At 61.4% G+C, this 54583-nt stretch carries 63 protein-coding genes (2 of these 63 cut by a window edge); 38 read left to right on the plus strand and 25 right to left on the minus strand.

Annotation, left to right across the window (positions count from 1 at the left end; genetic code table 11):
* Together F758_RS0107370 and xoxF5 are read right to left on the minus strand one after the other, a co-directional pair.
* Positions 1-278, minus strand: partial view of a c-type cytochrome, methanol metabolism-related gene (locus tag F758_RS0107370; protein WP_502689126.1) — the 5' portion only. The gene continues 241 nt to the left of window position 1, outside the view; only the first 278 of its 519 coding nucleotides appear in the window; it begins with the start codon at positions 276-278; its stop codon lies beyond the left edge, outside the window.
* A gap of 85 nt (positions 279-363) precedes the next feature.
* Positions 364-2166, minus strand: coding sequence for a lanthanide-dependent methanol dehydrogenase XoxF5 (xoxF5, locus tag F758_RS0107375; protein ID WP_024507260.1), 1803 nt, complete (start codon positions 2164-2166; stop codon positions 364-366).
* Positions 2167-2673: 507 nt separating this feature from the next.
* On the opposite strand from xoxF5, the gene F758_RS0107385 reads away from it, so the two are divergent.
* The 3 genes from F758_RS0107385 (at position 2674) to pqqA (ending at position 4848) form a co-directional block, all read left to right on the plus strand.
* On the plus strand, positions 2674-3639 hold the full coding sequence (locus F758_RS0107385) for a helix-turn-helix domain-containing protein (protein WP_024507261.1): 966 nt from the start codon (positions 2674-2676) through the stop codon (positions 3637-3639).
* 554 nt (positions 3640-4193) lie between these two features.
* Positions 4194-4601, plus strand: coding sequence for a lanmodulin LanM (gene lanM, locus F758_RS0107395; protein WP_024507263.1), 408 nt, complete (start codon positions 4194-4196; stop codon positions 4599-4601).
* A gap of 166 nt (positions 4602-4767) precedes the next feature.
* Entirely contained in the window at positions 4768-4848 is an 81-nt protein-coding gene (pqqA, locus tag F758_RS43435) for a pyrroloquinoline quinone precursor peptide PqqA (RefSeq protein WP_035721241.1), read from the plus strand.
* A gap of 163 nt (positions 4849-5011) precedes the next feature.
* Here pqqA and F758_RS50730 read toward each other — a convergent pair whose 3' ends face one another.
* On the minus strand, positions 5012-5239 hold the full coding sequence (locus F758_RS50730; RefSeq protein WP_198026431.1) for a hypothetical protein: 228 nt from the start codon (positions 5237-5239) through the stop codon (positions 5012-5014).
* Between F758_RS50730 and F758_RS52980 the strand changes: the two genes are divergently transcribed.
* On the plus strand, positions 5130-5366 hold the full coding sequence (locus F758_RS52980) for a hypothetical protein (protein WP_024507264.1): 237 nt from the start codon (positions 5130-5132) through the stop codon (positions 5364-5366). The two genes, F758_RS50730 and F758_RS52980, sit on opposite strands and share 110 nt — an antisense overlap.
* A gap of 19 nt (positions 5367-5385) precedes the next feature.
* Here F758_RS52980 and F758_RS0107410 read toward each other — a convergent pair whose 3' ends face one another.
* From F758_RS0107410 to F758_RS0107430, 5 genes are read right to left on the minus strand one after another with little or no spacing between them, the layout of a single operon-like run.
* The gene (locus tag F758_RS0107410; RefSeq protein WP_024507265.1) at positions 5386-5730 is read right to left on the minus strand and encodes a hypothetical protein; all 345 of its coding nucleotides are present in this window, start codon (positions 5728-5730) and stop codon (positions 5386-5388) included.
* A 35-nt stretch (positions 5731-5765) separates the two neighbouring features.
* Complete coding sequence (locus F758_RS52730) at positions 5766-6560, minus strand: pentapeptide repeat-containing protein (protein WP_035721142.1); 795 nt, start codon at positions 6558-6560, stop codon at positions 5766-5768.
* A gap of 40 nt (positions 6561-6600) precedes the next feature.
* Positions 6601-7335 (minus strand): ABC transporter ATP-binding protein, encoded by a 735-nt coding sequence (locus F758_RS0107420; protein ID WP_024507267.1) that lies wholly within the window; start codon positions 7333-7335, stop codon positions 6601-6603.
* The gene (locus F758_RS0107425) at positions 7325-8062 is read right to left on the minus strand and encodes an ABC transporter permease (protein WP_024507268.1); all 738 of its coding nucleotides are present in this window, start codon (positions 8060-8062) and stop codon (positions 7325-7327) included. The genes F758_RS0107420 and F758_RS0107425 overlap by 11 nt, the downstream gene beginning before the upstream one ends.
* 1 nt (position 8063) lies before the next feature.
* Positions 8064-9044, minus strand: coding sequence for an ABC transporter substrate-binding protein (locus F758_RS0107430; RefSeq protein WP_024507269.1), 981 nt, complete (start codon positions 9042-9044; stop codon positions 8064-8066).
* A gap of 82 nt (positions 9045-9126) precedes the next feature.
* Here F758_RS0107430 and F758_RS0107435 point away from each other — a divergent pair, with 82 nt between their 5' ends.
* Positions 9127-9486: a hypothetical protein gene (locus F758_RS0107435; protein WP_024507270.1), complete on the plus strand. Its 360-nt coding sequence runs from the start codon at positions 9127-9129 to the stop codon at positions 9484-9486.
* Between the two features lie 17 nt (positions 9487-9503).
* Here F758_RS0107435 and F758_RS0107440 read toward each other — a convergent pair whose 3' ends face one another.
* On the minus strand, positions 9504-10304 hold the full coding sequence (locus F758_RS0107440) for a quinoprotein dehydrogenase-associated SoxYZ-like carrier (RefSeq protein ID WP_245286440.1): 801 nt from the start codon (positions 10302-10304) through the stop codon (positions 9504-9506).
* An 86-nt stretch (positions 10305-10390) separates the two neighbouring features.
* The gene (locus F758_RS0107445; RefSeq protein WP_024507272.1) at positions 10391-11317 is read right to left on the minus strand and encodes a quinoprotein relay system zinc metallohydrolase 2; all 927 of its coding nucleotides are present in this window, start codon (positions 11315-11317) and stop codon (positions 10391-10393) included.
* A gap of 207 nt (positions 11318-11524) precedes the next feature.
* Between F758_RS0107445 and F758_RS0107450 the strand changes: the two genes are divergently transcribed.
* Both F758_RS0107450 and F758_RS0107455 read left to right on the plus strand, forming a co-directional pair.
* Positions 11525-12433 (plus strand): substrate-binding domain-containing protein, encoded by a 909-nt coding sequence (locus tag F758_RS0107450; protein ID WP_051386757.1) that lies wholly within the window; start codon positions 11525-11527, stop codon positions 12431-12433.
* On the plus strand, positions 12430-12999 hold the full coding sequence (locus F758_RS0107455) for a PQQ-dependent catabolism-associated CXXCW motif protein (RefSeq protein WP_024507274.1): 570 nt from the start codon (positions 12430-12432) through the stop codon (positions 12997-12999). Before F758_RS0107450 ends, F758_RS0107455 begins: the two co-directional genes overlap by 4 nt.
* Positions 13000-13066: 67 nt before the next feature.
* On the opposite strand, the gene F758_RS0107460 is transcribed toward F758_RS0107455, so the two are convergent.
* The 6 genes from F758_RS0107460 to F758_RS0107490 form a co-directional block, all read right to left on the minus strand.
* A complete protein-coding gene (locus F758_RS0107460) occupies positions 13067-13360 on the minus strand; it encodes a copper-binding protein (RefSeq protein WP_024507275.1) in 294 nt (97 codons plus the stop codon).
* A 128-nt stretch (positions 13361-13488) separates the two neighbouring features.
* Positions 13489-14103 carry a hypothetical protein gene (locus tag F758_RS0107470; protein ID WP_024507276.1) on the minus strand — a complete coding sequence of 205 codons (615 nt, stop codon included), beginning with the start codon at positions 14101-14103 and terminating at the stop codon, positions 13489-13491.
* Entirely contained in the window at positions 14100-14933 is an 834-nt protein-coding gene (locus F758_RS0107475) for an ABC transporter permease (RefSeq protein WP_502689128.1), read from the minus strand. The genes F758_RS0107470 and F758_RS0107475 overlap by 4 nt, the downstream gene beginning before the upstream one ends.
* A gap of 11 nt (positions 14934-14944) precedes the next feature.
* Entirely contained in the window at positions 14945-15736 is a 792-nt protein-coding gene (locus tag F758_RS0107480; RefSeq protein WP_051386758.1) for a lanthanide ABC transporter ATP-binding protein PedB/LutE, read from the minus strand.
* A gap of 23 nt (positions 15737-15759) precedes the next feature.
* The gene (locus tag F758_RS0107485) at positions 15760-16731 is read right to left on the minus strand and encodes a YVTN family beta-propeller repeat protein (protein ID WP_024507279.1); all 972 of its coding nucleotides are present in this window, start codon (positions 16729-16731) and stop codon (positions 15760-15762) included.
* An 18-nt stretch (positions 16732-16749) separates the two neighbouring features.
* Positions 16750-17931, minus strand: coding sequence for a lanthanide ABC transporter ABC transporter substrate-binding protein PedA1 (locus tag F758_RS0107490; protein WP_024507280.1), 1182 nt, complete (start codon positions 17929-17931; stop codon positions 16750-16752).
* A 124-nt stretch (positions 17932-18055) separates the two neighbouring features.
* Here F758_RS0107490 and F758_RS0107495 point away from each other — a divergent pair, with 124 nt between their 5' ends.
* Complete coding sequence (locus F758_RS0107495; RefSeq protein ID WP_051386760.1) at positions 18056-18571, plus strand: DUF3280 domain-containing protein; 516 nt, start codon at positions 18056-18058, stop codon at positions 18569-18571.
* A 9-nt stretch (positions 18572-18580) separates the two neighbouring features.
* Here F758_RS0107495 and fghA read toward each other — a convergent pair whose 3' ends face one another.
* Both fghA and F758_RS0107505 read right to left on the minus strand, forming a co-directional pair.
* Positions 18581-19426: an S-formylglutathione hydrolase gene (fghA, locus tag F758_RS0107500; protein ID WP_024507282.1), complete on the minus strand. Its 846-nt coding sequence runs from the start codon at positions 19424-19426 to the stop codon at positions 18581-18583.
* Between the two features lie 72 nt (positions 19427-19498).
* Positions 19499-20119, minus strand: coding sequence for a response regulator (locus F758_RS0107505; RefSeq protein ID WP_024507283.1), 621 nt, complete (start codon positions 20117-20119; stop codon positions 19499-19501).
* A 203-nt stretch (positions 20120-20322) separates the two neighbouring features.
* Here F758_RS0107505 and F758_RS0107510 point away from each other — a divergent pair, with 203 nt between their 5' ends.
* A complete protein-coding gene (locus F758_RS0107510; RefSeq protein WP_024507284.1) occupies positions 20323-21687 on the plus strand; it encodes an ATP-binding protein in 1365 nt (454 codons plus the stop codon).
* A 153-nt stretch (positions 21688-21840) separates the two neighbouring features.
* Complete coding sequence (locus F758_RS0107515) at positions 21841-24258, plus strand: TonB-dependent receptor (RefSeq protein WP_035721146.1); 2418 nt, start codon at positions 21841-21843, stop codon at positions 24256-24258.
* 51 nt (positions 24259-24309) lie between these two features.
* Here F758_RS0107515 and F758_RS0107520 read toward each other — a convergent pair whose 3' ends face one another.
* Together F758_RS0107520 and gspD are read right to left on the minus strand one after the other, a co-directional pair.
* A complete protein-coding gene (locus F758_RS0107520) occupies positions 24310-24825 on the minus strand; it encodes a tetratricopeptide repeat protein (RefSeq protein WP_024507286.1) in 516 nt (171 codons plus the stop codon).
* Between the two features lie 49 nt (positions 24826-24874).
* A complete protein-coding gene (gene gspD, locus F758_RS0107525; protein WP_024507287.1) occupies positions 24875-27238 on the minus strand; it encodes a type II secretion system secretin GspD in 2364 nt (787 codons plus the stop codon).
* 341 nt (positions 27239-27579) lie between these two features.
* On the opposite strand from gspD, the gene F758_RS0107530 reads away from it, so the two are divergent.
* From F758_RS0107530 to F758_RS0107575, 10 genes are read left to right on the plus strand one after another with little or no spacing between them, the layout of a single operon-like run.
* Entirely contained in the window at positions 27580-29256 is a 1677-nt protein-coding gene (locus tag F758_RS0107530) for a GspE/PulE family protein (protein WP_024507288.1), read from the plus strand.
* A gap of 4 nt (positions 29257-29260) precedes the next feature.
* Positions 29261-30472, plus strand: a complete 1212-nt coding sequence (locus tag F758_RS0107535; RefSeq protein WP_024507289.1) for a type II secretion system F family protein — start codon at positions 29261-29263, stop codon at positions 30470-30472.
* Between the two features lie 18 nt (positions 30473-30490).
* The gene (gspG, locus tag F758_RS0107540) at positions 30491-30997 is read left to right on the plus strand and encodes a type II secretion system major pseudopilin GspG (RefSeq protein WP_024507290.1); all 507 of its coding nucleotides are present in this window, start codon (positions 30491-30493) and stop codon (positions 30995-30997) included.
* Between the two features lie 6 nt (positions 30998-31003).
* The gene (locus tag F758_RS0107545; RefSeq protein WP_024507291.1) at positions 31004-31462 is read left to right on the plus strand and encodes a type II secretion system protein; all 459 of its coding nucleotides are present in this window, start codon (positions 31004-31006) and stop codon (positions 31460-31462) included.
* On the plus strand, positions 31440-31847 hold the full coding sequence (locus F758_RS0107550; RefSeq protein WP_024507292.1) for a PulJ/GspJ family protein: 408 nt from the start codon (positions 31440-31442) through the stop codon (positions 31845-31847). Before F758_RS0107545 ends, F758_RS0107550 begins: the two co-directional genes overlap by 23 nt.
* The gene (locus tag F758_RS0107555; RefSeq protein WP_024507293.1) at positions 31844-32566 is read left to right on the plus strand and encodes a PulJ/GspJ family protein; all 723 of its coding nucleotides are present in this window, start codon (positions 31844-31846) and stop codon (positions 32564-32566) included. Before F758_RS0107550 ends, F758_RS0107555 begins: the two co-directional genes overlap by 4 nt.
* Positions 32563-33453 carry a type II secretion system minor pseudopilin gene (locus tag F758_RS0107560; protein WP_024507294.1) on the plus strand — a complete coding sequence of 297 codons (891 nt, stop codon included), beginning with the start codon at positions 32563-32565 and terminating at the stop codon, positions 33451-33453. Before F758_RS0107555 ends, F758_RS0107560 begins: the two co-directional genes overlap by 4 nt.
* Positions 33453-34532 (plus strand): PilN domain-containing protein, encoded by a 1080-nt coding sequence (locus F758_RS0107565; RefSeq protein ID WP_024507295.1) that lies wholly within the window; start codon positions 33453-33455, stop codon positions 34530-34532. The genes F758_RS0107560 and F758_RS0107565 overlap by 1 nt, the downstream gene beginning before the upstream one ends.
* Positions 34529-35089 (plus strand): type II secretion system protein GspM, encoded by a 561-nt coding sequence (gspM, locus tag F758_RS0107570; RefSeq protein WP_024507296.1) that lies wholly within the window; start codon positions 34529-34531, stop codon positions 35087-35089. Before F758_RS0107565 ends, gspM begins: the two co-directional genes overlap by 4 nt.
* Entirely contained in the window at positions 35086-35730 is a 645-nt protein-coding gene (locus F758_RS0107575) for a hypothetical protein (protein WP_024507297.1), read from the plus strand. Before gspM ends, F758_RS0107575 begins: the two co-directional genes overlap by 4 nt.
* Here the strand turns inward: F758_RS0107575 and F758_RS0107580 are convergent.
* The gene (locus tag F758_RS0107580) at positions 35727-36218 is read right to left on the minus strand and encodes a prepilin peptidase (RefSeq protein WP_024507298.1); all 492 of its coding nucleotides are present in this window, start codon (positions 36216-36218) and stop codon (positions 35727-35729) included. The genes F758_RS0107575 and F758_RS0107580 overlap by 4 nt on opposite strands.
* 253 nt (positions 36219-36471) lie before the next feature.
* Here F758_RS0107580 and F758_RS0107585 point away from each other — a divergent pair, with 253 nt between their 5' ends.
* The 6 genes from F758_RS0107585 to F758_RS0107610 all read left to right on the plus strand — a co-directional run bounded on the left by F758_RS0107585 (position 36472) and on the right by F758_RS0107610 (position 43984).
* Entirely contained in the window at positions 36472-37260 is a 789-nt protein-coding gene (locus F758_RS0107585; RefSeq protein WP_245286432.1) for an EfeM/EfeO family lipoprotein, read from the plus strand.
* Complete coding sequence (locus F758_RS0107590) at positions 37257-38630, plus strand: cytochrome c peroxidase (protein WP_024507300.1); 1374 nt, start codon at positions 37257-37259, stop codon at positions 38628-38630. The genes F758_RS0107585 and F758_RS0107590 overlap by 4 nt, the downstream gene beginning before the upstream one ends.
* Before the next feature lie 379 nt (positions 38631-39009).
* Positions 39010-41079, plus strand: a complete 2070-nt coding sequence (locus F758_RS0107595; protein WP_024507301.1) for a phospholipase C — start codon at positions 39010-39012, stop codon at positions 41077-41079.
* Positions 41080-41261: 182 nt separating this feature from the next.
* Entirely contained in the window at positions 41262-41900 is a 639-nt protein-coding gene (locus tag F758_RS43440) for a hypothetical protein (protein ID WP_051386733.1), read from the plus strand.
* Positions 41901-42127: 227 nt separating this feature from the next.
* A complete protein-coding gene (locus F758_RS0107605; RefSeq protein ID WP_024507302.1) occupies positions 42128-42568 on the plus strand; it encodes a hypothetical protein in 441 nt (146 codons plus the stop codon).
* Positions 42569-42736: 168 nt separating this feature from the next.
* A complete protein-coding gene (locus F758_RS0107610; protein WP_024507303.1) occupies positions 42737-43984 on the plus strand; it encodes a hypothetical protein in 1248 nt (415 codons plus the stop codon).
* 71 nt (positions 43985-44055) lie between these two features.
* On the opposite strand, the gene F758_RS0107615 is transcribed toward F758_RS0107610, so the two are convergent.
* On the minus strand, positions 44056-44319 hold the full coding sequence (locus tag F758_RS0107615; RefSeq protein WP_198026426.1) for a helix-turn-helix domain-containing protein: 264 nt from the start codon (positions 44317-44319) through the stop codon (positions 44056-44058).
* Between the two features lie 34 nt (positions 44320-44353).
* Here F758_RS0107615 and F758_RS50735 point away from each other — a divergent pair, with 34 nt between their 5' ends.
* The 5 genes from F758_RS50735 (at position 44354) to F758_RS0107640 (ending at position 47186) form a co-directional block, all read left to right on the plus strand.
* Positions 44354-44863, plus strand: coding sequence for a hypothetical protein (locus F758_RS50735; RefSeq protein WP_198026427.1), 510 nt, complete (start codon positions 44354-44356; stop codon positions 44861-44863).
* Between the two features lie 234 nt (positions 44864-45097).
* Positions 45098-45394 carry a curli-like amyloid fiber formation chaperone CsgH gene (csgH, locus tag F758_RS0107625; protein ID WP_157449897.1) on the plus strand — a complete coding sequence of 99 codons (297 nt, stop codon included), beginning with the start codon at positions 45098-45100 and terminating at the stop codon, positions 45392-45394.
* Positions 45379-45879, plus strand: coding sequence for a hypothetical protein (locus F758_RS0107630; protein WP_024507307.1), 501 nt, complete (start codon positions 45379-45381; stop codon positions 45877-45879). Before csgH ends, F758_RS0107630 begins: the two co-directional genes overlap by 16 nt.
* A 43-nt stretch (positions 45880-45922) precedes the next feature.
* Positions 45923-46261, plus strand: coding sequence for a curli assembly protein CsgF (locus F758_RS0107635; protein WP_024507308.1), 339 nt, complete (start codon positions 45923-45925; stop codon positions 46259-46261).
* A gap of 37 nt (positions 46262-46298) precedes the next feature.
* Positions 46299-47186: a CsgG/HfaB family protein gene (locus F758_RS0107640; protein WP_024507309.1), complete on the plus strand. Its 888-nt coding sequence runs from the start codon at positions 46299-46301 to the stop codon at positions 47184-47186.
* Positions 47187-47217: 31 nt separating this feature from the next.
* Here F758_RS0107640 and F758_RS0107645 read toward each other — a convergent pair whose 3' ends face one another.
* Positions 47218-47532, minus strand: a complete 315-nt coding sequence (locus F758_RS0107645; protein ID WP_157449898.1) for a hypothetical protein — start codon at positions 47530-47532, stop codon at positions 47218-47220.
* 439 nt (positions 47533-47971) lie between these two features.
* Between F758_RS0107645 and F758_RS0107650 the strand changes: the two genes are divergently transcribed.
* From F758_RS0107650 to F758_RS0107670, 5 genes are all read left to right on the plus strand, one after another.
* Positions 47972-49372 (plus strand): selenium-binding protein SBP56-related protein, encoded by a 1401-nt coding sequence (locus F758_RS0107650; protein ID WP_024507311.1) that lies wholly within the window; start codon positions 47972-47974, stop codon positions 49370-49372.
* A gap of 3 nt (positions 49373-49375) precedes the next feature.
* Positions 49376-50044 carry a hypothetical protein gene (locus F758_RS0107655; RefSeq protein WP_024507312.1) on the plus strand — a complete coding sequence of 223 codons (669 nt, stop codon included), beginning with the start codon at positions 49376-49378 and terminating at the stop codon, positions 50042-50044.
* Positions 50045-50150: 106 nt separating this feature from the next.
* Positions 50151-50285, plus strand: coding sequence for a hypothetical protein (locus F758_RS52735; protein ID WP_283805849.1), 135 nt, complete (start codon positions 50151-50153; stop codon positions 50283-50285).
* A 217-nt stretch (positions 50286-50502) separates the two neighbouring features.
* Positions 50503-51162 (plus strand): phosphoribosyltransferase, encoded by a 660-nt coding sequence (locus F758_RS0107665; protein ID WP_024507313.1) that lies wholly within the window; start codon positions 50503-50505, stop codon positions 51160-51162.
* Positions 51163-52066: 904 nt separating this feature from the next.
* A complete protein-coding gene (locus F758_RS0107670) occupies positions 52067-52279 on the plus strand; it encodes a hypothetical protein (RefSeq protein ID WP_024507314.1) in 213 nt (70 codons plus the stop codon).
* A gap of 93 nt (positions 52280-52372) precedes the next feature.
* Here the strand turns inward: F758_RS0107670 and F758_RS0107675 are convergent, their stop codons facing one another.
* Positions 52373-52591 carry a ChaB family protein gene (locus tag F758_RS0107675; RefSeq protein WP_024507315.1) on the minus strand — a complete coding sequence of 73 codons (219 nt, stop codon included), beginning with the start codon at positions 52589-52591 and terminating at the stop codon, positions 52373-52375.
* A gap of 18 nt (positions 52592-52609) precedes the next feature.
* On the minus strand, positions 52610-53026 hold the full coding sequence (locus tag F758_RS0107680; protein ID WP_051386739.1) for a DUF3775 domain-containing protein: 417 nt from the start codon (positions 53024-53026) through the stop codon (positions 52610-52612).
* 153 nt (positions 53027-53179) lie between these two features.
* Here F758_RS0107680 and F758_RS0107685 point away from each other — a divergent pair, with 153 nt between their 5' ends.
* Entirely contained in the window at positions 53180-54535 is a 1356-nt protein-coding gene (locus tag F758_RS0107685) for a nicotinate phosphoribosyltransferase (RefSeq protein WP_024507317.1), read from the plus strand.
* Positions 54532-54583: the beginning of a bifunctional nicotinamidase/pyrazinamidase gene (gene pncA / locus F758_RS0107690; RefSeq protein WP_035721272.1), read on the plus strand. It continues 575 nt past the right edge of the window; only the first 52 of its 627 coding nucleotides appear in the window; its start codon is at positions 54532-54534; the stop codon falls past the right edge of the window. The genes F758_RS0107685 and pncA overlap by 4 nt, the downstream gene beginning before the upstream one ends.

Raw genomic sequence — 54583 nt, forward strand, 5'->3', positions numbered from 1 at the left:
GTTTTTAGCGATTCTTTCAGCGCCGGCGCGTAAGTCGACCCCATGCCATCAGGCCCATGGCAAACGTGGCATTCGGAATGATAGCGGCGGTACCCGGAATAGGTGTACCAGTCCACGGTGCCGTCGGACGAAATTTTGTACGTTGGATTTCCTTCCTTGTCGAAATACTTGCCGTCCTCGGACTTCACCGCGGTGGGATCCCCCGAACCATCAGCGAAGGCAACTCCTCCTGCAGCCACGAGCAGTGCCGCGGCGACCACTAAGCGGGTGATGCGCAATATAGCTAATCCTTGACTCTTGGTGGCAGATCGACCGGCGCGTGGAACGGGTCCACGCGCCGGAAGCGAGATGGCTTCGCCTGGGTTAGGGCAGAGCGAACACTGTGAGCGTGCCGCCAAGGGCCGTGTAGTTGCTCAGTGCTGCATAACCGCCGACGGCGCCAAGGCCCGCGGTCGGATCGGTCAGGCCAGCCGCGAGACCAATGCCCGCCCAGCCGCCGACACCGGACAGCACCGCAACGTACTGCTTGCCATTGTGCTCATAGGTCGTGACGTTGCCGATGATGCCGGACGGAGTCTTGAACTTGTAGAGCTCCTTGCCAGTCTTGGCGTCGACAGCCTTGAGGTATCCCTCAAGCGTTCCATAGAACACAACGTTGCCTGCAGTCGCGAGAGCGCCCGACCAGACCGAGAACTGCTCGGGGTTCGACCAGGCGATCTTGCCGGTCTTGCCGTCCCAGGCGATGAAGTTACCCATGTTGTGGTCGCCGGGAGGCGGATACATCGAGAGCGTCGCACCCACATAGGGCTGACCCGCGGTGTAGCTCACCTTGAACGGCTCATAATCCATGCAGACATGGTTGGTCGGGACGTAGAAGAGCTGCGTCTCGGGGGAGTAGGCCGCCGGCTGCTCATCCTTGCTGCCCAGCGCGGCGGGACAGATTCCCTTAGTGTTGTGGTCTTCGCCGCCGTGCTCGGTCGAGTACTCCGCAACCACTTTCGGGCGGCCGAAGGTCGGCGAATTCTTGTTCATGTCGACGCCGGTCGTCCAGTTGACCTTCGGATCGTACTTTTCCGCGACCAGCAATTCGCCGGTTGCGCGGTCGAGCGTGTAGCCGATCCCGTTACGGTCGAAGTGGGTCAGAAGCTTGCGAGACTGACCTCCGACCTGTTCGTCGGTAAGGATCATCTCGTTGACGCCGTCATAGTCCCATTCATCGTGGGGCGTCATCTGATAGACCCATTTCGCCATGCCGTTGTCCGGGTTGCGCGCGAAAATGGTCATGGACCATTTGTTGTCACCCGGACGTTGTTTCGGATTCCAGGTCGAGGGATTGCCCGAGCCATAATAGACGAGGTCGAGCTGCGGATCGTAAGCGAGCCAACCCCAGGTGCAGCCGCCGCCGATCTTCCACTGATCGCCTTGCCAGGTTTTCAAGCTGGAGTCCTTGCCGATTGGCTTGCCAAGCGCGGTGGTCTTCTCTGGATCGACCAGGAGTTGGTCATCTGGCCCTTCGGAATAGGCCTTCCATACCTGCTTGCCGGACTTGATGTCGTAGGCAGTCATACTGCACTGCACGCCGAACTCGCCGCCGGACGTACCGACAAGCACCTTGTCTTTGACCACGAGAGGCGCCGAGGTGCCGGTCTGTCCCTTGGAGGGATCACCATTCGTCGCGCTCCAAACGAGATTGCCGGTCTTGGCATCCAGCGCGATCAGCTTGTCATCCGCCTGGTGCAGGAAGATCTTGCCATCGCCGTAGGACAGGCCGCGGTTAACGGTGTCACAGCACATCACCGGGATGACGTTTGGGTCCTGCTTGGGCTCGTACCTCCAGACGATCTTGTTGTCCTGCGAGAGGTCAAGAGCATAGACCTTGTTGGGGAAAGGTGTGTGGACGTACATTATGTTGCCAATGATGAGCGGTCCGCCTTCGTGGCCGCGCAGCACGCCGGTCGAGAAGGTCCACGCGACCTGCAGCTTGCCGACGTTCGACGCGTTGATCTGATTGAGCTTGGAATAGCGGGTATTGGCATAGTCGCCCGTCGGCATCACCCAATCCTTTGGGTTCTGCGACATCTTAACTAGCTCTTCATTGGCTGAAGCGCCGCCTACGGTGAGTGCCGCTGCGGAGCCAAGAAAGGTAGCCAAAAGCACCTTGCGCATACTTAAGTCCTCCCTGGTTTCGTTGTTTGGCTCGTCACGTCGCTTGCCCGCCGGCCTTCCTCCGGCCAGTGGGCGCATGCTGTGGGATGTTTCGAGTGTCTCCTCCTGAGGTGAGATCGGGTGCCGTGGCAACGGCCCGCTTTGCTTCGATTTCGGGCGTCGTTCCTAGCCGGTTCACCAATGGGAAACTTGCCCAAAAGCGAAACGGGTTTGCTCGAAAGCGAAACCGGATGAACTTTTTTGCCTCGAGCAAGGCGTTTTGTGGGCGCCGCATTTATGCTGCGGAGCATCAATTCACGAGGTCGTCCAAATCGCTTGGCCAGTTCGCCAGCACATTGCGCCCGATGTTCTTCTTGACGACGCAGCCAGTAAGGCGGAGGATCATCAAAGGGATGTCAGGAGGAATACAGCTTAAACTCTAACATTGCTTCAAGTTGAGGTAATCTGTTTCTATCATGGCCGGGTCCTTCGCAGCGATATGCGCTGCTTTCAAATCGGTGGCTGGAAATGTCCGATACAGTCCATTCGCTCAGCACTTCCGGATTGTCGCCGAGGCAGCAGGTCCAATGTTGGTCAGATACCCTGACCGATCTGTGTGGTCGATTTGATATCGATCCACTGGAGGCCTCATCCCTGGATGGTCGGGTCAACTACACCACGGTCTCCCGCCTGAAGCTCTGCCAGATCGAGGCGAGTCAGCACCGCGTTGGCCACACCGATTGGCGGATAAGATCGACCGAACATCCCTACATCAAGATCCATTTCCAGACTTACGGCATATCTTATTTCGAGCAGGACGGTCGTCGGATGGAAATCGTTCCGGGCGATATTCTCGCTTACGACGTATCCTGTCCGCATACGATCACCAGCCCGATGCTGACGCGGCATGATGTTGTCATCGTGCCGAAAGAGCTGCTGCGGGAGCGCGGCTTCCATACGGAACGCATGTCGGCGTGCAAACTCTCCTCACGCGCGGGAACTGGCAGGATCGCGCACGAATTCGTGCATGCCGCGTTTGACGAGGCCACCAAGCTCTCGCCGAACAGCGCAGCCGGCGTGGCCGAATCGCTCATCGACCTATTGCTGTTGCCGCTTCGTGAAGCTGACAGGACGTTCGATCGCGTTGGGCCGGAGGCGATGTACATACGGGCTCAAGCCTTCATCCGCGAGCATTTGCGCGATCCTGATCTCTGCATCGATCAGATTTCGGCGGCATTGGGCTGTACCAAGCGTTATCTGCACATGCTGTTCAGCGAAAGGGGCATGACCGTCAGCGATTATATCTGGCGGGCGAGGCTGCAGAACTGCCGCCAGGAACTGGAAACGCATGCCGGAAAAACCATAACCGACGTCGCGTTTTCCTGGGGTTTCTCAAGCTCCTCGCACTTCAGCCGCGTGTTCCGGAAGTATTTTGGCGTTGTGCCGTCGTCCATCCACAGGGCCCAACACGCGGGCTCTGCAGCTCAGACATAAGGTGCGGCCAAGCGGCGTTTTCGGCCCGTCCGCGCCGGCGCTGCTCCGCGAGCGCAGTTTCTAGAAGCCTGGTGCCGCCCGGGCGCAAGCGCTTGGGCGCGGCTTGGTCCCGCGCTTGTCGGTCGGTACATTGCAATTGTCGATCCGTTGCTCGTCCGTCCACTTTCGGCCGAGGCGCTCCTTGCCGGTCAGGGTGGCTGGTGTGTCGGATGATTCGACGTGCGGCCTGACCGCGTCAGGCAGCCCGTCTTTGGCAGACGCCGACAATGCAGCGCCTATCGCGAGTACTGAAGCGAGCAGGAATTGGCAACATGGTCGCATGATTTGCTCCGCAACCCACATCTTGCTGCGGCGCATGCCGCGCATCTGCGATTAAACAGGTTCGAAATCCGCGCCGCCACCCGGAACCCGCAATGTGCAGGCTCTCGGTCCGGTCCTGTCGGCTATCGTGTTCTGCTGTCCCAAGGACAAGGGCCGCGCGACTCTGGCGGCGAGGACCCGTGCGCGTTACCTTGGTCTCACGGATTTGGCCCAACCAGGAAGGAGAGTGAATCATGATATCGCGCCGGTCTGTGCTTCTGACATTGGCCGCGACCGCGTTCGCGACCGGGGATTCGCAGGTTTTCGCGGCAGGGCGTCGCGCCGATCCAATCAAGATGTTCGACTCCGACAATGATGGGACGCTGGACCTTGCCGAGACGAAGAAGGCGGCATCGGCGCTGTTCGCCAAGCTCGATCGCGACCATGACGGCACGCTCGACAGGCGCGAACTGGCAGGACGGCTAACTGCGCGCGAACTCGCGGCCGCCGATCCCGATCACGATGGCACGTTGACTTTGGACGAGTATCTCGCCGTCGTAGAGCAACGGTTCAACGCGGCCGATCCGGACAAGGATGGAACGCTCGAGGCCAAGGAGCTGAAATCCAGGGCCGGGCGAGCGCTGTTGCGCTTGCTGCAATAGTGCAGGAGGGCAGTTAACGAGACATCGGACTGCGCCGGGCAAAGGCGAGCGAGCTCCGCACCGACGCCAGCCAACCACTTGCGTTAAGCTCAAGGCGGCCCTACCCTTAATGTTGGCGCAAGTATCGCGCCAAAAGTTGGCCAATATACTTGGGAGGACCCCCCGAATGACTTGGAAGACTCCGAAAATTGTCGAAGTGCCGGTGGGCATGGAAATCAACATGTACGCCTGCGCAGCGCGCAAGTAAGACAGCCAAGCGATCTGCCCGGCTCGATCGCATCGAGCCGTGGCAGACGTTCTCAAGATTTCGGGCGTAAGTATTTCGGACGTAAATCCAATCCCTTAATTCTCACGCTTGTCGTGAGCCATCTAAGTGCCGCCGGCTGGTTCCCAGCAGCGGAGCAGGCTGTTTAGGCCAATTGCGGGCCAATCCGGTTGGGAATTTTCACGCCGTATTGAAACTTGCCGAGCGGATTGGCGTAGTTCATCGTGGTATTCCTCCGATGAGCCAAAGCAGGAATGTTAGGCATGAATCCGATGGCCCTGGTCATAACGGTGTGCGCGGTATTATCGCCCAACACCTGCCAAGAGACGCGTATGGTATTTTCGAGCGGCGGCTCCTTGGCGCAGTGCGCCATGGCTGCACCGCCTTACATCGCCCAGTGGGTCGGAGAGCACCCCAAGTGGACGGCGGTGAAGTGGCGCTGCGAATATCCGCACAGCGACGATAAGGCCGACACAGCCAACACGATTCCCGCCGGCTGACAAATCGGCCCGGCAAGGATTATTTGCTGCAGTCCTTCAGGTCATTGTCGGCAATTGAAAACACCGCATCTGCCTTGATTTCGATATCCCGAACAAAGCATTGTCGTGAATCCGGATAGGTGACTTTGGCGTCATAGCGCCCCGGTTCCACGCCTGTGATCCTCAGGCGTTCGTCGTGATCGACTTCCTTGTCTTTGTCGTTCAGCGTCTGGTTCGGTCCCCACTCGTCCTTTCCGGCAGGCGAGAGCTGAAATCCGGAAATGGTCGAAGCGGTCAGATTCCACAACCGGACGCCCTTGCCTTGCGCGGACAATGCGGCCGTGCCGGCGAGCAAGAGCGCAATCGCAGCTAAAATCCATCGCATGAGCCAAATCCTTTCCTAAGGTACCGCTTGCGCCGTCATTCTCTGATCAGACGTTCGCGATTTCTCGCATGATCGAAATTCTTGGCGCGCTCAAGCCCAATTGGATCGATGAGCTTCGCGGATGTCAGATCGGCGCCGTCGAAATCGGTGTCGATGACGGTAACCCTGGTCAGATTGGCGCCCCCAAGCTGGGCGCCCTTGAGGGACGCGCCTGTTAAGTCGGCTTGCTTGAGTGATGCAAATTCCAGATCGACACGAGACAGGTCCGCGCCCCGTGCGTTCAGTCGCTCGAGCTTGGCGGATTTCAACACCGCGCGCATCAGGCCCATCGACTGATTACGCATGTCGGCTCCCAGCTGCGCGCCCTCGATCGACGCGCCGACGAGGCTCGCGCCAGACAGGTCGGCGGCGACGCGCGCTCCCGACAGGTCTGCGCCATCGAGACGCGCGCGAGGCATTTGCGAGGCAAAGAGAGTGGCGCCCTTCAGGCTTGCGCCTGTCAGGTCTGCCTCGGCCAGCCATGCCTGGTCGAGGACCGCGCGATCGAGTTTTGCGCTCGCAAGTTTCGTTCTGTTGAGCCGGGCCGCGCGAAAGATCGCACCGGAAAGGTCGAGGCCGGAGAGATCGAGGCCGGACAGTTTCTTTCCGGTGAAATCGGCGGGCGTCGCAGCAGTTGAGGTGCGAAGCGCAGCCTCGACATCACCGCGGGTCATTTCCGCCGAGACCATATCGGGCGATGACATATCAATATAGCGCATCATATCCTGCGCCAGCGTCGCGGTCGCCGGAATAGCAAGGTAGAGCAGTGCGGTTGCGATCACCCGTTTCATGGCCAACCCCGCCGCTGGCGCATTTTAGCACATGCTGCAGTCACTGCCCATGTGGCCTCTGCTCGGCGCGACCGCCATTGGTCCACTGCGCGATCTCTGCCTTTATTGCGGCGATCTCGGCTTCGCCACGCACGCTGCGCGGTGCAGGGACGGATATATTTGCGATGATCCGCGCGGGTCTTGCCGACAACAAGAACAGGCGATCACCGAGGCGAACGGCGTCGTCGAGGTCATGGGTGACCAGGATCGTCAGCACCGAGCGATTTGCCACCAGGGTAACGATCTCATCTTGCATACGCACGGCGAGAGCCTTGTCGAGCGATGCAAATGGTTCATCAAGGATAAGAAAGTCCGGCTCGACCGCGAACGCACGGGCCAGAGCCACACGCCGGGCGAGGCCGAGCGACAATTCGCCCGGAAAATGGTTGCGATGCGCGCTCAGTTCCAGAACTGAGAACAGTTCGGAAAGCCTGGCGTCATCGATCAGTGGCGCTGCAAGTCGCACATTATCTTCGACCGATCGCCAGGGTAGAAGCCGTGGCTCCTGGAATACCATGCCGATCCGCGCGTCTTGTGCACGCGAGATCGTGCCCTCGTAATCCTGATCGAGGCCGGTCAGGATGCGAAGCAGCGTGCTCTTGCCGCAGCCGGAAGGGCCGACGAACACTCCGACCTCACCCGAGCTCAGCGAGAACTTAATGCCGGCCAGCACGTCGTGCCGCTTGCCGGACGCACTCTTATACGCTTTCCCCGCGATATCGACCTCAAGCCGCACGGAGTCGCCACCGTGTTAGCCTGGTTTCAAAGGGCTGCACCAAGGCCGTTTCGATGACGAGCACGACGGCTGCGAAGCTCAACGAATAGGCGAGCAGGCGAGGGGTGTCGAAGAGCTGGAAAGCCACGCCGATTTCAAAGCCAACGCCGTTTGGACGGCCGAGCAACTCCGCGACCAGCACGATCTTCCAGACCAACGATAGCCCGGATCGCGATGCCGCGGCGATATAGGGCGCCAGTTGCGGCAATATAATGTGCCGGAACGCCCTCCAGCGCGGGATGGCAAATACGGTCGCCATTTCGTCAAACGAATAATCGAGCGCGCGCGTCCCCTCGCGCAGCGTGACCACGGTCGCAGGTAGCTTGTTGATGGCGATCGCCGCGATCGCGGCGACCTCCGTCAATCCGGCCCAGATATAGGCCAGCACAATGACGACGAGCGCCGGAAGGTTGAGGAGCAGGATCAGCCAAGGATCGCCAAGCCGGTTGGCCAATCTGACCCGTCCCATCAAGTATCCGATGGCAACGCCGAGCGTGATCGCGAGCGTGAAGGCCAGGGCAACCCGTGCCAATGTCACGCCGACATTCAGGAACAATGCCCCGGAAGCAGCCTCGGTCATTGCCACGTTCAATACCGCCGGAGGAGTTGGAAGCTTCGTGCTGCCGGCGAGCACGGCCGCGATCCACCAGCAGCCAAGAAACACGGCAAATGACAGTAAACGCAACACCTCAATCTCCGGGGATCAAGTGGTAGAATGTGCCCGGGGCGAGCTCTGATCCGGGCCCCACGAGTTCGCGGCCGCCAATCGTCGCCAGCACGCGATAGAGAACACGCGCATCTTTCTCCTCGTCATCGATCGAACGCCGCGGAATGCCTTCCCGGTACCGCTCGCGATAGGCCCTCAAGGTGGGCGCGTCGGGAGCCCCCGTCAGCCCTGAAATGCTGTCCCACTCGGTATCCGAATTCGCCAGGATCTCCTTTGCCTTTCGCGTCATTTCGATGAAGCGCGTCAGCGCGTCCCGATTTGTGCTGCCCCAGCCTTCATCGAACACATAGCCCAGCATGGCGACGGGGCCCTCGGCGCCCAGTTTGGTCACCAAGTCCTGGGTCGTGGCGATCCGGCGGAAGCCCTTTTCCTCGAGCGCGGCGCAGAAATTCCAGTAGTTCAGCGTGGCGTCCGCATCGCCGTTGAGCATTGAGGCCGTCAGAAGCGGTGGCGCGCCGTAAACGATGGTCGACTCGGATTTCAGGTCAATGCCGTCCCGTTGCAGCGAGGCCTGCATCAGCAGCCAGTTCTTGTCGAGGGGGCCGCCGGCGATCGCCAACTTGTGCCCTTTCAGGTCGGCCAAGGTCTTGATGGGAGAGGAGTTCGGCACCATCACGCCGCCGAGCGCGCTGGAATAGGGATAGAAAGTCAGCTTGGCCCCAAGCGCGCGCTCGCGGGACACCCACAACCAGTCGGAGATGATAATGTCGGCCTGGCCGGCGCGAAGCGCGATCTTGCCAGCCTCCGGACTTGCGAGTTCTTGAACCTGGAGTGAGATATCCGCCTGTTTATCGAGCCCATGCGCGCGGATGACCGCAAGTTCCCAGGAAAATGTTCCGGTCTTCTGCACCGCAACGCGTATGGTTTCCGCACCCCTGCAGACATTAGCCTGTGCTGCGGCAAAGGCGGCCGCAGCAATGAGTATGCAAAGCAAGCGTTTCATTGGCTTGTGAGCGCTTCCTCGAACGTCTTCTTTTCAGCGTGGTAGGAATAGCATAGCGTCAATTTCGAGCGGAGGAAGGCCAATGACGCATAGCGGACGGGTACGACTTATTGTCACGGCAGGCGCCCTTTTTGCGGCGACGGCGGCGTTGGCATACGCGAAGGACATCAACGATTATCCGACCTCAGCGCGCGCCGAGTATGTCTACGGCTGCATGAAGGCGAACGGCGAAGCGCGGCAGGCCATAGAGCAATGTTCTTGTTCGATCGACGTTATTGCTTCGCTTTTGCCTTACGACCGGTATGTCACCGCCGAAACCGTCTTGAGTATGTCGCAGGTGCGGGGAAATCTCGGCGGCGAGTTTCGCTCTTCCGAACAGGCGGCAAGCGCAGTTGGCGACCTAAGACGCGCCCAGGCCGAGGCGGAAGTCAGATGTTTCTAAGCTGTGTCCCCGCCGTATCAGCTTCCGGACGCGTCGACCTTCCATTCGCTCTGGAACACATGACCGGCCGTATCCTTGGCCTCCGCCCGGAAGCGCTTCGCGCCGTTTGAAACATAGGTGAAGCGCAGGTTGGGATCTTCCGAAATCGAAATTCCGCCTTCCATCGCCAGCACGGGGCTGTCATCCTGCCAAAGCCGCAACTCGTTGACGAAGAAAGCCGGAATATAAAGTTGCGTCAGTTGATCCATCTGCAATCCGGAATTGTTGGGATGGCGGATCATGATCTGCGCTTCGCGCGTGCCATCTGCGGGCACCTGGTCTGACCGGCTGAATTGCCGGTATTTCATCCGGCCAAGCTGATTTTGGGCCTCATCGGCGTTCTTCGCGGCCGGCGCCGAGCAGCCCCCGGATGCTTTGACGAAAGTCTTGCTCGCGTAGAGTTTGCCATCGCTGAGCTCGGCCACCGCATGGACGTCGGTATAGTTGTTCACCCGAACGCGCGTTGAAATCTCGGAGACATGCGCGTCGGGTCCGAGCTTGAACTTGGCGGCCATGGGGGCAGGATTTTGGTCGATGACCAGCGTAATCGCCACCACGCGGCGGCTGTCAGTGGGCGCAAGCTTGGTGCGCAGAGTGACCGGCACAATTGCCGCATCCTCGGCGCGATAGGGCATTTCGATGGCGATCACATCGCTGCCATCGTTCATCGGACGGTTATCGAAAATGTCCTGCACCAGGCCGGGCCAAGGATCATAGGCCTCAGTGCTCAGCACCGGGGCGGGCCAGGCTCCAACTAGCCCGCTCACGAGGGCAGCCATACCAAGCACACGGAAATGATGTCCGAGCATGATTGCAGCCCTCGCGAAGACGGAAGCAACACGTTCAATATAGGTCATTGCGGTTACTATTCCCATTCCATTTCGGCAAATGCTGCAGTTGCGTTGCGGGCATTATAGTCGTCGAAGAGTGCCCATCGCGGCCGCTCCGAGGCCGCGGCCTTAGTGGCGGCAGTATTTATGGGCTCGCCGCGCGCGAGGGACGCGCGAACATCCGAAGCCAATGTTTCGAAATAGCGGCGCTCGTCGGCAAGCGCAGCAGGCCATGCGCTCACCGGGCCATGACCGGGGACGACGCGTTGCGCCGGCATGGCACCAAGTGCGTCGATCGCGCCCAGGAAGCCGCGAAGATTGCCGTCGAGGACAGGAATGTGGTCGACAAAGACCAGGTCGCCCGCGAACAGAGTTCCCGACTTCTCGTCAAAGACGGTGATGTCGTTGTCAGTATGCGCTGCCGACCAGGCCCGCAAGGTGAGGGGGCGTGCCCCCAGATCGAGCTTAAGACTGTCCTCGACAAGCAGGGTCGGAGGTATCAGCGGTACGTCGTCGATCAGTTCGGAGCCCATGATCCGGCGAAAGGCGTCGATGTAAAACTGGCCGTGCGTCGCCAGGGCCCTTGGCAGGTTTCTGTGGCCGACGAAAGTCGTATCGCGGTCCCGGAAAGCGGCATTCCCAAAGAGGTGGTCCGGGTGGGCGTGGGTGTTGATGACATACCGGATCGGCTTGTCGGTGCGGCTGCGGATCGAAGCGAGCAACTGCCGGCCCTCGCGGACGCTGCCGCCGGTATCGATCACCGCCACCGCACTCTCGCCAATGATGAATCCGACATTGGCGATCGCGCCGTCGTTGTCCTGTGACATCAGGGCGGTCGCGCCTTGATGCACGTAGACTCCGGGCGCGATTTGGGTCACGGGCAACTCCCGTTGCTCTGCCCGCGAAACTGTCGAGGCACAGAGCAGGGGCAGTAAGGCGAGCGTCCAAAGCCTACGGATCATATCGTTGCCTCCGTTTCACCACGAAGGGAGGCCGACAATATCTGTTCCATGATGCCGGTTTGCGCTGCAGCACGCATGGCAACGTCGTCGTGCCGATTATGCCGTTGCACGCCTGAAGTGAGCAGCATAGCATTTTGATGGGCTTTTATCGCTTTCAACGTATCGCCTCTGATTGAAGAGATCTGCTGGAGGTTTGCAACGATGCCGATGCTGGAACCGCAACTGTGTGCGACGACGCGTGGCCCGCTGCAGCGCTGGCTGGGAGTTTCGTTGCTCGCGATCTTTGCTGCCTTGGGCGGCTTGGCGGCGTCGCGAGCCCAGGTAAATGAGAGCGGCGATCTCTCCATCGAGCTGGTCGATCCGAAGGTATTGAGGGTGTGCGCCGACCCGCGCAACATGCCGTTTTCGAACGAGCAGGGCGAGGGCTTCGAAAACAAGCTCGCCGAACTGTTTGCCGAGAAGCTTCAGAAGAAGCTGGATTACGCCTACTATCCCGGGGCCAGCGGCTTCGTACGCAATACGCTCGGCTCCCATCGCTGCGACGTCATCATGGGCTTTCCGCAAGGTGACGACCTCGCGCAAGGCACGAACCCCTATTATCGCACGGCTTATGCGCTGATTACCAAACAGGGGAGCGGCCTCGAGGAGGTGACGACGCTTGAAGACGAGCATCTGAAAGACAAGCATATCGGCATCGTCGCCGGTACGCCGCCCGCGACCTACATGGCCGTCGATGGACTGATGGCGAACGCAAAGCCTTACCCGCTGATGATCGATACGCGTGTCGATTCCTCGGCGGAAGCCATGATCAAGGATCTCACCTCGGGCGCGATCGATGCCGGCGTGCTCTGGGGGCCGATGGCCGGCTATTATGCCAAGAAGGCGGGAGCGGCGCTGCACGTCACACCTTTGGTCAAGGAAACCGCGGGGCCGAAACTGGTCTATCGAGTAGGTATGGGCGTTCGGCCTTCCGACCAGAACTGGAAGCGGCAGCTCAACCGCTTGATCGAAGAGAACCAGCCGGCGATCAACAAGATATTGCTCGACTTCGGCGTGCCCTTGCTCGACGAGAACGACCAGCCGATCACGTTGGAGACGGCATCAAAGTCGCCATGACGCCAAAACTGGCCGGCGTGGTCCTGCTGGGCATCGCATCAGCAGCCTTCGCGCAGCCGAATGTTACAGAACCCGAGGATTACCGAACCGAGAACTACCGCGCGCCGGTGCCCGCGACGCTCACCGGAGCACGGGTGTTGACGACCGCCGAGGCTGCGGCGATCTGGCGCGCGAAGAGCGGGGTTTTCATCGACGTGCTGCCGCGGCCGCCAAAACCGAAAGGTCTGCCTGAAGGCACGGTCTGGCGCAACAAGCCGCGGTTCGATATTCCCGGCAGCATCTGGTTGCCTGACACCGGCTACGGAAGACTGGCGCCGGTGACCGAGCACTATCTGCAGCGCGGCGTTGCGGGCGCATCCCACGGCGATAAGGCCGCGCTGCTCGTGGTCTATTGTCAGGCCGATTGCTGGATGTCGTGGAACGCCGCCAAGCGAATCCTCTCCTACGGCTATTCCAACATCGCCTGGTATCCGGAAGGCACGGACGGCTGGGAGCGCGCCAACCTGCCGTTGACGGAGGCGCAGCCCGAGCTTCGCCCCGATGAGGATACGCCGCCTTCCCACTAGCACAGCGCGGGGCGGGCACCGACCGTCGACGCGATGCCGTTGCGCGATCAGGATTTATTGCGGAATGTCACCGTTTTTGAAGCTTGGTGATGGTCTTGGAGCCATTTCCGGCAAGCGAATAGGTCACTCTGTCGCCCGCATGGACGGCATCGAGCAGTTTGCCGTCTTGCACCTTGAACTCCTCGGTCGGGCCGCCGGTGCTTGCGCCGACAGTGTTGTCTTGAATCTGCTGGATCGCAACCGTGCCGTTGAGGCGGTTAATCTGCGTAATCATTCCCGCAACGTCGTTCTGGGCCAGCGCTCCATTTGCCAGGACATTGGTGGCTATAACGCTCGCCAGAATGCTCTTTGCTGCTTTCATCAACGCCTCCGATTTTGCGGTCCTGCAACAAGAGGTCAGCATCGGATTTGGTTCCCGCGCGGCAGGCTCCAGTTCCCTGCAGCCGGGCCGATCGATGCGGAGGCTTGCGTAACGGCACACCGTCCGCGCTATTCCAATTCCTGCTGGATCTCGCGGCCAAGCGCGAATAGTCGTTGATCGATGGTGGTCGGCACCTCACAGACATATTTGACGACGCGCCGACGGTCTTCGAAGATTCGCGTCTCCCAAAGGAGTTGATTGCTGAGCTCGTCGATCTTGGTTTGATCGGGTGACGAGGAGCTTTGCATATTTTGCAGGTTGATGGTGTCGGACCGGATCTTTTCCGCCGCATCGCGCTGCTTGCGCATCACCCGTTCGAGCCCGTTCATCACGGACGAGCGCTCGGCATTGAGCGTCTCGAACAGGCCTGCGAAGACAAGCTTGCCGGCCATGACCTTGTCGCCGGCCGAACTCGCCAGAAAGTCCTTGATGTCTTTCTCTGCTTCTTCAAGGGGAGTGCGCCTTGCGGCAACCTTCGCCACCAATGCGCTCACCTTGGGATCATCCTTCCATTTGTTCTGCACATCGTCGATCGGCGGACCGGCCCACACTGCAGCCAGCGAAATCTCCGGTACCTTGGCCTGGGCGCAAGGCCAATCGGGGTAGCGTGGATCGGCGGCGTGGCAGAGTTGGTTCGATGCTGCCAGCGCGACCAGCGCACCCGTGATGATCGGCCACTTCATGTCTCACCTCCGGCAGGGCCGCGGCGGCTGAAGCCGCGCGATGGATCGTAGGCCAGGATCGCACCAATCATGAAGACGGCCGTGCAGCCGGCAACGACGCCCAAGGAGATCCAGTTTATCTTTCCGTAAAGGGCGAAGCGGATCAGTTCGACCGCATGGGTGAACGGATTGGCCTGGCACACATAATAGAGCATCGGGCTTCCTTCCTGAACCCGCCAGAGCGGGTAAAGCGCCGATGAAGCGAAGAACATCGGGAAGATCACGAAGTTCATCACGCCGGCAAAGTTCTCGAGCTGCTTGATGCCGGAGGAGATCAGCATGCCGAGCGCACCCAGCATCAGCCCGGACAGGACCAGCGCCGGCAGCACCGTCAGATATCCGATCGGCGGCGGTTCGATATCCCAGAACCAGGCAATCAGCAGGAAGGCATAGACCTGCAGCAGTGAAACCGCGGTGCCGGCCAGGAGCTTGCTGAACAGGAGATACCAGCGGGGTATCGGGCTCACCAGCAAGGTGCGCATATTGCCCATCTCGCGGTCGTAGACCATTGAAAGCGACGATTGCATGCCGTTGAAGAGCTGGATCATCGCCATCAATCCGGGCGCGATATAAACCTCGTAGAGGATGTAGGTTTCGTAGGGCGGGATAATGGAGATGCCGAGCACCTGGCGGAAGCCGGCCGCGAAGATGAATAGCCACACCAGCGGCCTCACCAAAGCGGAGATGAAGCGTTCGCGTTGATGCAGGAAGCGAAGGCCCTCGCGCCAGACGATACCGGTCAGACACGTGATATATTCGCCAAAAGTAAAGCCCCTTGGCCTGTCGTTCATCGTCGTTGTTGTCACGGCTCAGATCCTCCGAGGCCCGTAGCCTGGGTCAGGCGCATGAATGCGGAATGGACGTCCTGACCTCCGGCCGTGGCAACGACGTCCGAGACCCGACCGCGCGCGAGCATTTTTCCCTGGTGCAGGACGACGAGATCATCGCTCGCGACGATCTCGTCGAACAAATGGGTGGCCCACAGCACGCCGATGCCCTGTTCCGCCACGAGCTGCCTGACATGACCGAGAATGTCGGCGCGAGCCTTGACGTCGAGCCCCACGGTCGGTTCGTCGAGCAGAAGCAGACGCGGCCGATGCAGCAGGGCACGGGCGATTTCCACGCGCCGCATCTGACCGCCGGAGAGGTCGCGCACCTTGCTGCCGGCGCGGTCGGCAAGACCGATACGCGAAAGCAGTTCGAGGCTGCGCCGGCTCGCTTCGCCTCGGCCAATGCCATGGAGGGCGGCGTGATAAAGCAGGTTCTGTTTGACCGACAGGTCGAGATCGAGCGTGCGTGGCTGGAATACCACGCCCATGAGCCGCAGCGCCTCGCTGGGCTCGCGGCCGATGTCATGGCCGAAAATGCTGATCTGTCCGGTTTGAATGCCGAACAGACGCGTAACCAGGGAGAACAGCGTGCTTTTGCCGGCACCGTTGAGGCCGAGCAGGGCTGTGAAGCTCGCCGGCGCGACGGTAAAGCTGATCCCGGCCAATGCGCGCCTTGGGCCATAGGAATGGCTGACGCTGACGATCGACAACGCCGGTATGTCGGCGAGCATCTGTCTCGGATTTGCGGCCAACTGCGGCTGCATGCCGCCGGGCGAGTCAGCCATCGTCATCGCGGCGACATCGTGATGCCCCATGGCAACTCTCCGACCTGGATTGTCTTGATCACTTTTTGCGCGGCCACATCGATTACCGAGACGTCGTTGGAAACGCCGTTGGTTGTCAGCAGGTATTTTTCATCAGGCGTGAACGCCATGTGCCAGACCCGCTGGCCGACCAGTAGATATTTGGTCACCTTATGGCTCGTCGCATCGACCACGGCGATGCGATTGGCAGGACCTAGCGCGACAAAGGCCGTTTTGTCGTCCTTCGTGATGCCGATGCCGACCGCCTGGATCGCTTCGCGTCGCAAACCAGGAATACTGAATTCGATCTTGCCGGTCACAGCATGCTTGACCGGATCGATGATCGACACCGTGCCTCCGATCTCGGACGACACCCACAATTCGGAGCCGTCAGACTTGAATGCGGCAAATCGCGGCCGGGAATCCACGAGTACGCTGGCAACGACCTGGCGCTTCGCCGTGTCGATGAAATGCGCCATATTGGTGGTTTCGGAGGTGTTGATCAGGATCTTGCCATCCGGACTAATCGCCATGCCCTCGGGCTCGACACCGACCTGAATGTCACCGAGCCGGGCGCGCTTTTCGAGATCGATGACCGTGACGGTGTTATCGTTCTCGTTCGCGACATAGAGGATCTTGCCGGCGGCATCCTGGGTGAATAATTCAGGATCTGGTCCCGAGGGCAGGGTGTCGACGACCTGCTTTTTCGCGGTATCGATCACGTCGATGGTGTCGTCATCTCCGACTGCGACCATCACGAACTTTCCGTCCCGCGAGAACTCGATGCCGCGCGGCCGCTGGCCAACTTTGATAGTGTCAGTGACGGCCCAACTGTCAGTATCGATCACCGAGACAGTATTGCCCTTCTCATTCGATACATAGGCAATGAAGGCCTGCGCGGGCGACATCGCCGCGAGCCACACGGCCAGTCCGGGAAGCAGGCAGTAGCGCCACATGCGCGTTTCACTCCATCCTCAACGCAGCTTGCACTTGGTTTCGGGTCGATCGACGCCGAGCGTGTCGAGTTCCGAGACCTGATGTAGAAAGCCCTCCTGGGGCGAGACCGAAACCACCATGCGCCCATCGGCCAACAGGATGGGCTGGCGGAGCTGCAGGTTCCAGTCCCGCAGGGTCAGCGGCTGGCCCTTGAAGGCCGCAAGGGCAAAGTCCGGCCCTCTGATGAAGTCGACCAGCTTCTTGAGGTCGCTGGAGTTGGTGCGTGACGCTGCTTCGCCGACCATGCGCGCCGCGGTCCAGGCCTGCATGTCCAGCGCCGTCATGTGTCGCGAAGTCAGTTTCACGAACCGGTTCTGCAATTGGATTGCGCCCCATTGATCGTGCGCGGCGTCCCAACTGGTCGGTACCAGGCCCGCAGAGCCCGCGACCGGCCGCGGGTCCCAGGTCCGGTAGGGTAGATAGGAGGCAAAGACTTCGCTTTCGTCGGCCGCGACCAGGACGTCATAGGCGGGGGCCTGCTGCGTGAACACAGGCATCTGGCGTTGGATCAGCGTCACCCCGCTGTCGGTGCGGCGCGCTCCGCCGGTATCCTCGAAGGTGCGCTCCTGGACAATCTTGGCGCCAAAACGCGTGGCCGCGCGGCGGAATGCGTCGGCATAGAGCTTGTCTTTCTCGTGTGAGCCGACCACGAGCAGCCAGCGCTTCCATTGCTTCCACACCAAATATTGGGCGAGCGCATCCGCCAGCATCGAACGCGTCGGGGCGACATGGATGACGTTGGCGCGGCAGTCTTCCTCGCGTAAGCGATCGTCGATCGCCCCGGCATTCAGCAGCACGGTGCCGCGGTCGCGCAGCGCGTCGGCCGCCTTGAGCAGGTCGTCCGGGGGGAGATCGGCGATGATGAAACCATCGTGGCCGGCCAGCGTCTTGGCCGCCGTGACCACGTCATCGCCATCCTTGAGCCTGATTTCGTCGAGCTTAAAACGCTGATTGAGGAATTTCCCGGTCGTGTTGTTGTCTTCGATGGCGAGGCGCGCGCCAGCCACGCCGTTGTTTTCCGTCGGCTGCTCAACCAGGGATAATGTCGATTGGATGGCGGCGCGGTGGAGATAGCCAATGTCGATCTCGATCGGGTCCGCTGCAAGCACGGGCGTCGCAAGCAAGCCCAAGCCAACCGCCCCGACCAACCACCGGACCATAATTCCTCCCGAAAACTCATCCTTCGCCTGAACCGACGATAGGCCTCTTGGCTTGAAACAAGACCGAATTATGCTGGTGTTGCAAGCCCGCATTTTGTCGTTATGCCATCAGGGGATCACCATCATGAGAGCATGGCTCGCTGCTATCGTGCTGGCGCTCGCCATTTCAGCGCCCGCACGCGCCGATCCGCCCAAACTCGCGGTGTTCGATTTCGAACTGCTCGATACCAGCCTGCAGGGGCAGATGAGCGGACCGCGAAAGGACGAGCAGGAGCGGCTCGTCCGGGCCGGCGATCAGCTGCGCAAGGAACTTGCGGAATCCGGCAAGTTCCAACTGCTTGACGTTGCGCCGGTCAATGCTGCGGCGCATGCCAGCAATCTGCAGGCCTGCGGCGGCTGCGACGTCAAGCTGGCGCAGCAGCTCGGCGCCGATCTCTATATCATCGGCGTCGTGCAGAAGGTGTCCGACCTCATCCTGATCATGAGCATCTACGTGCATGACGCGCACACGGGAAATCTGGTTACCGCGATGAACGCCGACCTTCGCGGCAACAATGACGAATCCTGGTCGCGTGCGACGGCCTACCTCGTGCGCAACCGGTTGCTTGCCCCGCATTACGGTGCGCCGCAGCCGCAATAGAGTGCGTGGTCAAGCCTTCAGGCGAGCAGCGTGCCAGCGCAGATGATCGCTCATGAAGGTCGAGATGAAGTAGTAGCTGTGGTCGTAACCTTCTTGGCGGCGCAGGGTGAGGGGAATCTTGGCCTTCTCGCTGGCGGCCTTCAGCAATTCCGGGCGAAGCTGCTCGGTCAGGAATTGATCGGCATCGCCGTAATCGACCAGAAATTCAGAGAACCGCGCCCCGTCTTCGATCAAGGCGACGGTGTCGTGCTTTCGCCAGGTTTCCTTGTCGGCACCGAGATAGCCTCCGAGCGCCTTGATGCCCCAGGGTACTTGTGACGGCGCCACGATCGGCGCAAAGGCGCTTGCCGCCCGGTAGCGCTCGGGGTAGCGCAACGCAATCGTGAGCGCCCCGTGTCCGCCCATGGAGTGCCCGAGGATGGACTGCCGTTTCGGATCAACCGGGAAATTTTCGGCGATCAGCTCCGGCAATTCTTCGGTGACGTAGCTCCACATACGGTAGTTGCGCGCAAAAGGCTCTTGGGTCGCGTCGACATAAAAACCCGCGCCGAGCCCGAAGTCATAGGCATTTGCGGGATCGCCGGGCACATCGGCGCCGCGTGGGCTGGTGTCGGGAGCAACAAAGATCATGCCCAGCTCCGCGCAAGCGCTGCGAAACTCGCCCTTCTCGGTCACATTGGCATGCGTGCAGGTGAGCCCGGAGAGATAGAACACGACCGGCAGTTTTGTGCCGTCCTGGTGCGGCGGGACATAGACCGAGAAGGTCATGTCGGTCTTGGTCTGCTGGCTGGCATGCCTATAGACGCCCTGAATGCCGCCGTATGATTTGTTCCGGGAAACCGTCTGTATCGTCATGAGATTCAATCCTGCGCGAATGCGATGGCGGGAGCCTTGGATTAGCGAGGCTACGGATGCTATCTGGTCCCTTTAGGCCACGCCGCTCTCGATTGCCAGGCGGACCAGCTCGACGGACGTACGCACGCCAAGCTTCTGGCGCATGATTGAGGCCGTGTTGGCGACCGTCTTGTACGAGGCTTGGACCAGCCAGGCGATCTCCGAGAGGCTCTTGCCGGCGCTGAGCAGACGCAAAATTTCCATTTCGCGCGAAGTCAGCTTTGACAGCGGGCTCTGGGCGAATGCCGGTCCGGCAAAGGCGATGCTCCGCGCCATCGCGCTCGGCAGATAAGTTCCGCCGCTTCCGACTTGCCGGATTGCTTCGACCAGGTCGCAAGGATCGCCGGATTTTGAGACATATCCTTTCGCGCCAACTTCGATCGCGCGCGCTGCGAAGATCGGATCATCGTTCATGCTGAACATGATGATACGGGCCAAGGCGTCGCGCGCAAGGATGCGTCGCGCCAGCTCAAATCCCGACACCGTCGGCAGGTTGATGTCGATGACGCTGACATCGGGATGTTCGGCGGTAAAGACACGTTCGCCGCTTTCCGCGTCGGCGGCTTCCAAAATCATCATCTCGCCTTCGTCGGCGAGCACGGCCCGACAGCCCGAAGCGACAATGGGATGATCATCAACGATCAAAACACGCATCGGCCTTGGTCCCGAACAGCCGCGCCGGTCCGCTTTGTTGCAGCGCACCGAACCGAACGCAGGCCAAAATCCCTCCGCGACGCATGTCCACACCGGACGATGCATCGCGAGCGATGTTGCTATACGGTGGATTAGATAGTCGGCTCATTTATCTGTCAACGCTTCTCAAGAGAAGCGAAATGCGGCGGTCGGGGGCGAATGGCATGTGGCAGAGACTTTCCTTGTGCGCGCGCATCACTTTGCTGCTGGCACTGGTTTTGGCGCTGGGCCTTGCCATCAACATCGCGCGGCTGGTCGTGGAGGCAGGGCCGCGCGTCCAGGCCGAGGATCAAAGCGTCATCCGATTGACGCGCGCGTTTATCGAAACGGTCGCGGCGGACTTGAACGAGGCTCCGGATCCCGATGCGAAGTTGAGGCAGATTGCAGGCGATCTCAGCCGGCTTCGTCATGTCAGCGTCACGCGCCGGGGCGAGGCGGGAGCAGCTCCGCGCCTTGATCGCGTCGCGGAAAGCGACGATCCGCACGCGCCGCCCGCCTGGTTTGTCAGCCTCGTTCACCCGGAGACGACGGCGGTTGATGTTCCGGTTTCGATCCACGGAAAACCGGAATGGCTCGTGATCACCTCGCACCCGAACGACGAGATCGCCGAAATCTGGGACGGCATCGTCACCCAGCTCGAGGTGGGCTCCGCGACCGCGGTAGCTTTCTTCCTGGTCACGATGCTGGTCATCGGTCGCGCTCTTGCGCCGCTCGAGGCGCTGTCGCAGGCCATGACTCGCATCGAGTGCGGGTCTTACGATGTGCGGGTCAAGCCGGGCGGAGCACCCGAACTGGCCGCGATCTGTGCCAAGCTGAACCATCTGGCGGCCGTTTTGGGCGAAGCGGTCGAGGAGAAGCGCAGGCTGGCCGAGCGAGCGGTCTCGTTGCAGGACCTGGAACGCAAGCAGATTGCCCGCGAACTTCACGACGAGTTCGGGCCCTATCTGTTTTCGCTTCGGGCCCATGGGAGCGCGTTGATGCGGCTGTCGCAAAATCCCGAGCCGAGCTGGGAAGCGGTGGGGAAACACAGCAGCGCCATTCTCGAGCAGGTCAATGCCCTGCAGCAGTTCAATCGCCGGGTTCTGGAGAAGCTGCGACCGGTGGGGCTTGCCGAACTCGGACTGCACGGGGCGCTTCAGGCGCTGCTCCGCCTGTGGGGCGAGTCGCATCCCGATGTGTCCATAGAAACCAACATTTCGCGTGCGCTCGGCGAAACCGGCGACACGACAGATTTGACGATCTATCGCGTGGTCCAGGAAGCGCTGACCAACGTCTTTCGCCACGCCGACGCGACCTCGGTCAACGTCACCATCGAGCCTGCCGAGCAGCAGCAGGGAACACAGGACGGGCGAAGCGGTGCTCTGGTGCGCGTGCGCGACAATGGGCGCGGCTTGCGGCCCGATCATAGGCTCGGCCTTGGATTGACCGGCATGCGCGAACGGATATTGGCGCTGGGAGGCACACTCTCGGTGGCCTCGAGCGAGGGCGGCGTCACGGTGGAGGCGATCATCCCCAAAGCCGCGCATTAGAGCATCAGAGCAGGCATCGGGAATTCTTCCCGACACAGGCGGGAAAAAGTCGCGATCGGAAACGCGACCTTTTGCGGTGGCGCGTTTCTCGCGGTTCACTAGTATCGCTCCCATTGAACGGCGAAGACAGCCGGACGGGGTGGGGCGAAAGGAATGCGCGTTCGTGTTCTGTTGATGGCGTCGATTTCGACGAGCTTCATAGTTGCGAGCGATGCCGGGCTTGCCCAGGAAGAACCGTCGGAAGGCCATGTGCTGCCGACCTTGCGGGTCACGATGCCGACACACCGCGCCAAGCCCGCTCGCCCGAAGATCACAGCACCTGTCGCAAGTCCCGTGACGCGGCTGCGCGTCTATCCGATCACGCCTGGTTCAGCCGGCGGTATTGATGTCGACAAGGTGCCAGCCAGTGTCAATGTGGTCGGCGCCAGCCAAATTGAGCGCACGGACTCGCCCAATGTCACGGATGCCCTGAAGCAAAATATTCCGGGCGTCAGCATCAACGATGTTGCTGGAAATCCCTTTCGGCCGAACGTGGAGTTCCGCGGTTTTGTCGCGTCTCCAGTAGAAGGCACGCCGCAGGGACTTGCGGTCTACCAGAACGGGGTTCGGATCAACGAAGCCTTCGGTGACACGGTCAACTGGGACCTGATCCCGACCGCCGCGATCCAGTCGGTGACGCTGGTCACCAACAATCCCGCGTTCGGTTTGAATGCGCTCGGCGGTGCTGTCGATATCCGGATGAAGAACGGCTTCAATTATCATGGAGCCGAGATCAACACCATGGGCGGCTCGTACGGCCGTATCCAAAGCTCGCTGCAATGGGGCAAGCAGGTCGGCGATTTTGGCGTCTACGCTGCGCTCGAAGGCGTGCATGACGATGGTTTCCGCAACTTCTCGCCCTCGGACATCAGACGCTTCTATGGCGATATCGGCTACAGGAGCGAAGGCAGCGAATTCCACGTGAACATGGGCGTTGCTGACAACAAGTTCGGCGCCACGGCAACTGCGCCGGTCGAACTGCTCGACCAATTTTGGGGCGCGACCTACACCACGCCGCAAACAACGGAGAACCGTGTCGGCTATCTCAATTTCACCGGAAAAGTCGAGGCGACGCCGACCTGGACCCTTGAAGGGACGGCTCATCTGCGCGTGTTCGAGCAGCAGGCCGTTGATGGAAACCCGACCCGAACCCAACCCTGTGATGCCGACCCGACGCTGCTGTGTTTTGGCAACGGCGTCACTCCGGCCAACGGCTTGAATGGCGCCCAGCTCGCCAACCCTTTCGCCCCCGATGCGGTGCTGGGTGAGATCGACCGGACCTTGACACGATCGACCACCACCGGCGCATCCGTGCAGGCAACCAATACCGACGAGTTGTTCGGGCACGCCAACCGTTTCGTTGTCGGCACCAGCTTCGACTACAGCACGACGCGCTTCAACGCCAGCGCCGAGCTCGGTACGATGGGTCCGAACTTCGTTGTGACAGGCAGCGGAACTTTCTTGGGTCAATCCGGCGCGCCGGTATCGATAGGCCCCGTCGCCCTCCGAGCGACCAATCAATATACGGGATTGTATGCGCTCGATACCTTTGACGTGACGAAGGCATTTTCGATCACGGCGGGCGGCCGCTACAACGATGCTCGCATTGCGCTTGAGGACCAGATCGGGACTGCCCTGAATGGCAATCAAACGTTCGACCGTTTCAATCCCATCATCGGGGGCACCTATAAGATCACGCCGGAGCTGACCGCCTATGCCAGTTATTCCGAAGCCAATCGGGCCCCGACGCCGCTGGAATTGGGATGCGCAGACCCCGCGCATCCCTGCTTGATCGCCACCTTCCTTGTCTCCGATCCGCCGCTGAAGCAGGTCGTCTCGCGAACAGTCGAAGCCGGCTTTCGCGGCAGCGAAGAATTGGGCATCGGAACGCTGAGCTGGAAGTTCGGCGGTTTCCGCACAAGGAATGTCGACGACATTCTCGCGATTCCGAGTCCAGTCTTGCAAGGGTTCGGCTATTTCCAGAATGTTGGCGATACGCGCCGGCAAGGCATTGAGGCGGAAGTCACCTTGAAATCGTCAACGCTGCAGCTCAGTGCAAGCTACGCGCTCGTGGACGCGCGCTTTCTTGACGCGTTGAAGGTGGGCTCCAACAGTCCGTTTGCCGATGCCGAAGGCAACGTGCAGATTCTACCCGGTAACCAGATTCCGGCGGTCCCGCGCCATCGCATCAAGGCCAGTGTCGATTATTCGATCACAGACGCCTTCAAAATTGGCGGCGATGCGCTGTTCGTCAGCAGCCAGTATTTTGTCGGCGATGAATCCAACCAGGCGGCAAAGCTGCCCGGATATGCCGTCTTCAATCTTCGCTCCTCCTATCAGATCGACAAGACGTTCCAGATCTACGCACGAGTCGACAATCTCTTCGATAACCGCTACGCGACCTACGGAACGTTCTTCGACACCGGTGCCATCCCGAACTTTGCCAATGGCGGGGCGCCATTCACGGATGCGCGCTCGCTCAGTCCCGCACGCCCGCGATCCTTTTATGTGGGCTTGAAAGCGACCTTCTGAGGCGACACTCAGGACAAGCGACCGAACCGGCAATGTCGCGCGCACCGCACCTTACCGGGGATCCAGCCACTCGCGCGACCGCCGCACCCTTGGCACCAGAGGGATCGGGGTCCAGTTCAGCGCCAGCCGTTGCCCCACGAGGATCTCGTTCGTTGACATCTTCGACGCCACTGCGTCCCGGAATCGCGTGTAGGCATCGCGCTCGTGACCGCGTGTGTGCGCCGCGGCGAGATTGAGCCACATGTAAGCGAGCACAAAATCCTGCGGAACGCCGTGCCCCTTGTCGTACATCAGGCCCAGCATGGCCTGTGCGAACGGATTGCCGAGGGCTGCTCCCTGCGAATAGAAATCAACGGCGGCGTCATAAGCCTGCGGGGCACCGAAGCCGTGTTCATACATGAAGCCCAGCATGCCGAGCGCCCTTGCGTTTCCGCGATAGGCCAGCGGCGCGAGGTCATGGAACGCACGAACATAGTCGCCGCGGTCGAAGGCTGCCGTCCCACGCGACAGCGCGTCGGCATGGGCGCCCGGAGCGACGCCGGCGCAGAGCAGGCCGGCGAGCAGCAACGCCGGTACGCGTCGCCTCGCATGTTCGCTCAGAACGCGGCGAAAGCGTTCAATGGAAGCTGGTGGTGATGGGGGCATTGGTCGAGGTGGTGGCGATACTTCCGCGCAGTTTCGAGCGAAGCTCTTCCGCAATGATGTGCGCGTCCGAGCCATCGCGGATGATTTGCGGCCGGATGAAGATGATCAGTTCGGTGCGTGCGGTGGCGTTGCTCTGATGGCCGAAGGCATCGCCGAGCCCGGGAATTTGGTCGAGCACCGGGATGGCATTGCGGGTGCCGTTCTGCTGCTCGCTGATCAGGCCGGCCAGCAACACCGTTTGACCGTTCGCCACGGAGATCTGGCTCTTGACCCGGCGCTCCGACACGGTCGGCGTCAGGCTGTTGGCGCTGCTTGGCGGCACATTGCTTATCTCCTGCTCGACGTCGAGCCTGACATTGCCATTGACGCTGATGCGCGGCGACACCCGCAAGATGACGCCGGTGTTGCGGTAGTCGATCGTGTTGACGACGGTATTGCTCGTCGTCAGCACCGTGGCGCTGCCGGTGGAGACAGGCACCACGTCGCCGACCTGCAGTGTCGCCACCTGGTTGTTGATGACGACCAGTGATGGATTGGACAGCACCTTGACGCTGGTGACCGCATGTAGCGCATCAAGGATGAGACTGGGCTGCGTCGCCGAACCGACCAGGAAATTGAAGCCGGGGAAAGCCTGGTTGACGAAGGCGTTGGTGAGCGATCCCGCGACGCTGACCGCGCCGGTCGTTGAATCGGTCGTGGTGGCCGGCGCCGTCGTTGCCTGGGTGTTGAGAATGGAGCCGGTGTTCGGCTTCAAGCCGAGGTTCTGGCTGGTGATGTAGGCTTGAACCCCATAGGCCAGGGTGTTGTTCAGCGTGACCTCGGCGATCGTGGCATCGATCGCGACCTGCTGCTGCGGCTGATCGACCTGCAGCAGGGTGGATTCGATGATCTGGTAGTTGGCCTGGTCGGCATAGATCAACAGGGTGTTGTTGACGGTATCCGGCGTGATTCTGACGTCCTGCATGACCGGCTGGCCGTTGCCGCCGCTATGGCCGCTGTCCAAGGCGCCGGGGCCGTTTTGGTTGTTGCTGTTGGCGCCTTGGCCGCCAAACGCCTGGCTGCTTCCGCTCCCCGAACCCATTCCACCCAGTCCAGCGCGCCCGCCGAAGCTATTCGCCGTCGGCGAGGAGTTGGAGTTGGCATTGAGCGACAAACGATCGGCACTTGAACTCGCCGTGGTCCCGGAGCCCGGCGCGACCTGATTATCGGCGCTGTCCAGCAGACTGGAGGAAGACGATCCGCCCAGGAACATATCGGTGAGCACGCGCGCGATCTGGCGGGCTTCCCCATATTTGACCCTGTAGACATGGACCGTGGTCCGGGCCATGTCGTTGCGGTCGAGGCGCTTGATCCAGGTGGCCGCGGTATGCAGCATCTCCGGCTTCCTGCTGACGACCAGCACCGCGTTGAGGCGGGCGATCGGCATGAATTTGATCACGTTCTGGCTGAGGCCATTCTCACCGGAATCAACGATCTTTTCCAATTCGGCAATGACCGGGGCGGGTGAGCCGCTTGAGATCGGGAAGATGCCGACCGATTGGCCGCGCATCCAGTCGACATCGAAGCTCAGCACGGTGTCGACCGCGGTGCGACGCTCGGGGCCTGTCCCTTGAACCAGAATGAGATTTCGCCCGACATCGGCGCGAACCGCGCCGGCCTTGGTGGCAAAGCTGTCCATCAGCTTCAACAGCGTCTGCGCGGACACATATTGTAAGGGCACGACCGAGACGCCAAAGCCGGGTTCGGGGCTGGCGGCCGCGGTATCGACCCGGCCCGCGCCGACCGCGTCGCCCAGTGGCGTCAGCCGATAGCCGCTCGTATCGCGCAGCAGCACGACCCCGCTCAGCCGCAACGCGTTTTCCAGCACGAAGACGATGTCGGACTTGGGTACCGGCCGGACCGACACCAGACTGACGGTGCCCTGTACCCGCGGATCGATCGTGTAGCCGACATGCAGGATATCGCCGAGCACCACCTTCGCGACGGTGGCGACCGGTGTGTTCTCGAAATTCAGATCGAAGCCACCGCCACTCGCCGCCATTTGCGGGCGATCGTCCGAAACGCCAGTGACTTCAGTACCTTCGTACATGGCCGCGCGAACGCTGCCGCTGCCTTGGCCGGCCGCAATTGCCGGGGAATTCATCGGCCGCGGCTGCCGCGGCAGGAGGTCGATTGAACGTACCTTGTCGACAATATCGAGCTGTGACGCATCCACACTTTCGCCGACGGTGGCGGAGTTGCACGAGGCCAATAAAGCCAGCGAGATCAGAGCAAACACAGCACCAGCGCTGCGATGAACCACTGGGTACCGGCCAAGGCTGCCGACGCGTACCATAATTCTTTTCGCCATTCCGTCCGGGTGGGTGACCGCAGAGCGTTTGCGACGATCCATCCCTGCAGGTGAAAGTACTTAGCGAGGGAAGATGACAGAATTAAATTGCCTGCATGATCGGCCGCGCGAGGATGGTGCGTGTTGATCGCGGAACACACACCATCCGCGCCACTCTCACTGAACATTCCCTGTTGAAATCTTTTTGAGTCTTCAACGGACCGGCGGCTTCGTACGGCTGTCACACTTCGGATCAATAACCGCACGGCCCGGCCAAGCGTCGCGCCTTCCGCGACCTCGCCTGATCCGCCGATCGATCCTTGAAAGCCATGTGACAGGAATGATGAATGGCCAGCGAGCTGTCCTCGCAATTCCTGGATTACCTTCGCCAGAAAAACTATTTGGCGGCGGTCGACGACGATGCGGCTGGGCAGGCTGGTCCCGATCGCGCTCGCGACAAGCTTTGGGAGCGCACTGAGCTCTCGGCTGTCGAGTTCGCCGATGAAGCGGCGCGCTTCTTCGGAGTCGGGCGTGTCTCTCTACAAGACATGATGTCGGCGGAGCCGCTGGTCGCCGCGTTCTCGCAGCGCTTTCTGCGCGAGACCGTCGTATTTCCCTATAGAATTGCCGGCGAGGGGGAGACGGTCCTCGCCGTTGCCGATCCGACCGACGAGGCGGCGCAGCGTGCGGCGCAAATCGTGCTTGGGGCCGGTGTCGTCATCAAGATTGCGACGTCGGAGGATCTGGCGGTCGTCCTCAACCAACGGTTGGACGAAAGTCAGGCCGATGCAACCGCCGATGTGGTGGCGCAGCCGCGCGAAGACGATATTGAAAGCCTGCGTGACCTTGCGAGCGGTGCGCCCGTGGTTCGCGCAGTCAACGACCTTCTTGAAAAGGCTGTCGAGCTTCGCGCGAGCGACATCCATATCGAGCCGTTTCCCGCCGGGCTTGCGGTCCGTTTGCGCATCGATGGCCTGCTCCGGCCGGTAGCGGCGCCAGCCGGCGTGCTGCCGCAGGCCGTGATTTCCCGCATCAAGATCATCGCCAACCTCAACATCGCCGAACGCAGGTTGCCTCAGGATGGCGCGGCGCGGTTGCGGGCAGGGCGAACCGACATCGACATCCGTGTCGCGATCATGCCGACGCAGCACGGGGAGTCTGCGGTGATCCGCATCCTCCCCAAGGATCGCGGGCTGCTGGTCGTCGAAAAGCTCGGGTTCTCGCAGCCGGATGAGATCAAGCTGCGGCGGCTTTTGAAATTGCCGCACGGCATGATCGTGATCACCGGGCCGACCGGCAGCGGCAAGACGACAACGCTGGCCACGATTCTCTCGATCCTCAATGAGCCCGTTCGCAAGATTCTGACAATCGAGGATCCGGTCGAATACGAAATTCCGGGCGTCAATCAATCGCAGATCAAGCCAGCGATCGGCTTGACCTTCGCTGCGGCGCTGCGCTCGTTCGTGCGGCAGGATCCCGACGTGATCATGGTCGGCGAAATCCGCGATTCCGAAACCGCGCACGTTGCCGTTCACGCGGCACTGACCGGGCATCTGGTGCTGACGACGCTGCACACCGAGACGGCGGCGGCCGCGGTGCCGCGAATGCTCGATCTCGGTGTCGAGGGCTATCTGCTGCGGTCGGTGTTGCGCGCCGTGATCGCGCAGCGCCTGGTGCGCCAATTGTGCGAGCGGTGCAAGTCGCCGCGCTCCCTCGGCGAGGCGGATTTCGTCGAGGACCCGCGCCTTGCCGCCTTTGGCTTCCGTCCAGGCGAAACTCTCCACGAGCCGTGCGGCTGCGAGCGCTGCGGCGGTACCGGCTATCGCGGTCGGCTGGGCGTGTTCGAGCTGCTCGAGCTGAGCAATGATCTTCGCGAGCTGATTGGGGAGAAAACGGACGGGCTCAAGATCGACGAGGCAGCCATCCGTGCCGGGATGACGACGATGCTCGACGACGGCATCGCAAAATGCCGGGCGGGCCTGACCTCGCCCGCCGAAATCCTCCGTGTCACGACCATGCGGTGAAGGCGTGCCCAATTATCGCTACCGAGCCTTGACCCAGAACGGCGAAATCGTGAATGGCACGATCAGCGCGCCGACACCGGCCGAGGTCACCCGCCGCATCGAATATCTGCGGCTGTTGCCGATCGAGACCGTCGAGGACAAGCGTGCCTCGACCACCTCGGGCGGCTACGGCCTGTTTGGACGGCCGAGCGCCGCCGAAATTACGACATTCACGCGCGATCTCGCATTGTTGCTCAAGTCAGGTGCGCGCCTTGACGATGCGCTCGAATTGCTGGCCGGTGATGCGGACGTCGGGCGGTTGCGGCCGGTCGTCGGCAAGCTGCGCGCGGCACTTCTCGCGGGCGAGAGCTTTGCCGATGCGGTTGCGGATCATCCGGCATTATTTCCGCCCATGTATGGCGCGCTGGTACGCGTCGGCGAAGTCTCGGGCACGCTCGACCAGGTGCTGGACGCGCTGGGAGCGGAGCGCGCGCGGTCCGAGTTGATGCGGCGGAAGCTCACCGATGCCATGCAATATCCGGCCTTCGTCCTGTTTGCCGCCGGCGCCGTGATGCTGTTCTTCATCCTTTTCGTCCTGCCGCAGTTCTCGACCGTGCTCGGCGATTTCGGGGCGAAATCGGATACGACCCTCGGGACCTTCATCAGCCTGTCCGATTTCCTGCGGGCCAACGCGACCGCCACGCTGTCCATCACGGCTACAACGATCGCCGGAGCCTGGTGGATGCTGCGTCGGCCGGGCGCGCGCGGTGCAATCATGACGGGGCTTTCGCGCCTGCCCGGTATCGGCCTCATCTTCCAATTTTATCGAACCAGCCTGTTTTGCCGCAATCTCAGCGTCCTGCTTGGAAGCGGCGTCAATCTGACCGCGACGCTGCGTATCCTCGTCGACATCATGGCGGTGACCGGCAACGAGGAAAGCTGGACGGCGGCAGCCGATCGCGTTCGCCACGGCGGCAAATTGTCGGATGCGCTCGCTGTCGCAAGCAGCCTGCCGCCGATGGCGGTTCGCATGCTGCGGCTGGGGGAGGAGACCGGACAATTGCCGGTGCTGGCCGGGCGGGTTGCGGAATTCTATGAAGCGAAATTGCAGCGCAGCCTCGACCGCGTCGTCGGCATCATCGGGCCGCTTGCCATTGTAACCATCAGCACTGTCGTTGGCGGATTGATCGTATCCGTCATGACGGCATTGCTTTCCGTGACACAACTCGTCGGCTAGAGCAGAGGTTGCCTGATCATGAAATCGCTCAGAACAAATGGCGCATCGTTCGGGGCGCGCCGGCAGGAGACGGCGCGGGACAGGGGCGCAGAGGATGTCGGTCAGCAGGGCTTCACGCTGGTCGAAATGCTCGTGGTGATCGCCATTATCGGTCTCATCATGGGGCTTATCGGTCCACGCGTCCTGAACTATCTCAGCGAGTCCAAGGTCAAGGCTGCCAAGATTCAGCTCCAGAGCTTTGCGAGCGCGCTGGACCTGTACTATCTCGATGCCGGTCGCTATCCGTCGAGTGCGGAAGGTCTCGCCGCGCTGGTCCGGCAGACTCCCGGCGTTGCCGCCTGGAACGGACCCTATCTGAAAGGCGGCAACGTTCCCAACGACCCCTGGAATCACCCCTACATCTATCGCGCGCCCGGCGAACACGGGCCCTACGACATCATGTCCTACGGCTCGGACGGGCAGGAAGGCGGTAGCGGGCTCGCCGCCGACATTTCGCTCGAGAACACGACCGCCAAGAATGAATGACGAAGAATGAATGACGTCGCCCAGCGCGGTTTTACGCTGCTCGAGATGGTGTGCGTGCTTGCCATCATCGCGCTGCTGGCCGCCGTGCTGTTGCCGTTCATCCCGCGAGAGACAACGCGGTCGCGATTGCAGGCCTATGCGCTGGAGACTGCAACCCTTCTGAAAGCCGATCGCAACGCGGCGATCAGCCGAAACGCCAGCATTGCGACGCTGATTGATGCGCCTGGCCGCGTGATCCACTCCGGTGCGTCGCGAATGACCATCCGGATCCCAGGCGATGTCCGTTTCGACGCGCTGCTGCCGGAGACCTGTCAACGGCAGGCCGCGCTTTCGAGCATCCGCTTTTTCGCAAATGGCAGCTCTTGCGGCGGCACGATCGCGCTGACGCGCTTCGATACGGGCTATGAGATCCGCGTCAATTGGCTGACTGGAAGGATCGAAATTGTCTCGCACGCTACCAATTGAGCGCGGCGATGCCGGCTTCACCATCATCGAAGTGCTGGTCGCGCTCGCGATCGTGGCCGTGTCGATTGTCGCGATCGGCTCGGTGATGGCGGGCAATGCGCGCGGTGTGCGATCGCTGGAGCGGCACGTCGGGCTGATGCAGGCCGCGCGCACATTGATGGCGGTCGGCATTCCGCCGCGCGCACAGCTTCGTCCGGGTACGTTGACTGGACAGCTCGAAGGGCACTCCTGGACGATCGATGTCACGCCGCTTGGCGGAGGCTGGACGGTCGATTCCGCCGATGTCCCCTGGACTCCCGAACTCGTGAGGATGCGGGTCAAATCGGCCGCTGGCGCACTATCCGATATTCGCACTGTTCGTCTCATGCCAAGGCCATCCGAATGAGCATCGGGGCGGGCGGACACCGCGAAGGAGAGCGCGGCTTTACGTTGATCGAGACCATCGTCGCCCTGGCGTTGATGGGGCTCCTTCTGTCCGCCCTTGCCGCCATCACCGCGCAATGGCTCCCGAATTGGAATCGAGGCTTCGGCCGCATTCAGCGCAGCGAATTGATCGGGGTCGCGCTGCAGCGGATCAGCGCCGACCTCGCCGCGGCGGAATATGTTCCGCCCAACCGGGACACACGCCACCCGCTGTTCGATGGAACGGAATTGTCGGTCATGTTCGTGCGAACGGCGCTGGGGCCGAACGCAGGCCCGGGGCTCGACATTGTGCGGCTCGGTGAAGCCCGCGACCAAGGTGAATTCGTGACGGTGCGTTCGCGGGCGCGCTTCACTCCGCTGGCGGCCGGAGTGTCATTGTCCGAACAGACTCATTTCGGTGATCCCGTGGTGCTCTTGCGCGCGCCGTATCGTCTGTCGTTTGCCTATGCTGGCCCTGATCGCATCTGGAAAGGCAGCTGGCGGGACGCCGACAAGCTGCCGGCAATGATCAAATTGACGATTCGCGATGCGGCGAGCGAGCGCGTCCTGTCGGTTTCGACCATCGCGGCCCTCCATGTCCAGGTGCCCTTTGATTGCACGAAGGCCGACGGCAAGTGCGATGGCGACAAGCCGGACACGGGCGATAGCGCGGGAGCCGCGGGGCAGGGAGCAAAACGATGAGCGGAGGCGACGCCGGCAGATCCCCTTCGCAGCGCGGCTTTGTCATCGTCGCGGTGCTTTGGATCTTGCTGGCGCTCTCGGCTTTGGCGATGGTTTTCGCCGCCTATCTGTCCGCATCAACGCGCGAACTCGCCATCAGCGATAGCGCACTGAAGACCGAGGCGCTGGTCTCCGCGAGCCTCGAACTCACGGCATATCAGTTGGCACTGGCGGGGGACAAAGCGCGGCCGCCGCAAGGATCATTCCATTTCGGTATGGATGACGCGAATGTGCTCGTCACTTTCACATCCGAAGCGGCTCGCGTTGACCTCAACTTCGCGCCGAAGGAGGTGCTGGCCGGCCTGTTCGCCGTGCTTGGTGCCAGCAAAGACGCGGCAAATGAAGACGCCGACCGGATCGTCGGCTGGCGCACCCGCCCCATTTCAGGCGGCACCAACGAGGAAGAAGCGCTCTATAACGCCGTAGGCTATTCTCCGCGACAATCATTATTCGCGCATGCCGATGAACTTGCGCTTGTGGTCGGCCTGCCTCCGGCGCTGGTCGAACGCGCGCTGCCGTTCGTGACGGTGTTCAACGGATCACCTGATGTCGATCCCACAATCGCGGCTCCAGAAGTTCTCGCCGCGCTGCCGGACACCGGAGCGGGAAAACCTCAGGATCCGTTCAATACAGGAACGGCGGCGGGACCCGCGCAGGCCAAGAGCAACGCGCCGGCCGCAAAGAGCCCGTGCTATCGGATCGAGACAGCAATCAGTTTCAGAGACGGCCGTCGCACCGCCTCGGAAGTCGTGATAGCGCTCGGCGACCAGGTTGAGCCCTATCGCGTCCTGTCCTGGCAAGACGATGTGCAGCCCCTGCGTAGTCAGCCCCGGCGGGGGAGTTCGTGATGTCGATGATTTCCGAGACGAGGCAGTTATTCGATCAATGGACGATGTCGGTCGCGCGCGGTATCGATGCCGTGGTGGGCCGGTTTGTGCGTTCGCCGCGGATCCTGCTCGACGAAAATGCCGACGGGACGTTCACGGCCAGAACCACCTCGGTGAAGAATGGCGAGAGCTTGACGGCTATCGAGTTCCGGCTGGAGGGCGGCGAGCCGCAGCCGCCGCTGCCCGCCGATTGGAAGGCTGCATTTCGCGGCAGCCGCGTCGAAGTGGGATTGCGAGTCGATCAGGTGATGATCCGCCTGCTCGATTTCCCGAGCAGGGCGGGCGATTTTCTTGATGGCATGATCCGGTCGCAGATCGATCGCCTGACACCATGGAGCGCGGGCGAGGCCGTCTTCGGCTGGAGCCCGCCGGCGCCGACAGCGAACGACCGGATCGAGGTGGCGTTCGCCGCGACATCGAAGTTGAAAGTGACCCCGCTGGTGCAGTTCGTGCAGGCGCTAGAGGCGGCCGCGGTCGCGGTCTACGTTGGGGCAGAGGCGGGGAGGGGGGGGCCGGCGCGGATTCCGCTTCTCGATCAATCGCTGCGCAGCGTGGTCGGCCTAACCGTGAACGTGCCACGTTTGTTGCGGGTGACCTTGCTTTCGGCCGGCGTCGCTGCTGCTGCATCGCTTTTTGTCGACACCTATGTCGGCGGCTCGCTGCAATCCAAGCTGGAGGACCTGCAGCACCGGATCTCGCAGCGTCGCGCCGCGTTGCGCCTGGATGCCAACGGCGCAACGTCCGGCTTTGGCCTCCTGGCCAAGCGCAAGCAGACCACGCCATCAAGCGTCATGGTGCTCGACGCGTTATCACGGGTATTGCCGGATTCCACGTATGTGACGGAGCTGCGGATCGAAGGCGACAAGGTGCAGGTTATGGGCATGACCCAGGATGCGCCATCCCTCATCCGCCTGATGGAGCAGTCGCCGCAATTCACTCGGGCTACGTTCTTTGCGCCGACCACTCGCGCGGCCAACGAAGCCGGCGAGCGCTTTCATATTGAGGCCCACATCACTCCCTACTTCGGATCCGGCTCGTGAACATATTGTCTGCATCGGGCAAAGCCGTCACTTCATCACCGCCGCTGGCGGCAGCGACCTATGTCGTCCTCATCTTTGCGCTGCTGTTTACGCTAGTGACATCCATTGCCGACCTCATCGATCAGCGCAGCGACGTTGCGGCATCGGCCGCGATGCTGGAGCAGCTAGAAGGCCGTAAGCCGGCCGTCAGCGGCGCAGCCGGCGACACCACGGCGCCCTCTGGTTCGCCCTATCTCGAGGGCGCGACGGTGACGGTTGCGGGAGCCACGCTGTTGCAGCGCGTGGCCGGCTCGGTGATGAAATTCGGCGGCAATGTGCTGTCGACCCAACTCGACGTGCCCAACACGCCCGCGAAGGCCGGATTCATCAGCATGATCGCAAGCTGCGAGATCGAGCAGCCGCAATTGCAGCAGGTGCTATACGACCTCGAGGCAGGCATGCCATTTCTGTTCATTGACCAACTGGTGGTGCAGACACCCGTGAATGGCTCTGAAGCCGACAAGGGGAAGTTGCGCGTGTTGCTGGGCGTCTCCGGACAATGGCGGGGGGCAAAATGATCAGGATGAAGCGGAATTGTGCTGCCGTTGCATTGCTGGTGTTGTCGACCCATTCTGTCACTGCGGCGACATCAGCGATATCCGCCGATAGCCTCGATGCCGGCCTTCTCGACGAGACCCGGCTCGCCAGGCCAGCCGGCGCGTCGTCGGTGCCGGATGAGCCGGTCACGACAGTGCGCGTTACGCCGCCGCGCGCACCGGAGCGGCCTTCTCTGAGCGCCAACCCGCTGTGGGGCATTCCGCTTTCGCAATTGTCTGCCACGCGCGAGCGTCCGATCTTCTCACCTTCGCGGCGGCCGCCACCCCCAGTTGCCGCTGCCGAACCCGTCGTCGTCAAGGCTCCGGCGCCGCGGAGAAAAGAGATCACGCCGCCTCCACTTTCGCTGGTCGGCACTATCGCCAGCGAGGACGAAGGTTTCGGCATCTTCCTCGATCAGTCGAGCAAGACTGCGTTGCGGCTGAAGCTCGGCGACGATTACCAGGGCTGGAAGCTGCGTTCGATCCGAGGTCGCGAGGTGACCATGGAAAAGGACGAACAGGCGGCCGTGCTGAGCTTGCCGGAGCCGGGCGGAGCGGGCAGCGGCGAGGTCCATCTGGTGCCGGTCAGCGCGGTCAATGTGCCGATCGCGCGGCAGCGCTAACCTATTCCGATCCAGCGCTGCGCGGCCAGCGTCAGCAACAGGCCCGCTACCAGAAACGGGCCAAAGGGCAGGGAGGTCTGGCGCGTCATTTGCTGTCCGGCGAGTTGGAGGCCGCCGGCGGCAGCGAGAGCCGTGAGAGCGGCGATCACAAGTAGGGTGGGAATGCCGGCAATCCCGACCCACATCGCCGCTGCCGCGAGGAATTTGACGTCGCCGAGCCCGAGGCCGTCGGTTTTTCGCCACAAGAAATATAGCCGCCGCAAGCACCAGAAAATCGCGCCCGCAGCGATGCCTTCGCCGATTGTCTCGATGCCATCGGCCGGGCTGCCCGCAAAGACCGCTTGGGCAAGACCGAGCCCGGCAATCGAGAGATTCAGGCCGTCCGGAATGATGCCGCGGCGGAAATCGATGAGCGCGATCGCGCCGCAAAGCACGCAGAGCAGCATGTAAAGGCCGAGAAACCAGAGAGCTTCGCTGTTTGCCAGCATGACAACCGAGTTGATCCGCGAGCGACACTCATCTTTGGAAGATGAGCCTCATCCCTTCAATAAATTGTTTTTGCGCGGGTGAGGAGCTGCGGATTTAGGCATTGTGTTTTCCAGAAGAACGTTGCGGCAGAAGACCTCTCTTTGTTGGGCAGAAATGCGTGACGTGAAATGGTCTCGTCACAAAACGGCATACTAACCCAACAATATTATCCGCCGCTTCAAGTGATGCGTACCCCGCCTTGGGGGGCGGACAATGATGATCAGTGTAAGAGCAGCGGCGTATCTCGCCTTGCTGGCGCTTTTGCTCGGCGCAAATCCGTCGAGCGCCGGAGCGCTTGACGATGCAATTGAACGTTATCGACCCTACATGGTCGATGGCATTGGCGATGCGCTCGCAGGCGTGCGGGCGCTGCGGGAGCGTGCCGCCGCCAAGGATCTCGCTGGCGCGAAGAGAGCGTGGATCTCCGCACGTGCGGGTTGGGAACGCTCCGAAGTATTCACCGCAGGGTTCGTTCCCGAGCTCGACGCGCTGATCGACGCCTGGCCTAACGCGAACAGCGGCTTCCATGCCGTTGAGGCACGACTGTTCGGCGCAGGTAAAACCGACGTTGACAATGATGCCGCCGCATTGGTCGGTCATCTCGACGATCTCTATGGAAAGCTTCGCGATATGCCACTCACGCCGCAGGGCCTGCTGGATGGCATCGTTCGCCTCGCGTACGAGGTCGGTGAAAGCAAGGCTGACGGCGGAGAATCTCGGATCAGCGGCACGTCGCTCGACGACATGCGCAACAACGTGGCCGGCATCGAGTTCGCCCATCGCACGATCTTCGCGGATGCGTTGCGGGCGGCCGACGGCGGGCTCGCCGATACGGCGTCGGCCAAGATCGAACAACTCAAGACGATCGTGGCGGCGCCAGATCTGCCACATGTCGACATACCCAAGCTGCGTCGCGTCAGCGAGGAACTCGTGATCGTGTTGCAGGCTGGATCGGCCAAATTGGGCTTGCAGCGGCCCACGCTGGAGGCTCAGTCGCGATGATCGGTCGTCAAGCTATCGGCGTGATCCTATCCAGCCTACTGATCGCCGGACTGCTTGGCCGGGCAGTGGCCTTTCCGGTCGACGGTGACCAGACTGTCTTGCCGGCAAAGACCGAACTCAACGAAGACGCGCTGGATAAGCCGCGCGAAGTGTTTCGGTCCGAGCTCGCCGGCGGCAAGTCCTATCTCATCAGTCTCGGCAATTTGGCGTTCAATTCCCCCGCAATACTCGGCGGTGTTGCGCGGCAAGCGAGCGTGAGCTGCGGGACATGCCATGTCAACGGCGCCGGTAACGCCAAGTTCTTCATGCCCAAAATGTCGACGCGGCCGGGCAATTTCGATACGACCGGCCCGTTGTTCAATCCGAAGGCCAACAACTTTGTGCTCGATCCTGTGAGGATCCCGAGCCTGCGCGGCGCACGCTATCTTGCGCCTTACGGACAGGACGGGCGCATGGCATCCCTGCGGGATTTCGTTCGCAATGTCATCGTCAACGAGTTCGCAGGGCCAGAGCCGTCGCCTGCCATTGTGGATGCCATTGTCGCTTATATCCAGGACATTGATTTTCTGCCAAATCCGAGTCTCGGTCCGGGCGGACACCTGGTCGGCAATATCAGCGATTCGGAGCGCCGCGGAGAGCTGCTGTTCTCCAAGCCGTTTCCGCATGATCCTGGCATGAGCTGCGCCGGCTGCCATGTTCCATCGGGAGCATTTGTCGATCACCAGCAGCATGACGTCGGCTCCGGCGGTCTCTTCAAGACGCCGACGTTGCGCAATGCCGACTTCAACGCACCGTATTTCCACGACGGCCGCTACGACACTTATGATCAGGTGGTTGCACATTTCGATCGTGTCTTCGATCTCGGCTTGTCGGCTCAAGATCGCAAGGATTTGGTCGCCTATCTCACCGCCGTTGGCGATGGCGTTCAGCCTTACGAACATGAGGGCGCCGGTGCGACGTTGACGGAAATCAATGACTTCAATAACGTGCTGGCAAGTGCGATCCCCGCCCAGGACAAGGACATCGTTGCGCTCGCCGTCGACACGATTGGCAATGAGCTGCGTGAATTGACCGAGCAATATCCCGATCGGAAGAATACCAGCGTATCCGGCGGCGAACAGGAGCGCGTGCTTGCGCGTAACGCGCTCAAAGAGCTCGTGCTTATATTGCGCCGCATCGACGTGGAAGTCGGCGATGGCCGAAGCTCCGATGCTGCAGCGGATTACAAGAACTATCGCTACTTGATGGCTGCGGCTGTTCCGGCGCTGCTCGCGGGTGCGGAGCGCTGGTCGTTGTTCAATCCGGAAGTGCACGATGCACACTACGCTGCCCTGCGTCAGGTCCTGCAGTCGAAGCATACGTCGCGCTAGAGCATTCCGGCGTCCGGTCAATCACAACTGATCTCGAAGAGCATCGCGTGAACGAGCCAGCGCTCACGCGCGCTCCGCGGCGGGGATTGTGGAGCCGTCCGTCCGCGAAAAGCGATGCGCGGACCGAAACACCTATTGCGCGGCGTTATTCCTCTGCCGCGGGAGAAATCGTCGGAGCGCCATGCGCACAGGGACTCAGGTCGTAAGCGCATCGGGTCGCGAGCAGCCGGACACGATCAGCGTTGTTGCTACTCCGCAGTAAGTTGTGAGCGCTGTTGATTGCAGCGACTTTCTTTCGCGCTTTCACAACAACGATAAGCCTGCGTCATGTTGACACACTACACACGCGACGCTAACCGCAAACTCTCTGGGGTCGACAATGACTTTCAATTTGAAGAAGAGGTGGCGAACCACCACCGCGCTGTGTGCTGTCTCGACGCTGGCGATCGTGACGGCAGCCTATGCGGGCTCCTATCCGAATGGCCGCAGCAGTTGGGACACGCGTGCGCATCCTAACCGCTATACCGTGATCCAGAATATCTTCTCGAAGATCCAGGCCGATACCGACAAGGCCAACAAGAGCAAGGATCCGACGGAGACGATCAAGACGGCGTCGCCGATCAAGCACGTCATCATCCTCATCGGCGAAAACCGCGGGCTGGATCACACCTTCGGTGCCTACAAGCCGAAGGGGAAGGGGCAGACCATCTCCAACCTGCTTTCGAAGGGTATCGTCAACGAGGATGGCTCGCCTGGTCCGAACTACGCTCAAGCGCAGCAGTTCTCAGTCGCGGCGCAGCCGTCGTACTACATCGGCGCTCCGGCCATCGGCAAGTCGCCCTATAATGCCACCAACGCGATGCCGCAGCCCAACACCAACGGGGCTCCGAGCGCGCAGAGCGATACTGGTGCTCCGTTCAAGACGATCGCTGAAGCGAGCGTCGAGAAGGACATGGATCCGAGCGACCTCGACATCTTGACCACTGGCGCGACCGGCCTTGCGACCGGCGTAACCGATACCCGCGTGCCGGGCGCGGGCGGCCTGACCGGGCCGTATCCGCTGCAGGGCCCGCAGATCAGCGACGACGATTACACTGGCGACACCACCCATCGGTTCTATCAGGATTGGCAGCAAGATGATTGCAGCGCCGCCAATGTCACGAAGTCCAACAACTCCGGCTGCTTGAACGATCTGTTCCCGTTCGTGATGGCGACCTACTCGTCGTCCAACAAGAGCATGGGCAACTCGATGGGGTTCTATAACGCCGAGCAGGAGCAGGCGCCGATCTTGAAGATGCTGGCGGACCGGTTCACGCTTGATGACAACTTCCATCAGTCGTTCCATGGCGGCACCGGCGCCAACCACTTCATGCTCGGCACTGGCGATGCGGCCTACTGGAGCGATGGCCAGGGAAATCCGACCACCCCGCCCGCGAACGCGATCGCGAACCCGAATCCGGTTTCTGGCACCGTCAACCGCTACACAGTTGACGGCAACTTCAGCAATTGCGCTGACGTGTTCCAGCCGGGCGTGAAGCCGATCGTGAGCTATCTGGAGAATCTGCCCTACGCGGCCGAGCCGAACTGCAAGCCCAACCACTACTACATGCTCAACAACGTCAATCCCGGCTACCTGCCGAACGGTGCGTTGTCGGGCGGCAGCAATCTGCCACCGTCGTCGGTGCGCAACATCGGCGACGCTCTGAACGAGAAGAAGATCGCCTGGGCCTATTACGGCGGCGCTTATAACGACGCTGTGGCGCTCTCGAACGCTGCCGTCGCAGCGAACCCGGGCAACCCGAACCTGTCGGCCGCGGCGCTCGCCGATCCGGCTCACGCGCTCGGCGTGGCCTACTGCCAGATCTGCAACCCGTTCCAGTATGCGACCTCCATCATGGCCGATCCCACCGTGCGGCAGGCGCATATCAAGGATACTGCCGATCTGATCACGGCAATCCAGAACAACACCCTCCCTGCGGTGTCGTTCGGCAAGCCGGACGGTCTGCTCGACGGCCATCCGCAGAGCTCGAAGGTTGACCTGTTCGAGGCCTATGTGCTGAATGTTCTGGGCGCCCTCGACGCCAATCCGCAGTTGAAGGCGGAAACTGCGGTGTTCGTCACCTGGGATGAAGCTGGCGGTTATTGGGACTCGGGTTACATCCAGTCGATCGACTTCTTCGGCGACGGCCCGCGCATCCCGATGCTGATCCTTTCGCCGTATTCGACCGGCGGCAAGGTCTACCACAATTACGGCGATCATGTTTCGCTGCTGAAGTTCATCGAGCGCAACTGGGGCTTGCAGCCGCTCACAAACCGCAGCCGCGACAACCTGCCGAACCCGACCTTCACGAAGAACAACCAGTATGTACCGACGAACAGCCCGGCGCTGACTGACTTGTTCGACGCGTTCGACTTCAGCAAACCGGTCAACATTTCCTACACGGAGTGATCGGCGCTGATCGTCACGACGTGATCGTGATTTGATTGACTTGGCGCCGATCGGGCCGAATCGCCCGGTCGGCGCGCTAACCATGCAGGCCGAGGGTGCGGCCGCGTGTTGCGTAGTGAGTATCGAATATGAAGGTGCCCAGAAGTTGGATATCCGTGGTGCGATGCTGGGCACGGTGGTGCATGCTCGCCCTGATAAGTCTTTTGCCGAGCGCAGGGGTTTTTGCCGAGGGCCAGCAACCGACATTCTCCGACAAGCTCGTCATCAAACAGGGCAACGCCTCGCCCGCGCCCGCGGGCCAATTGCTCGTCTCCGCTGAGAAGGTGCGGATCGAGACGCCGGATTTGCCGGACGGTTTCTTCCTGATCGACGCAGCCAGGCCGAGCGCTTATTTCGTCCGGCCCGCCATGCGCGTGTACATGGAAGCGCGCCAAACCAGCCGGCTTACGAGCCTCTTCGTGCCTGTCGATCCCGATGATCCCTGCCGGCGATGGCAAATGATGGCGCACCTCGCAGGTGTGACAGAGCACAACGACTGGCATTGTGAGCGCCTCGGCGAGGAGACGATCGGTGGACGAAGCGCGATTGCCTATCGCGCCGTCTCCGGCTCGGACGATCAATTTCTCGGCTGGATTGACCCGCTGCTCAAGTTTCCGGTGCGGGTCCAGACGAAGGACGGCACCGTCATCGCCACCGATGACGTCCGGGAGGAGATGCAGCCCGCATCGCTTCTGGAGCTGCCCTCTGACTTTCGGAAGTTCGATCCCGCGATGCTCGTTAAGCAGATCAAACAGAGCGACGTTTGGGTCGAGCCGCGCTAGAGCCAAGGCGTTGAGTGTCGCGATTGCCCTTGCTGTGCGAAAAGCTTTGATGCGGTAGCTCTACGCTTGGACGCGAGAGTGCGCCTTCAACGATAACGTCTTTATCGCGCCGAAACGGGCCGATCAGTGTGCGCGCACTTCCTGTAATGTGCCCGTCATACTCGTGAGGGAAGAGACAGATTGGTACGTGCCGGCCGGGCATGTAACGCGCGCAATGGCTTTGGGTGATGGACCGATACGGCTATTCGATTTTTTGTGACGATATTCGCAACGAGCCAGGAGGCAAGCTCAGCTTCATCGGCTGCTACAATGGCGTGATCTTCATCGCGGGCCAGTTTCCCCTGGTGCTTCCAAAACTCTGCGTGCACACGCATATCTTCTCGCCGGCGTCGCGGCCGTTCAAGTCGATTGCCGTGCGCTGCTATCTCCCCGGCGGTGACAGGCCCTTTGCCGAGGAGCCAATCGAGACCCCAAAATCGAGCGAACAGGCCGAATTGGTCGCTAATCTTAGAACCGATACAGGCGCGCCACTCTATATCGTCGCGGCGACGAGCCTGATTTTCACGCCGCTGGAAGTGCGCTGTCCCGGCCTCATGCGCATAAGGGGCTTCATCGATGCCGAACAGGGAGTTCGGCTCGGCTCGCTGCGCATTGAGCACGCGCCCTGATCTAACCCTCAGGTCTGTCGTAGTAGCGCGTTTGTTGCCCGGTGCGCATGAGATCAGCGCATGTCCGATCGCGGCTGTCATTCGGCCGTTAGGTTAACAATGATTTAACGCGCGGTGAGGGCGGCGATCCCCGCCGGCCCCGCTTTGGAAAACAAGGGACTACGTTCCATGAAAACGACGATGACTGCCCTGGCGCTCATCCTGGTGAGCGTGCCGGCGGCCTACGCCGCGGGTTCGCTCACCAATGAATCCTTCGTCGAGCAGATCGGCAGCGGGAATGACGCGACGATCACGCAAAAGAATGGCAACAACGGCCAGGCCACCTTTCAGGCAGGCAAGAAGAATTCGGTCATTACCGATCAGGTGAGCAAGCTTGCCGGGGGCAAGAACACCTCCGGCAACGTTCAGGTCGGCAAAGGCAACACTGCTTCAACCGGGCAAACCAACACGCCTCCAAACTCACAGTTCACGACGGCGACGTTCACCAACAACTCGTTCAGCGCACAGTATGGTATTAAGAACGACGTCATCGTCGACCAGTCTGGCGGCAAGAACAGCCAGGGCGCCTTGCAGGTCGGCAAGAAGAACGTGGCGGGTGTAGCGCAGTCGGACACCAGTGTCACGGCCGCTTCCGCCTCTCCGGTTGGCGGTGCCAACACCTCGTTCACAGGTCAGTTCGGCAACAAGAATACGGCCGCCGCAATCCAGACGAGCGCGGATGGCACCAGCGGCGCCGGGCAGTTCGAGACCGGCCACAGCAACGCATCTGCCACCATGCAGATTGGCGACAAGAATGAAGCCGGCACACAGCAGACCTCGGTCGGCGGTACGGCGCAAGGCCCAAGGAACGTTGCGGCGACAGTTCAGGTCGGCCACGGCAATTTGGAGACCACGACCCAGGGCGGCAGCGTTGCCGGTGCATTCGGCGCTACGACTGAAGATCAGGTGGCGAACTATACGAACGCTTCGTTCTTGAGCCAGGTCGGTACCAAGAACGTCGCGCAGGTCGATCAGGAGAATGGGGCGAACACTCAGGCCACGTTCCAGGTAGGCTCCAAGAACAGCGCTACGATCAATCAGCAGACGCAGACCTTCGGCACCGGAAATGGCGCCAACAACGCCGTGACGACCCAGATTGGCACACGGAACATGGCCAATGTCGGTCAGTCGATGGCCGTTCCGCTGGCGCTCGGTAACAACAACTCGCTGATCACTCAGATCGGCGGCTCCAACGTCGTGAACGCTGCGCAAAGCGTCGGTCAGCAGGCCTCTGCCGGCAACAACACGCAGGTTGCGCTGCAAGTCGGCGTTGGCAATTCGCTCTCGCTGGTGCAGGCGACCGGGGCGAACGTCACGAACACCTCATTCACTGCGCAGTACGGTTCGCACAATAGCGCATCGGTGTCGCAGAGGTGATGAAAGCAGGCGGCGGACCCAACGTCCGCCGCCTGTCTCTTCAATCCTGGAATAGCCGAACCTCCTCGCGGTCAGTCGTTCGGGAGTTTGGGTGCGATGATCCTGACCGGCTGATAGCCGATGGTCGACGTCGTTGGCGCGATGTTCTGTCCCACCGCCGTTTCGGAGCGGCGGAGTTCGAGCGTGATCTCCCGGTCCAGAGCCCAGGCGATGTCTGCAAGGGAGCGCAAGGTTATTTCAGCTTCGCCCGATAATTGACGATTGATGTTCGATCGGGCGGTCTGCAGTCGTCGCGCGAGCTCATGCTGCGTCAGGCCAGCGCGCTTCTCTTCCATGACCGCCTTAAGGAGCTCCCGGCGCACCCGTCCCATGAATCTGGCAGCCTTTCGGGATCGTGCATCGATGTCAAACCGAAACAACGTCATCAGGTGCAACCCCCTTTACGCAAAGCGTCGCATCGATGCCGAGTTCGCGACGCAGCCGTCGGATAGCGATGCGGTAACCCCGATAGAGATCATGGTCCTTTATTGTGTCAGTCCAATTTCCGAACGCGGCAACGAAGCAGTCCTTCGCCATGAACCATCCAAAAATCCGGACGTCCGGCGTCTTCAGCTCCCAAACGGCATTGTCCTCAGCGCGGATGGCACGGAATTGCCTTGTAAAGATGAGCTGCGCGCCGCTCAAGAACGAATAGAAGAGGTCGTCGATCTGTTCGGCCGCGGACATGTGCCCGATGCGGTGAGGAGGCTCGGCGCCGTCAAGCACGTGCCGGAGCCACTCGACGAACTGTGGCGTCGCGTACAGCAAACGAAGCGGCTGATCGCGTGGCGCAAGATCGAGCTCGATCCTTATGATCGCCCCGCTGTTCACGAGATCTGAGATGGTCGTCATGAACCTAACGATCAACGCTCGAGCCAGATGTAGATCCGCTCAGTTGCCATTGCCGGATTTCATCCGACTATTGCGCCGCATTTATGGATATCAGCTGCGCGTAAGTGATGGGCGATCATCGTGTCGACGGCTTGACTGTCAAAAAAGGGCAAAGAACGGTCGATAGTTTCGCCGCAAAGTTACCGCACCTGCGGTCCTTTGATGAGGTGGAGTCCGATGCAGATGGCGGCGACTGCTGCGATAGAGTGTACGATTCGCGCCGAGCCGGACAACAAATTCCTGCGGCTCGCGGCTATCGCGCGCTCCGCTACGGCAGCCAGCGGCCGCTACGACTTCCTGATCATCAAGCGCAGCGAGACTGGAAGCAGCAAGAACGTGCAGAGCGGTACCTTCATTCTGCAGGGCTGCCGGGAACAGGTTCTGACGACGGTCGCCCTGGACCGCTCCGCCATCGGCAATTATCGCGCCGAGCTCGCTCTTCAATCGGATCATGAGAGGTTCACGTGCACTTCACCTTAAGACCGCAGGCGTCGCTTCGAGCCGGGCTGGCTGCCATTCTGATGATCGCCGGTTCGCCCGCGTTCGCCGAGTCGGCTTACATCACGCAGGTGAATCCGAGGGCGGCGAGCACGACGTCAGGAATGGCGTCGCAACCGGTTCAGATGATCCCGGCCGCTGGCTACGCGCCGCATCAGGCGGCTTTCGTTCCAACGCCTGAGACGACACGTCCTGCGCGGAGCGGAAACTTTGCCGAGACGATCCAGATCGGAAGTTTCAACCGTGTATCGCAGTTGCAGTCGGGCGGAAACAATTTTTCCAATGTCGGCGTGATCGGCGGAAAGGACAATAATGTCGGTGTGTGGCAGGCAGGCCGCGATTTCTCGAACCTGAATTTGATCAACACGCAGGGCCTTTCCGTTGCCGTCATCCAGCCGCCTGGCGCCGCGCCGCTGAACATGCTGATCGCGCGGCTCCCCAATGGAGGCCTGTTGGTCAAACGATGACAAATTAAGATCAGAGCCAGAGTATCAGTCGAGGTATGTTGTAATGCGTAAGATTTATTGGATCATTCCGGCCATCATGGTGCTGGGCTTCGCCGGTCAGTCGGCGGCTTTCGCATCGGAGATGGTTTATCACCCCGTCAATCCGACGTTCGGCGGCAACCCGCTGAACGGAAGTTCTTTGCTCTCTCAGGCTCAGGCGCAAGGCGAGGGCGTCAAGTCCGGCTCGCAAGGTCCGGATCTCTCCGGTCTCAGCAGTGCCCTGAGCAATCTTGGTTCTGGCGCGGTGATTATCGGCGGGAGCGGAACGGGAACGACAAGCAGCGGGAGCAGCAGCACCAGCGGTACGACGACCACCAACGCTGCCCGCGGTCTCGTTCCTTAGCGGAAGCTGCGCCGGATCTCGCGCTGGATTTCAACACATGAGCAGACATTCTTGGAGCATCGCCGCGGTTGCGATGCTCTCCTTGAGTCTGGCCGGCTGCATGAGCGGCTCGGCCAAGGATCCCATGGCAAAGCCCGCCACGCTCGTGCCGGACACGAAGACGGGGCTGGTCCTTGAGAACCTGCCGCCGCCGCGGCGAAAGCTGGATGTATCGGTCTACAACTTTCCCGACCTGACCGGGCAGAACAAGCCGAACGACAACTTTGCCGAATTCTCCCGCGCGCTCACCCAGGGCGCGAGCGCGGTCCTGATCGACGTGCTCACCAAAGCCGGAGGAGGAGCGTGGTTCAACGTGGTCGAACGGAACGATCTGCAGCCGCTGTTGCAGGAGCGTCAGATCATCCAGAACACGCGGACCGCTGCCGAAGGCGACAAGGCACCAACGCTTCCGCCGCTGCGTTTCGCGGGCGTGCTGTTGGAGGGCGGCATCATCGGCTATGACAGCGACGAAACGACGGGGGGCATCGGGGCCAACTATCTCGGGATCGGCGCCGACACCCAGTACAGGCAGGACATCATCACGGTCGCGCTGCGTGCGGTCAGCGTGCAGACCGGGCGTGTGCTGGCCTCCGTCACCACCACCAAGACGATCTATTCGGTACAGGTTCACAGTGCTGCGTTTCAGTTTGCGGCGGTCGATCAGCTCCTGCAGGCCGAGCTCGGATTCACCAAGAACTCTCCAGCGACTCTGGGTGTGCGGGAGGGCGTGCAACTCGCGGTCTATGCCCTGATCTTTGAAGGCGTGAAGAACCACCTTTGGGAGTTCAGGGATCGCGGGGCCGGCGAAGCGTTCATGCGCGAACTCGACAAGCAGCAGCAGGCCGCCTTCGTTCACCCCACCGCGATGGATACGCCGAAGAGCTAGCAACGAGCGGGCACGACCCTTGGCCCATCATTTACCGCGCCGGGGATCGTGTCTGCTGGGTGGCGGTGTAGCAGGCTTGTGACGAGGCGGCGTTCTGGGCATTGCAGGTCTCGGGCGTCGCCGGCGGTGAGGCTCCTCCGGCCGGGCTGACTGCCGGAGCCCCGACCTCAGGCGGCGGCTTGGTCTGAATGACGTTGCCCGGCGCCACATGGCCGCGCGATTGCTGGATATAGGCTTCAGAGGCTGCCATCGTCGGGAAGGGCGAGGATCGCGGCTCGGCGTGACCCAATAGGGCAGCGGAGAGCGTCGCCACGGCCGCCCATACTGCTGGCTGATTTGGTACCATCCGATTGCTCCTGGCGCATTTCATTTCACTGCCGTACGGCGGTGAAATAGGGCGCGTTTGTCTTCGTTTGATGACGTGTGATGAGAAGAACGCATGGCGTGATCCTGCCTCCACACCTTAAGCTTGTGGGCTCAAGCCTATCGCTACCGGGCAAACAGCCAAATGCCTACCCCGGCACCGGGTCGCCCGCTTAATTCGTCTAATTGCCGGGTCATGCTCCGTCCGTTGGGAGGAAATTATTCCGCGCAGGCGGGGCGGCAGAGCCGTCGGCTGCTAGGAACCCTGTGCGTTGCATCATCGTAGGACGATTTCGGCGAAGCCGCCCGCAATGGCTGGCTAGGCGCGCGGCGCTCGCCAACAAGTCTACACAAGTGCCTATATATTGATGCCGGCGTCTCAAGCCATGCTGGCACAAGCCAGCCAACCGGGAGGCAGTACCATGACGATAAGGCCAGACCCAACCCTCCACGCATCGCCGAAGCTTGCGATGGAAGCTCCGACGGAGAACTTCGCCTACACCGTCTTGCTGAGTCCGGATTTCTCCAAGCCCGACGCGCTCGCCGTCATCGACGTGAAGCCGGGTTCGCCGCACTACAGCCAGATCGTTCACACCGTGACGATGCCGAACAAGGGCGACGAATTTCATCACTTCGGCTGGAATGCGTGCTCGTCGGCATTGTCGCCGCTGTTTGGGCACGCCTTCATCGAACGACGTTACCTCATCGTTCCCGGTCTGCGGTCCTCGCGCATTTATATCATCGACACCAAGCCCGATCCCACGCAGGCCCGGATTCACAAGATCATCGAGCCCGAGGAGGTGTTCAAGAAAACAGGCTACTCGCGGCCGCACACCATCCACTGCGGGCCGGAAGGCATTTACGTGAGCACGCTGGGCGGCAGGGGCAAAGACGGTACTGACGGGCCTCCGGGCGTTTTCCTCATGGACTGCGAGACGTTTGAGGTACTCGGGCGCTGGGAGCTCGATCGCGGTCCGCAGAAGCTGCACTATGACTTCTGGTGGAATCTGCCGCGCGACTACATGGTGACGAGCGAATGGGCGCTCCCGCCGCAGTTCGAGAACGGCATCGTTCCGGAAGATTTGCTGTCGAACAAGTACGGCCACCGGCTCCACTTCTGGGATCTCAGGGAGCGGCGTCACGTTCAAACCCTCGACCTCGGTGCCAACCATCAGATGGCGCTCGAAGTGCGGCCCGCCCATGATCCCGCGCGCGAATATGGCTTCGTTGGTGTCGTGGTCGATACGACCAATCTTGAGGGTTCGATCTGGACCTGGTGGCGCGAGAATGGAAAATTCCATGTCGAGAAGACGGCGACGATTCCCGCCGAGCCCGCGCCGAAGGAGAAGCTTCCGCCGCTGCTCCAGGGCTTCGGCGCCGTGCCGCCGCTGGTGACCGACATCGATCTGTCGATGGACGATCGCTTCCTCTATGTCTCCTGCTGGGGGACCGGAGAAATGCGACAGTACGACGTGAGCGATCCCCACAAGCCGAAGCTTGCGGGCTCCGTACGCATCGGAGGCATCGCGCATCGCGCGCCGCATCCGAACGGCAAGCCGTTTGCGGGCGGCCCGCAGATGGTGGAAATCAGCCGAGACGGCAAGCGGGTCTATTGGACAAACTCGCTGTACTCGACGTGGGACGACCAGTTCTATCCAGACGGCGTTCCGGGCGTCGAAGTGATGGCGAACGCTGGCCCAAGCGGTGGCCTCGAACTTGCCGCGGATTATTTTGTCAGCTTCCCTGAAGGATATCGGGCCCATCAAATCCGGCTTGAAGGCGGCGACTGTTCGACCGATTCCTTCTGCTATCCCTCGGCCTGACAGTTGAGCGGGGCGGATTGGACGCCGGCCTGGCTTTGGCTGGCTGTCATAGCGAGCGGCCTCTATCATGGCATCAGTCCGGGAATGGGCTGGCCGCTCGCTGTTTCGGCCGGGCTGATGGAGCGAAGTCCGCGCGCGCTGTTCGCCGCACTCGGACCGCTGTCGGTCGGCCATCTGCTCGCAACGCTGTTGATGTTGCTGCCGTTTGCGCTGTTGCTGGTGCTCGCGAAATGGCAGCATCAGATCAGCACCTTTGCGAGTCTGCTGCTCATCGCGTTCGGCATGTTTCGGCTCTTGAACCGGCGCCACCCGCGCGCGCTGGCGCGAATACCGCCGGCGCAGCTCGGCCTCTGGTCGTTTGCGATCGCGCTCGCGCATGGTGCCGCGTTGATGCTCGTGCCGATCTATCTCGGTCTGTGCCAGGCATTCGCGCTGGATACCGGCCACGAGGCGGCCGGCGCGCTTATGGGGGCAAATCTCGGCATGGCGGTGCTGGTTGCGATTATCCACGTCGTAGCGATGATCGCCGCCGGCGGCAGCATGGCCTGGGCGGTTTACCGCTATCTCGGGCTGAAATTCGTTTCGCGTAGCTGGTTCAATCTCGAAGCAGGTTGGGCCGCCAGCCTCATCCTGGTCGGCGTTGCGGCGCTCGCGTTCAACCTCGCGGACTAGCGCCGAAACCGGCTCGATCAGCGAGCGATTGAGTGTCGCTCCACAATAGGCTTCGGACGCCAGCCTCAAGCCGCATTGGCGTCTTCCGGCGCTGCAACAAAAGGCGATGGCGGACGCTGACGATGTGCTCGAGGCCACCGCCCGGATCGAGGGCGGGGCCAAGCAGAATGCGCCGCTCTGCCCGCAGGGCGTGCCGCGACAGCCGGCTGGCGTTGCGGTCAGCGGCGTCACGCTTAGATAAACTCCGGTGCTGGCCTGCAGATCGAGTGTTCGCCGCGACAGCGGGCGGAGCGTGGAAAATCGGGACAGGGAAGTCGCACCGGTTTCTTGAACTTGTTGACGCGGTCGCTGTGCCGAACGCTATGGCCGGTCGGAACCTTGGAAGCTTGATGCCAGTCAATAATTACGTTTGGCGGGGCCGATAGTCTCACCCCAGCTCGCGAAAGGATGGCTTCGCCATGCTGTTTCAGAACCGAACCGATGCGGGCCGGCGGCTCGCGCAGGCGTTGCTCAAATACAAGGACCGGCATCCGGTCGTCCTGGCGCTGCCGCGCGGGGGTGTGCCGGTCGCAGCCGAGGTCGCGGCGGCGCTCGAGGCTTCGCTCGATCTGCTGCTGGTCCGCAAGATTGGCCTGCCGGATCAGCCGGAGCTTGCGATGGGGGCGGTCGCGGATGGTGAGGAGCCGATCATTATCCGCAACAGCGACGTCATCGAATTGTCCGGCATCAGCGCGAAGAGGTTCGATGCCGTCTGCAAAGAGGAGCTTGCCGAGATCGCGCGTCGGCGCAAACACTATCTGGGCGATCGGCCGCGGTCGGAGGTGAAGGATCATGTAACCATCGTCATTGATGACGGCGTCGCCACGGGTGCGACAACACTCGCGGCGATCAGGACGGTTCGGGTGCGGCAACCGAAGGAACTGGTGCTTGCGGTCCCCGTGGCGCCGCTCGACACCGTCGAGAAACTGCATGCCGAGGTCGACGCGCTGGTCTGTCTGGACACGCCCGAAGATTTTGGCGCAATCGGTTATTTCTATCGCGATTTTCATCAAGTCAGCGACGACGAGGTGATTGCTACGCTCAAGCGATTTCCCGCGAACAGGACGCAGGCGCCGTAGGGTCAGTGCACTTTTGGATTCGGGGTCCCGTGGTTCAAGACGGCGCGTTGCGCCTCCTCACCACGAGGATGTGAGAGCGCGCCACACGCGATGACCTCATCCTCTGAGGAGCTTGCGAAGCAGGCGTCTCGAAGGATGGGCCACAGCAGGAGCGCTTCCGCACTTCCTCGTTCTCGCGACGCTATCCGCATCCGAGTCTTGCAACATCCTTGTCCCTCCAGAAAATCGAGGGCGCAGGGAAGGCCGGGTGGCCGCATGCACCCGGGGCCCCCGCGCGAAAAAGCTGCGCGAGGTGCGCGTTGACCACAGGTACAGGCGGTAATCACACCGGCCTTCCCCGCGCAGTGGTTTACGGCTTACTTCGAGCTCTCCCCGGTGAGCCAGACTTTGTTGTCACCGTCATTGGCGAGATGCGCAAGCGATCTTCGCCAACTTAGCGCTAGCCTCGGGGCGCCAGGACCACACGACTTCGCCGTCCGCGTTGTCGCTGCTCGTCAGTTAGCACCAACGCGTCCACCGCATCCGCAAGCCCAACGTTCGTGACGATCGCGAAACGCCCCTCTTATTGGGCCGGGACATGCTAAGTAATCACATATTTCGGAAAAAAAGAAAGAGGAATATTTTTCGCGTCGTATCTGGACGACCCGAATCGGCTTGAAATGTTTCACAAAATCGGGTTTTTCGCGCCGTCGAATATGCGCATCGTGGGCAGCCCCATTCATGGGCAGCGAGTTCATGGTGCACGTCTTGAGGCTTCGGTGCTCGTTGTGCGATCAATCGCGTCAGGAACCAATTGAAACTATGATATGTTGGTAAGCATCACCGGCGAAGGCTCGAGTCCGTAGGCGTCGGTGGCTGAGAGACCGATCGCGCTCCCGCCTGCACAGAGAGGGAGAGCGTGTCAATGCAGGATCAGCACCGCGCAAAGGCCAATCTCGCACTGAACCAACTCATCGCCCAGACACGCGAACTGGTCAGAGAGGCGGCGCATCTGCTCCGCGAGCCGATACCGGACACGTTTTTGGGACGCAAAACTCAAGAGCCGTTTCCGATTGAGAATGGCAACAGAGATAACCTACGGTACTATGCGCGGACGTCGCGACGTCACGCCGAATGAAGAACTCGTCGGTCGAACTTGCAATCGCAGAGAGCAGTACGAAGCGGATATTGAGCCGCGCTCACCAGGCAGCTTTGCGAGCGGCGTCCTGGCCTAATGGGCGTTGTACAGCGGCATCCAATGCTCGCCGACTTTCGCGTAGGATCGTTTGACCGCCGCCCAAGCGGTGCGGTGGGCGATCTCTTCCTGCCGCGTGTCTCCTGCGTGCGAAGCGTAGGCGTGATTGAAAGCTTCGCGGTAAATGTCCTGCGCGTGTGCCGGCAGATGGTTGCGAACGGGCGGGGGCAGGTCGTCGTTGGAGCGATAGGGCATGATCGTCGCCTCGCGAGACTAAACCGGCTGCTCGAACTCTTCCTGCGAGTGGCCGAAGGTTGAAAGACTCTCTTCAAGATAATCACCGAGGAGCGGGATACCCAAAAGATACTCGGCCGTCCGTCTGTTGTGCGCGCGCGAGGCCTCGGCGCGCAGGTCCGGCCAATCGTCGAGACTGCCATCGCCCCGGCCGAGCCAGGTCAAGGCCACGAGGTCGACCTGCTCGTCCTCGTTCAGGGAGCGAATGATGGCGGTGAGTTCGGTCCGGACGGGATCGTCGGCGTGATCCTCCAGGACCGACAGCATGGCATCGTCGCTTGCGTTCGAGCCGGAGTCGGGATCGGTGACCACGTCCTTGACGTCGAACTGCCGGGCTTTGGCGAGGATCGCGGCGACTTTCGCCGGCGATATCGCAAGATCCGGGATTTCCTTCATGTACGACTCCCAAAGGCATCTATTTGGCGCATCATAGCCCCGGGCCAGGGCAGCGCTTGTTGATGAAGGTCAAATGGCGGCTTCGCAAAGTTCCGACAAGATGAACCGATCGGCCGGCTGGCGCTTGATCCGGGACAACGCCGAGGATTGCGGATGGAACCCGTACCGAGCGCCCTACTGACCGACCTGTACCACTTGGCCATGATCCAGGCCTACCTTGAGGCCGGCCAGACCGATGTCGCCGTGTTCGAATTCTTTGTTCGCAAGCTGCCGCCACAGCGCAGCTTCCTTATGGCGGCGGGGCTGGAGCAGGCGCTCGAGCGCATCGAAAACCTGAGGTTCTCGACCGACGACCTCACCTGGCTTGAGCGAACCGATAAATTCAGCGCAAAGCTGATCGATTATCTCGCCAATTTCCGCTTCACCGGTGAGGTGCATGCGATGCGGGAAGGCAGCCTTTTCTTCGGCAACGAGCCGATCCTGCGGGTCACAGCACCGTTGCCCCAGGCGCAGCTCCTTGAAACCCACCTCATCAACATCCTGCATTTTCAGACGCTGATCGCCTCCAAGGCCGCGCGGATGGTGTTGCTCGCGCCGGACAAGCTGCTGGTCGATTTCGGGCTGCGTCGGGCCCATGGGGCGGATGCCGGCCTGATGGCTGCGCGCGCCAGCTACATCGCGGGTTTCGCCGGGTCAGCGACCGTTCTCGCCGAGAAGGTGTTCGGCATTCCGAGCTACGGCACGATGGCGCATTCGTTCGTTCAATCGTTCGATGACGAGACCGCCGCCTTTGAGGCCTTTGCTCGCGCCCGGCCGGACAATCTGGTGCTGCTGATCGACACCTACGATACCGAGGCTGCTGCGCGCAAAGTGGTCGCGCTGGCGCCGCGCCTCAAGGAAATGGGGATTACCGTGCGTGCGGTGCGGATCGACAGCGGCGACCTCGTGGGACTGGCGAAAAGCGTGCGCAGAATTCTGGATACCGGCGGGCTGAGGGAGACCACCATCTTCGCAAGCGGCGGGATCGAGGAGAGCACGCTCATTGCCTTTGCGCGGGAAAAAGCGCCGATCGGCGGCATCGGCATCGGTAGCAGCCTGACGACCTCCTCCGATGCGCCTGCGCTCGACTGTGCCTACAAACTGCAGGAATATGCCGGCTTGCCGCGCCGCAAGCGTTCGACGGGAAAGGCGACTTGGCCCGGCCGCAAACAGGTCTGGCGGCGCTATGATGGGGATGGGCGGATGGTCGCGGACATGCTCTCCACCGAGGAGCATAAGCAGGAGGGCGAACCGCTGATCCGCCCCGTGATGGCCCGTGGCCGGCGTATCGCTGCGCAGCCCTCGCTTGAGGACATTCGCGCGCATGCGCGTCGAGGGCTGGAGCGGCTGCCGGCGGAACTGCGCGGTTTCAGGCCGCTGGTATCTTACCAGGTGCAGGTGTCAACCGCGCTGGAGCAGCTCGCCGCCGTCGCCGATTGGAGAATGAGCTTACCGGAGTGGCCGCCATGAAGATCTCGAACAAGGATGCGCTGATCGTGGTCGACGTGCAGAACGATT

This window comes from Bradyrhizobium sp. ARR65 (genome assembly GCF_000472385.1).
Lineage (GTDB): Bacteria > Pseudomonadota > Alphaproteobacteria > Rhizobiales > Xanthobacteraceae > Bradyrhizobium.

Coding starts and splice junctions, on each gene's coding strand:
- xoxF5 (WP_024507260.1), bottom strand. CDS start 2,166: ATGCGCAAGGTGCTTTTGGCTACCTTTCTTGGCTCCGCAGCGGCACTC.
- F758_RS0107385 (WP_024507261.1), top strand. CDS start 2,674: ATGTCCGATACAGTCCATTCGCTCAGCACTTCCGGATTGTCGCCGAGG.
- lanM (WP_024507263.1), top strand. CDS start 4,194: ATGATATCGCGCCGGTCTGTGCTTCTGACATTGGCCGCGACCGCGTTC.
- pqqA (WP_035721241.1), top strand. CDS start 4,768: ATGACTTGGAAGACTCCGAAAATTGTCGAAGTGCCGGTGGGCATGGAA.
- F758_RS52980 (WP_024507264.1), top strand. CDS start 5,130: ATGAATCCGATGGCCCTGGTCATAACGGTGTGCGCGGTATTATCGCCC.
- F758_RS50730 (WP_198026431.1), bottom strand. CDS start 5,239: ATGGCGCACTGCGCCAAGGAGCCGCCGCTCGAAAATACCATACGCGTC.
- F758_RS0107410 (WP_024507265.1), bottom strand. CDS start 5,730: ATGCGATGGATTTTAGCTGCGATTGCGCTCTTGCTCGCCGGCACGGCC.
- F758_RS52730 (WP_035721142.1), bottom strand. CDS start 6,560: ATGAAACGGGTGATCGCAACCGCACTGCTCTACCTTGCTATTCCGGCG.
- F758_RS0107430 (WP_024507269.1), bottom strand. CDS start 9,044: ATGAAACGCTTGCTTTGCATACTCATTGCTGCGGCCGCCTTTGCCGCA.
- F758_RS0107435 (WP_024507270.1), top strand. CDS start 9,127: ATGACGCATAGCGGACGGGTACGACTTATTGTCACGGCAGGCGCCCTT.
- F758_RS0107440 (WP_245286440.1), bottom strand. CDS start 10,304: ATGGCTGCCCTCGTGAGCGGGCTAGTTGGAGCCTGGCCCGCCCCGGTG.
- F758_RS0107445 (WP_024507272.1), bottom strand. CDS start 11,317: ATGATCCGTAGGCTTTGGACGCTCGCCTTACTGCCCCTGCTCTGTGCC.
- F758_RS0107450 (WP_051386757.1), top strand. CDS start 11,525: ATGCTGGAACCGCAACTGTGTGCGACGACGCGTGGCCCGCTGCAGCGC.
- F758_RS0107455 (WP_024507274.1), top strand. CDS start 12,430: ATGACGCCAAAACTGGCCGGCGTGGTCCTGCTGGGCATCGCATCAGCA.
- F758_RS0107460 (WP_024507275.1), bottom strand. CDS start 13,360: ATGAAAGCAGCAAAGAGCATTCTGGCGAGCGTTATAGCCACCAATGTC.
- F758_RS0107470 (WP_024507276.1), bottom strand. CDS start 14,103: ATGAAGTGGCCGATCATCACGGGTGCGCTGGTCGCGCTGGCAGCATCG.
- F758_RS0107475 (WP_502689128.1), bottom strand. CDS start 14,933: ATGAACGACAGGCCAAGGGGCTTTACTTTTGGCGAATATATCACGTGT.
- F758_RS0107480 (WP_051386758.1), bottom strand. CDS start 15,736: ATGCAGCCGCAGTTGGCCGCAAATCCGAGACAGATGCTCGCCGACATA.
- F758_RS0107485 (WP_024507279.1), bottom strand. CDS start 16,731: ATGTGGCGCTACTGCCTGCTTCCCGGACTGGCCGTGTGGCTCGCGGCG.
- F758_RS0107490 (WP_024507280.1), bottom strand. CDS start 17,931: ATGGTCCGGTGGTTGGTCGGGGCGGTTGGCTTGGGCTTGCTTGCGACG.
- F758_RS0107495 (WP_051386760.1), top strand. CDS start 18,056: ATGAGAGCATGGCTCGCTGCTATCGTGCTGGCGCTCGCCATTTCAGCG.
- fghA (WP_024507282.1), bottom strand. CDS start 19,426: ATGACGATACAGACGGTTTCCCGGAACAAATCATACGGCGGCATTCAG.
- F758_RS0107505 (WP_024507283.1), bottom strand. CDS start 20,119: ATGCGTGTTTTGATCGTTGATGATCATCCCATTGTCGCTTCGGGCTGT.
- F758_RS0107510 (WP_024507284.1), top strand. CDS start 20,323: ATGTGGCAGAGACTTTCCTTGTGCGCGCGCATCACTTTGCTGCTGGCA.
- F758_RS0107515 (WP_035721146.1), top strand. CDS start 21,841: ATGCGCGTTCGTGTTCTGTTGATGGCGTCGATTTCGACGAGCTTCATA.
- gspD (WP_024507287.1), bottom strand. CDS start 27,238: ATGGTACGCGTCGGCAGCCTTGGCCGGTACCCAGTGGTTCATCGCAGC.
- F758_RS0107530 (WP_024507288.1), top strand. CDS start 27,580: ATGGCCAGCGAGCTGTCCTCGCAATTCCTGGATTACCTTCGCCAGAAA.
- gspG (WP_024507290.1), top strand. CDS start 30,491: ATGAAATCGCTCAGAACAAATGGCGCATCGTTCGGGGCGCGCCGGCAG.
- F758_RS0107545 (WP_024507291.1), top strand. CDS start 31,004: ATGAATGACGTCGCCCAGCGCGGTTTTACGCTGCTCGAGATGGTGTGC.
- F758_RS0107555 (WP_024507293.1), top strand. CDS start 31,844: ATGAGCATCGGGGCGGGCGGACACCGCGAAGGAGAGCGCGGCTTTACG.
- F758_RS0107560 (WP_024507294.1), top strand. CDS start 32,563: ATGAGCGGAGGCGACGCCGGCAGATCCCCTTCGCAGCGCGGCTTTGTC.
- F758_RS0107565 (WP_024507295.1), top strand. CDS start 33,453: ATGTCGATGATTTCCGAGACGAGGCAGTTATTCGATCAATGGACGATG.
- F758_RS0107575 (WP_024507297.1), top strand. CDS start 35,086: ATGATCAGGATGAAGCGGAATTGTGCTGCCGTTGCATTGCTGGTGTTG.
- F758_RS0107580 (WP_024507298.1), bottom strand. CDS start 36,218: ATGCTGGCAAACAGCGAAGCTCTCTGGTTTCTCGGCCTTTACATGCTG.
- F758_RS0107585 (WP_245286432.1), top strand. CDS start 36,472: ATGATGATCAGTGTAAGAGCAGCGGCGTATCTCGCCTTGCTGGCGCTT.
- F758_RS0107590 (WP_024507300.1), top strand. CDS start 37,257: ATGATCGGTCGTCAAGCTATCGGCGTGATCCTATCCAGCCTACTGATC.
- F758_RS0107595 (WP_024507301.1), top strand. CDS start 39,010: ATGACTTTCAATTTGAAGAAGAGGTGGCGAACCACCACCGCGCTGTGT.
- F758_RS43440 (WP_051386733.1), top strand. CDS start 41,262: ATGCTCGCCCTGATAAGTCTTTTGCCGAGCGCAGGGGTTTTTGCCGAG.
- F758_RS0107605 (WP_024507302.1), top strand. CDS start 42,128: ATGGACCGATACGGCTATTCGATTTTTTGTGACGATATTCGCAACGAG.
- F758_RS0107610 (WP_024507303.1), top strand. CDS start 42,737: ATGAAAACGACGATGACTGCCCTGGCGCTCATCCTGGTGAGCGTGCCG.
- F758_RS0107615 (WP_198026426.1), bottom strand. CDS start 44,319: ATGGAAGAGAAGCGCGCTGGCCTGACGCAGCATGAGCTCGCGCGACGA.
- F758_RS50735 (WP_198026427.1), top strand. CDS start 44,354: ATGAATCTGGCAGCCTTTCGGGATCGTGCATCGATGTCAAACCGAAAC.
- csgH (WP_157449897.1), top strand. CDS start 45,098: ATGGCGGCGACTGCTGCGATAGAGTGTACGATTCGCGCCGAGCCGGAC.
- F758_RS0107635 (WP_024507308.1), top strand. CDS start 45,923: ATGCGTAAGATTTATTGGATCATTCCGGCCATCATGGTGCTGGGCTTC.
- F758_RS0107640 (WP_024507309.1), top strand. CDS start 46,299: ATGAGCAGACATTCTTGGAGCATCGCCGCGGTTGCGATGCTCTCCTTG.
- F758_RS0107645 (WP_157449898.1), bottom strand. CDS start 47,532: ATGGTACCAAATCAGCCAGCAGTATGGGCGGCCGTGGCGACGCTCTCC.
- F758_RS0107650 (WP_024507311.1), top strand. CDS start 47,972: ATGACGATAAGGCCAGACCCAACCCTCCACGCATCGCCGAAGCTTGCG.
- F758_RS52735 (WP_283805849.1), top strand. CDS start 50,151: ATGGCGGACGCTGACGATGTGCTCGAGGCCACCGCCCGGATCGAGGGC.
- F758_RS0107665 (WP_024507313.1), top strand. CDS start 50,503: ATGCTGTTTCAGAACCGAACCGATGCGGGCCGGCGGCTCGCGCAGGCG.
- F758_RS0107670 (WP_024507314.1), top strand. CDS start 52,067: ATGCAGGATCAGCACCGCGCAAAGGCCAATCTCGCACTGAACCAACTC.
- F758_RS0107675 (WP_024507315.1), bottom strand. CDS start 52,591: ATGCCCTATCGCTCCAACGACGACCTGCCCCCGCCCGTTCGCAACCAT.
- F758_RS0107680 (WP_051386739.1), bottom strand. CDS start 53,026: ATGAAGGAAATCCCGGATCTTGCGATATCGCCGGCGAAAGTCGCCGCG.
- F758_RS0107685 (WP_024507317.1), top strand. CDS start 53,180: ATGGAACCCGTACCGAGCGCCCTACTGACCGACCTGTACCACTTGGCC.